The following is a 56,978-nucleotide window of genomic DNA, read 5'->3' as shown; positions in this document are numbered from 1 at the left end:
GAAGGAGCACGGTCCGGGCGAAGTCCTCGCAGTTCGGGCACACGGCGGGGTCTCCCTTCTTTGGCATGGCGGGGGTAGGGACCTGGCGCGAAGGTGGTCGCGCCGACCGGTGGGGATCGGAGAGAGATCAGACGGCGGCCGAGGAAGCCTTGGCCAGCGACACTGGAGATGCGGCCGAGTCGGCGAGGGCGGGCCGGAACGGAGCCAGCTCTGGCAGGTCCGGGGTCCGGTCGGCGTGCCGGTTGCAGATGTTCACGGCCTGGCGGAGCGACGTGTGCGGGGCGCGGATGCGGTGCCACCCTCCGGAGGAGTCGCCCGAGATGGCGAGCCCCCGCATCTCGGCCGGGATCTGGATGGCGGCGAGGACGGCGTCCGGGGCGATGTCGCCGAAGGCCATGTTGGCGGATGACTCGTCGTTGACGCGGTGGGCGGTGCGGCCGGTGAGCTGGGCGCGGAGCATGGTGATGCCCTTGCCGAGCTCGGAGCCGAAGCGCTGGCCGCAGATTTCGAGGTAGATGCCGGCCGCGCGGCCGAGCTGGGCGAGGCGAACCAGGGAAGTGATGATCCGGTCCCGGCGCTTCTCCTCCTCCTTGCTCGCGTACAAGGCGAGTTCGGCGACCTCATCGACCAGGACCACGACGGGGACCGGGCGCAGGTGATCGGGCAGGTCCCAGATGTCGGCCGCGATCTCCGCGTCCGGCACGTCAGCGGTGATCCGCTGCTGAGCCCGGATGACCTGATAGATGCCCTCCATCCGGACCACGAGCGCATCGAGAACTTCGGCGGCGGTGTCGGGGTCGTCGGCCAGCGCGGAGAACCGGCGGGCCAACGGGAACAGTTCAACCCCCTGCTTGCAGTCGATGCCGACAAGGGCAACGTCCATCGGCGCGAGCCCGGCGACGAGGTTCCGCTGGTAGACGGACTTGCCGGACTCCGTGGCTCCGAGGGTGAGCGCGTGGGGTATCGCGCGATAGTCGCGGTAGTGCACCGAGCCGTCCTGCCGCAGGGCGACCGGCACCCGCATCGGCCGGACGTCGGTCTCGGCTGGCATCTGCACCCGCTTGAGCACGTCGTAGCCGGTCATCCGCACCTCTACGACGCCGGAGCGCAGCTCCCGCGAGGTCACGCCGTACATCGAGAACGAGTGCCGGAGCCGGTCCGAGGCGGCGGCGACGTCGAAGGCATCCTGTCCGGGACGGAGCTTGAGCCGCAGGACCAGACCGGTACGAGTCGGCCGCAGCCGCAGGATGCGCGGGGAACGGGGCTCCGGTATCGGCCGGTTGGTGGCACGGGCGAGAGCGAGCCGCCACCGCGCGGGCGGCACGGTTAACCCGCACGCGTCCATGACGGTGCCGTACCGTACCAGGACCCGCACCACGGCCAGCGTGACCCCGAAGGTCAACCAGTACCAGGCGGGGCGCCGCCACCGCAGGAGACCCACGGCGACGGCGACCAGCACCAGGGCGACCGTGAAGTCGGTCATGATCAGGCCGCCTTGGGCCCTGCGGCGGCGTCGGCGAGTGAGGTGACCGCGACCGCGCGGAACGCGATGCCGTGTCGCTTCTGGCCGTTGAAGTCGTTTTCCCAGGGCCGGGCGATCAGACCGGTGAGCGCGACCGGCGTGCCCATGGCCAGCTCGCCGGTGATGCCGGGCTCCGGGACGGTGATGGACAGGATCTCCACCTCCTCGTTCGCCGCGAACATCACGTCCACCGTCATCAGCTTCGCCCCGGTCTCGGTGTCGGTGGCGATCTCGCCGGTACGACGGTCACGCACCTTGACCTGCGGGGACTTGGCGACCATCACGACCGCGCCGGCGGTGTCGACGGGAATCTGACGCACAGAGATCACTCCTCTATAGATGCTGGACTCCGCCACTCATGTACATGAGTGACATGAAGAAGAGTGCCTCACTCCTGTACATGAGTCAACCCGCCGCGAAGAAGAACTCGCGACGGGTTACGGGAAGTTGAGCGGGCGTCAGTCGGCGGCGGGGATCCTGTACTCGAAAACGAACTGGTCAGCGGCCATGAGCGTGTCGCACACCTCCGCCACGAGACCCTCGGTCGTACGAGCCTCACGGATCAGATGAACCACCGGCGCACCCGGACTCAGCGCCAGCTCCGAGGCCTCCGCCTTCGAGGCCGGCCGCGCCTGCAACGTCTCGACGAACTCCGCGAACTCATGCCCGTGGTCTTCGAGTCGGGCGTAGATGCCACCGCCGCCGGGGTTCTCGGCAAACAACTCCGGAATCTCCTTCACCACGTCCCACGGCAGGTACGACGTCGCCGTCTCAACCGGGGTGCCGTTACGGAAGTAGAGGCGCCGGCGAGCCAGCACCTGCGCACCGACCGGGACGCCCAGGCGCCGGGCGGCATCCTCGGGCGCCTCCATGGGCCCGATGTAGAGAACACTGACCTTGGCAGCCGCACCGGACTGCGCGGACTCCGCGAGGTACGCCGCCTGCCCACCCTGCCGAAGCGAACGCCGGAAGCGATCGGAAGAGCGGTGGCGCACCGGAGGCCGGTTCTTCACAATCGAGCCCTTGCCGTGCCGAGTCTCGACCAGCCCACTCGCCCGCACCTCGACCATGGCCTTACGAATCGTCCCGCCGGACACGCCATAGCGATCCACCAGCTCAGACTCACTCGGCACCATGTCACCAGGCTTGAGAACCCCCGCCCGGATCTGCTGCACGATCTCATCCGCGATCTGCACGTACCGAGGCCCGGATCCGACCCCTCCAGTCGCAGTTCCCATAGTCCTTCCCTGCCTCCTATGCTCCTCTACATGAGTCAAGCACAGGAAGCGACACCCTCCCCCCTGCACTCCGTATCCGTGGCCGGAGTCGTAGTGCGCGAGGACGGCCGCCTCCTGGCGATCCGCCGAGCCGACAACGGCACCTGGGAACTCCCCGGCGGCATCCTCGAACTCAACGAGACCCCCGAGGCCGGCGTAGCCCGCGAGGTCCTGGAAGAGACCGGCATCCACGTCGAGGTCGACGAACTGACCGGCGTCTACAAGAACCTCACCCGCGGCATCGTGGCCCTGGTCTTCCGCTGCAAGCCCTCCGGCGGCACCGAACGCACCTCAAGCGAGTCCACAGCCGTCTCCTGGCTCACACCCGACGAGGTCAGCGAACGCATGGCCGAGGTCTTCGCAGTCAGACTCCTGGACGCCCTGGACGGCAACGGCCCCCACGTACGCAGCCACGACGGCAAACGCCTCATCCCAGCGGGATAAAACCTTCTCTCCTTCATCAAGGCGGCTCGCTCCGCTCACCGCGCGCGGCCCGACCCCCGGCCGGGCCTGCGCTCTTGTCTCCGCCCCGCTCCAGCCCGGCCGGCGCCCGTGCCGCGCGCACAGCAATCAGCCACCTGACGTCAGAGAAGGGGTACATCGTGGCTGGGGCGGTCGGCTCCACGGCTTTAGCCAGCCACTTTGGCGCGAGCCTCGAAGATCATGGCCCCAACGTCGTGCTTCACCGGGCAGGTCCACAGACTGCCCGACGCGCCGAAAGCTTACGGGGCCATGATCACTCGCGCCAAAGCAGCTCCCGGCCAAAGCCGCTACGCCGACCTCAGACTGAACGTGATCACGCTTTCCGACACTTGAGCCTTTTTGTACTCTCGCGCCGACTTGTTCAAAGTGGTCAACGTCCTCTTGACTGGAAATTGCTCATTGAGGACAAGGCCCCACCCTCGAACCTCGGCCTCATCGATGCAAATATCCGCAAGAGGAACCGGCTCGTCCTTGTAGTACGAGTCCTGAACCACCATGCAGAGCGTTCCCCCAGGCTTAACAACGCGAGTCATCTCATCGAAACCCGCCGACAGGTCACGCAAATACTGCCTGGTCTGCTTTAGGTAGTAGCCGCCTGAAGCCTTGCTGCTATGCGATGACACTCGATGCATAAGGTCGCAGGCAATTTTGCCCGGTTTAAATTGACTGGCAGCGTCACCGCGGATGAGCGTCGTCCCCATAAGGTCCGCTCGAAGATCACGGTTGCTCAGCACGTCGATTCCTAGGACGGCCAGTTCCCGACAATAGGCGACACCGTAGTCGATACGCGTTAGGTAGGGAGGAGACGTCAGAATGAGATCGACGGAATCGTCGGCAATGGGCAACCGATCCGAGGAAGCTGTAACGATTGACGTGCGCCCTGCTCCTCGAGGAGCAGACATTAGCCGCCCCCAAAGGTCTTCCTGCTCCGCAAGAATCAAGCTATCCAAGTCATCGGGAGAAATATCCAACAGTTCGTCGTCAGATTTAGCACGTTTCACCCATGTGGGATTGCTCCCTTCGAACCGCTCAGTCACGGATCGAACAACCCGGAAAATACTTACCGTTCCCACAATTCTAGCTTCGAGAGACTCGCCCTGAAAGCTACGCGTCCAGTCCCTTATGCGCGCAACAGACGCCAGCGAGAACCAATTAGACAGCGCATCTTGGGCAGCTTTCTTCCCAGAAGTCCTAGACCTGCGAGGAGGAAGAAGCACATTTCCAGTAACTCGAACCTGACACCTCAACTGAGCAACAAGATTCGCGACAGGGTTCCGATCGATACCGAACGACGGGTGCCCGTCGGACTGCGCAGCAAGGGTGGTGGTTCCGCTCCCATTCCACGGATCAAGTACCACCTTCTCCGGATCTCCATTCGACTGAGCGTGAAGCTGCTTACATGCCCAGTCGAACGCGAAGCCTGCATAGTAGGGGAAGATGTCTGCCAGGCCAGCAGTCTCCACCGGAGGCCTCTTGGGCGACAAAATACGGGGCCTATCGAGAAAGTCATCACTCGAAACAGGCAGGGGAAGCTGCACCACCGCGTTGGCTCCGCCCTCCGCTTGACCTCTCTTCACAGCCTCTTCCCACTTACTCGCACACGAACGCCCAATTATACAGCACGATCTAATCTATGCCGTTAAGAGGGTAACTACTAGGGCTTCCTGTCTTCCAGCCAATACCAAACCCCCAAATGAAAGTGCTGAATCAAATCACTCAGGCGGCTGATCATTTGCCGTAGATCGGACGGTTTTTTGCTTCTGCCCACGACTACCGGATCCTCGGTCCAGTGAGCGACATCGTTTCGCTTTCCTTTGATCTCCTTAAGCAGCAGAGCGTCATTGGGGTCGTTCTTCCAGTCTCCGGGGAGCCCTAGTATCATCCATAGCGCTTGGAAATGCTTTTCACCGATGGTCTGCCCATCGGCCAGCTTGAAGAGATCCCCGAAGTCGACTACAGGACGAGCGTCGTTGGCGTGAGAGAGAACGGTTTGGACGATTCCAGCACGCTCTATTAATGCAGCGACATTGTCGGTTCCACACTTGCGAAACGTAGCGGCATCCATTGCAGCCACGAGAGAGGCTGGGAGGTGTCTTCGTTCGATACCCAGATTCAGCACATCTGCCGCCAAGGCGGCAGGAAGCTCTCTCATTAGCTCCTCGAGCACTCCTCCCATCACAACATACGACAATGCTCGGTTTATCGCCGAGAAGCCGTCATGGTCGAACTTAAGGGCCGAAGACGAACCCGTGTTAGACGCCTTCTCGAGAGAATCGATACGACGTCGCTCGCGGTCGAGTTGACCCACCGCATGATCGAACACAGCAGTAATCGTCAGGGTCGTCATTTCAGGAGAAAAGCTCCTGCGACCGGAGGATCCTGCCGCGCAGCTTCGGGCGACTATTCGTTCCTTGAGTGCTGAACCCTACCAACTGCTCGTCATTGGCCCATCCGTCGGCAGGGATCTTAGGCCTTTTTCCCTCCTTAAAGATACGCGCAATACCAATCAGCACACCCTCCAGTTGGTTTACCGGGGTTACGGACACGCCGGAACGAGTGAAATGGCCACCAGTAACCTGCTTCAAGTGAGAGACGGCCTTGAGGAAGATTTGGCGATCTTCATCGAGATTCGTGTCATCCACTCGCCGCTTGATGTAGTTGTTCAAGAAGCCGACTACATCGCCATCGAACTTGTCCATCCCATCCATGTAGGCAAAGAATTTCAGAACGATCTCCTCAGCGGTACCGTCCACCTTATTCTTAGGTTGAAGCTTCAAAAGATCTTTGTAGTCTTGCGTTGCGGCGAGCTCTTCGATCAAACTATTGAAAGGTCCGCGGAACACACAGCTACGGATCTCTTGAGGTGTCAGCGCCACGGCGCCGGCGTTCAGACGCCGGAACAACTCGAATCGCACCCCGGGATCAGACTTGTCACTCAGGACCTGAACCCGCACATATCGCTTGCCAAGCGTCAGGCGAATGGGCATGGGAAGGTCTTTGTATGACAGCCCGGAAAATTTCTTCAACTGATTCAGGTTGCTCAGTTTGAGCGGTTCTGCAGAGAACTGCAACTCCTCAGCCCCGGGTACATCTATCCCATAGAACTTGAGGATCGTCGCCGTGCGCTGCAACCCGTCGACAACGTCCCACGTACCGTCTTTATTCGTAGCCACAAAGATGGCCGGAATAGGGAGGCCGAGCAACAGCGATTCAATGAGGGCAGATTGAACTTCGTTGGGCCATCGAAATTTACGCTGGTATGCCGGTGCAACGCGGATCTCTTCTTCTTCGACCATTCGAACGATCTCACGAATCGACAGGTCGAAGTATTCCGTGTCCACTGCTTGCCTGTGGGTGTCCAGCTCCGCTTGAAGTTCCACGGCGTCCAATCGGTACCCCCTCATAACAGACATATTGATCATATGCGGATTTTCATCGCGTGGGATCAGTACATCGTTTGGTGTTCGCTCGCAGGCCTGAAGATATTGGGACCTCGTCCGCAGCCGCAATAAGGACCTCTGGCCAGATGACGCAGCTTAAAGTGGCGGGCCCCTGCGTTCCAAGGATGTCCGCACGTCGCGCGCCATCTCGGCTCACGTCCGAGGAGGTCACGGTCCAGGCGCCGCCACTTCCTGGGCCAGCCAGGACCCGCAGCATGTTGGTAGGCCAGCCGCCATCGGTGGGATCTGGCATCTGATGCCGTTCGGGGCAACGCACAGCCGATGTGGTCGGAGTGGCGGACTCAGCCAGCCGAGGCTTGGATCCGCGTAGCATGTGTGGGCCGGACATTCCACTTGGGGGCAACACATGGGCAAGGCAGCCGAGCGCAGCCAGCTGGAAGACGACTTTTACGGCCTCGCCGGCCGGGTGGAACGGCTCATCAATACTGACTGCCGGCGTACTTCCCTCAACCCGGACCGGCTGAGCCTCTGGCAGGGACTCTACCGAGAAGAGGCAGCCTTGGTCCTGCAACGCCGCGACAGCATCCTCCGTGAAGGCGGCCTGCCGCGGCACGTGGCGACCATCGAGCAGCTCGCCGAGTGGAACTCGCACGCAAGGAAGCTCCTGGTGAACGCACCGGACGAAGCCTCCACCGAGTAGCAACGCTCTGTGGACCACTTGTGGACCCACCTCTCGCTATGCGACAACCACGAGCGTCTGACCTGCGCATACCTCAATGAACCGAGCGGCCTCCGGAGCCGTTACAGGCCATCCCGTCAGGGTGCACGCACGACGTATAGCTCGGGCTCGGCTAACGACGCAACAGGGAGAGGTCCCGGGTCTGTGTCCGGGCTCCTCTCCCTGTGAGGGCTGAAGCAGCCGTTGTTACTGACCGTCTCCTTCAGAAGCGGTGAGGTTCCCTCGCCATCAGGAGGTGGCCGCGGCTGATCGCTACGCGGAGTACATCGCGCAGAGATCCGGTCAGCTTGTCCGCCAGACGGCGCACGTCCTCAGGCGCCGAATCTCTGTCGCTGAGGGTTTCCGAGGCCTGGTCCAACAGTTCGGCCGCCATCCCGAGTTGCATCGCCTCGACGTTGTCCGCCAGGCGGGACATGTGGCCGTTTCTGTCATCGGTGCTGAGGTAGCAGGGCGTGCCCTCCCGCCCTGCCCACGGGAGAAGCCGCAGTTCACTCCGTGCCGTCATCCCTGCGTCTTCCTCTCGTCGATCACGTGGTGGGTAGTGAAGATCGCGTCGACGCGATCCCCCGGGAACACCAGAAGGGCGGCTTCGACGACCCGCCCGGCTGCGTCGGCTGCGACGCGCGTGATCGCGAGGATCGCCAAGGCTGAGTTGATCCGGAGGGCCGACGCCTCATCTGGTGTCGGGAGGCGGGCGGAAACCGTTTCTCTGACGTCTGCCGGCAGAGGGTTGGGCACGGCGAAGCTCCTTGGGGATCCGTGGCCAAGCGCAGCGGTCGGCGCCAGGTCGTGCGGGACGTAGATGCGGGCCAGGCTGTGCGGGGACTCTCCCTCGTAACTGAGACAGAGGAACTCGGTCAGTGGGCTGCCGTTCGGAACTCGCAGCAGGGCCGTCAGATCCCCGCACGCACCGATCGCGGTCGTGCGGACCGTGACGCGCAGGTCCGCGTCAGCAGCAGTCCGAGGGTCCAGCGTGCCCCATCCGCCGACGTAGGTGATTTTGCGGAGAGGGCGACGAACGAAGTTCCCCTTACCGTGGATCTTCTCGACGATTCCTTCTCCCTGAAGCACCGCGAGAGCGCTCCGCAGCGTCGCCGTGCTGACCTTGTATTGGCTGGCCAATCCGGACTCAGGCGGAAGGCGTTCGCCAGGCTTGATGCGCCCGGTCGTGATCTGGTGCCGGAGGCTGTCGGCGATGTCGTGATGACGAGAGGCCATGAACCCGATCACCGCCTTCTCGTCATCCGCACCGCGGCGAGTCGGGTACGCGTGTGTATGGTCAGAAGCTCGCCTGACTCGAAGAGGAGTTGCTTGGCGCCGTTGGGCAGTTGGAAGAGGTTGCCCACACGGCATGCCCGGCCGCCGACCTGGATGATGTCGCCGCGCCGGACGGTGTTCGCGGTGACCTCGACGTTGGATGCCAGCGCGCCGACGGGGGCAGGGACTCTCACCGCTTCACCTCCGATGGCGCGGAATGGGCGAGCATCGAGTGGCACAGGCAGTCACACGCCTCATAGACCACCGGCAGGTCGACGGGTGCCGAGACCGGGGAGGACTCCGCGCAGGCGGAGTGTGTGCCGATCCGGCATGCGGTCGACCGGTAGGCGGTGGCCGAAGTGTCCGCAATGCGGGGCTGTTGGCGGGAAGGCATCAGCTGACCCCCGCCAAGGCCGACCAGGCTTCCGTCGACAGACGGGAGGCGACGACCACCGCGCGCGGCCGTACTCGCTTCTCCCAGGCCAGCACGTACGGGCGGACGAGCGCATTGTCCTCGCCCGAGAGCAAGTCCGCGCGGTACTCGGTGTCCGGGGCTTGTCCCAAGGTCGCCGCCAGTCCGTCACCAGGCGCAGCGGGCCCGGCAGTAGCCGTCGGCCGGGAGGACGTTAAAGGCCGGCGGTGCCTGCCCTTGGGGGCGTACCGCGCTCTGGTGAGCGAGACGGCACGGCGGATACGGTTGAGCACGCTACTCAGCTCCTATCGCTGATGGCTGGTCCCCCGACATCGCCCGTCGTGGGGACCGCTTTGCGTACGACCGCCCAGAGGGTGCGGCCGTTCAGACTGGTGGCGACGAGACCGAACCGATCGGCTTCCGCCACCGCTTCCAGGACCTCCCGCCATAAATCGGCAGAGAGCGAGTCCGGCACCTCCGCTTCGACCGACGCGTACCGGTCGTGCTCCTCCACTCGCGCGACGAGCCCGACGGCGGACAGCCGGGCAACGATGGCCGCCGCGCTAACTCCCGAAGCGGGCACAGGGCAGCCTCCGTCACCGGCGAATCACTTTCAGTGAAGCTAGTTAACTAGATTAGAGCTAGTGGACTAGATTTTCCATATGCCTGAGCAGCCGCCCTATCTCCGTATCGCTGACGAACTCCGGCGGCGGATCGCGGAGCACGTATGGGAGCCGGGGGATCGTCTGCCCTCCCGTGCGCAGATCGGCCAGGAGTGCGGCGTGGGCGAGAACGTGGTCCGCCGGGCGCAGGAACTGCTGATCTCCCAAGGTGTGCTGGAGGGGCGGGCCGGATCGGGCACGTATGTCGCCGAGCCCCGGCAGCGGGTCCGGGTCGTCCGGTCGTCGGCTCGGGAGCAGCCCAGCGGATCGCCGTTCCGCGCGGACATGAAGGCCGTGGGCAAGCAAGGCGATTGGGAGAGCCGGACCGATGCCAAGGTCCCGGCGCCGGCGGACATTGCTGCGCGGCTGGGCATCTCCGGGGGCGACCTCTGTGTCCGGACGACGTACGAGTTCCTGGCCGACGGCAGGCCCGTGCAGCTGTCCACGAGTTGGGAGCCGTACGACCTCACCGCCGGCACTCTCGTTGTCCTCCCCGAGGGAGGGCCGCACGCCGGGGCGGGTGTCGTGAACCGCATGGCCGCGATCGGCGTCACCGTCAGCCACGCCGTGGAGCAGCCCGAGCCGAGGCAGGCGACCGCCGAGGAGGCGTCGATACTCGGCATCCAGAAGGCCGCACTCGTCACCCACATCCGGCGGACGTACTACAGCGACCAGGGACGGCCCGTGGAGACGGCGGACATCGTGGTACCCGCCGCGCACTGCGAGATCGTGTACGAGATCCCGATCAACCGCTAGTCGACAGTCGACAGCGAGCCCACCGCCCGTTGAGGCCGCTCGCCTGGCATCGCCCGTGCCCCAGGGGCATACGCCGTCGCCGCTGACCACGGAGGCGCGCCGAGTACGCTCCGCGCATGGCTGTTTCTGTGCACATCCCGGAGTACCTCGACGACTGCGAACTGGTGGCCGCCGAGGATCTTGCGCGGGAGCCCGCCTTCTGGCTCGCCCACCTCCTGTTGACCGTGGGTGATCCAAGCGAGGATCCAGAGCGATACGGGGTGGACGAATCGGTCTACGAGGAGATGGTGGAGCACCTGGGCGACCCTAAAGAGCCCTGGCCTGTGCTGCGAGTCCCCTTCGCCAGTGGGCATACGGCCTACGTTGTGTATGCCAACTTCGAAGACGTGAACAACGTCGAATTCTTCGTCCGCCACCCGGACTGGGGGCGACTCGGTTACCTCGGTCAGTGCGGTGCGGACGGAGCCGGCCCCGGGCTGTCCTGGGCGGAGTTCACCGCTCTCGTCGAGGCCCCACAGGACAGCGCTGAAGGTTTGACGGATGCATCACAACGCCTTCTGCTCCTGCTTCCGATGCTGGGCGATGCCGATATGCCCGGCGAAGCACACGGCATGATGGCGCAAGCGCTGTCCCAATGTGGCCTGCATCCCGGCGCAGCCGACGAGTTGGCCACAGCCCTGCTGGGCGAGGACGAGCCAGACGGCGCCCCCTGCTGGACCGTGACTACCGACAGCCCGATCGCAGTGTGTTCGTCGTCCTACAGCCCGCGCCAAATACCGCTCGCCCTCGGTATCACACCAAGCCAAGCCCAGGCCCTCGCGGACGCCCTCAACGGACGTGGGTGACATCCACGGCTGACATCAACGAGGCCGAACGGCAGCACACAGCGGCGCCCCCGCACGACCGTCGGATCAGCCGACGGCGGCACCAGGGGTGGGCGTAGATCGAACTCCTAAAGCGGGTGTCGCAGGTTCGAATCCTGCCGGGGGCACAGTAGCGAGCAGGACTGATGCCCCGGAACTCCCAGGTCAGGGAGGGTCCGGGGCCTTTTTCCTTGGGCCACTTCCCCACTCTCGCTGCGTCTTCTTTACGGGTGGATGCACTCTCACCACGAGTGCCGACGTACTGAGCGTCGCCTAAGCGATCAGAGGAAACCGCAGGTCACTTCACACGCGAACAACCCCTGCACGCCGTCAGGGGCGCTACGGTTAACTTGGGACTTTGCACGACCTCGGCCGGAGAGGGCCGGGGTTGACCAACGGCATCGAGCACCTCGGGAAGCAAGGCCGCTACACACCTGGCCTTCGACGCCTCATCCTCCCTGGGCTGTGACGTCGGTGATCTCCACGGACACATTCGTGCCCGCCGAAGCAGTGCTGATCACGGACGGCGTGTAGTTCAGGCTCGTCCGGTCCGACAGCTCGGCTGTCTCGATGACCGGGCCGGACTCGTCGCCGTGGATCTCGTAAGTGATCTCGTACACGGCGTCCGGGTCGATGCCCTCGCTGTCCCCCAGGTAGGTGAGGTCCGGCTCGACCGTCACATTGCAGCCGGCCGTCCCGAAACACTGCCGTTTCGTGGTTCTCAGCTCGATGGTGAAGCTGTCGGCGGTCACCTCGCCGTACGACGGCGTGGGGGTCGGTGTCTCCGTGGCGCCGCCCGTCGGCTTGGCGGCCACGGCCGGCTTACTGCCGTAGCTGGAGTGCATGACGACCATTCCGGTGCCTATGACCGCCGCGATGACGGCGGCGGCTGAAGCCGCGATGATCAGGTTGGTGCGGGACTTCATCACCGGTGGTGTCGGGCTGTACGGCGGCATCGGTGGTGGGCTGGCGTCGGTCATGGTTCCCCCAGGGGCAGTTGTTCGGTTCGAGGATGGGCGGCCAGGAATCCGGGCCCCTCTTACTGCCAGCCGCCGGTGAAGTCGCTGCTGAGCTGGGCATCGCAGATGTTGTAGCCGCCCGACGCGTGCCCGGACTTCGTTTGCCCGTCCACGGTCACGCTGCAGTTGATGTCCCCCGAACCCTGCAGTTGGGCGTTCAGCGTGTAGTACATCGCCCCCTTCTTGAGGGGCAGAGTGGCCTCGAACTTGCCGTTCTTGAATACGCCCTTGCGGGTGTCGTTGTCGGAGCCGTAGTTGATGTCGAGACCGCCGAGCGCTCCGGCCGGGGCGGTCCCCCAGACTTTGAAGACGACGGTCTTCGGGGCGCTGGCCCTCTTGCTGTCGTCCTTGGCGCCGGCGGCCATCTTGTTGCCGGTCGTGGACTTCGAGGCGCTGCTGCTGGAGTCGTTCGAGCCGCTGCTGCTGACGGCCGCAGCGGCGATGCCGAGGACGATGGCCACGCCGACGAGGCCGAGACAGCCGAGACCGATGACCTTCCCTGCGCCGGGTCCCTTTTTCGGTGGCTGCGGCTGAAACGGCGGCTGCCCGTACGGCTGCTGGCCGTGGGGGGCCTGGCCGTAGGGCTGCTGCGGGCGGGCCCATCCAGGGTGCTGCGGCTGCTGGTTACTCACGGGGCCCCCAAGGTGTCTGCTGTCGAAAGCAAGTTGTGGGACATGTGAAGATGGCGTGCGGTTGCCGCTTACCTGCTGGATTCACCCCATCGTGGTAACTGGCCAGGCGTGCACGGCCGGCTGTCCCGCAACGAAGGCTCTGACTGGGCGGATTGCTGCGGAGGGATGAGACGCGGGTGCGGGCGGTCCGGGCGTCTTCGGCGAACAGGGCCAGCGCCGCCACAGCGGTCGGGTCGTCGAGCGATGGGCCAAGAGGTCTCCCGAACGCGGCGGGACACCAACCGGATTCCCGTTTCGCGCCGGGGACGAACTTGGCGCGCCGGGCCGCACGTGTGTCGAACTCGCGGGACGAGTGGCCGGGACAGCGTTGAGGTCACGGCCGCCGACGTCCTCACCGAGACCGTGAGCGCCCGTGCCTGTCGACTCGTGATGCGCACGGCGAAGGAGCCGTTCCCCATGGAGACGACCTACACCTGACAGCCGGTGGACGCCGGCCACACCCGGATGACGCCGCGGAACCGGGGCGAGTCGTCCGGCTTCGCCAAAGTGAGTGCTCCCGGTCGCGGTCGGCCTGCCGGGTTCAGAAGTCCACCGGGTCGCGGGCGATGGGGCAGGTCATGCAGTGGCCGCCGCCTCGGCCCCGGCCGAGTTCGGCGCCGGTGATGGTGATGACCTCCACGCCGGCCTTGCGGAGCAGCGTGTTGGTGGTGGTGTTGCGGTCGTAGGTGAAGACGACCCCGGGCTCTACGGCGACCGCGTTGTTGCCGCTGTCCCACTGCTGGCGTTCGGAGGCGTAGAAGTCGCCGCCCGTCTCCACCACGCGCAGGGCGTCCAGGCCCAGGGCCTCGGCCACCACCTGGGTGAAAGGCATGGTGCCCTCGTCCACGACGTCCAGGCCGGGGGCCCGGTCGGTGGGGTGGAGGGTGAAGGTGTGGATCGCGTCCATGATCGCGGGGTAGACGGTGACGATGTCGCGGTCGGCGAAGGTGAAGACCGTGTCCAGGTGCATGGCGGAGCGGAGCTTGGGCATGCCGGCGACGATCACCCGGTGGGCGGCGCCGTTCGCGAAGAGTGCCGCGGCGACCTGGGTGATGGCCTGGCGGGAGGTGCGTTCGCTCATGCCCATGAGGACCACCCCGTTGCCGACGGGCATGACGTCGCCGCCCTCGAAGCTGGCGTTGCCCCAGCGGGTCTCGGGGTCGCCCCACCAGATCACCGAGCCGGTGTAGTCGGGGTGGAAGGTGTAGACGGCCTTCATGAGCAGCGTCTCGTCGTGCCGGGCCGGCCAGTACAGGGGGTTGAGGGTCAGGCCGCCGTAGAGCCAGCAGGTCGTGTCCCGGGTGTACAGGGTGTTCGGCAGCGGGGGCATCAGGTATTCGCGGGCGCCCTTGTCCTCCTGGGCGAGGGATACGTGTCCGTTGCGGAAGTCCTCCGGCAGGTCCGCCGTGGCCAGGCCGCCGATCAGGTACTCGGCCAGATGGCGGTCCGGCAGTGATGCCAGGTAGGCCCGGGTGTTGTCGACCAGGCCGAGGCCGACCTGGTTCGGGGTGATCTTGCGGTCCAGGAGCCAGTCGCGGGCGCCGGGCACGGCCAGGGTCTGGGTGAGCAGGTCGTGGAGTTCGACCACCTCGACCCCGCGGCCGCGCAGCTTGTTGACGAAGTCGGCGTGGTCGCGCTGGGCGTTCTCCACCCACAGCACGTCGTCGAAGAGCAGGTCGCCCGCGTTGCTCGGGGTGAGCCGGCGGTGGGCCAGGCCGGGAGCGCAGACCAGCACCTTGCGCAGACGGCCCACCTCGGAGTGGACGCCATGGGCAGCGCCGTCGGTGAAGGGGGAGGTGGCGGTGGCGGTGGCGGTGGCGGTGGATTCGTTCACAGGTGCAGTCACATTCCCGGTCCCGGTCCCGGTCCCGGTCTCGGGCGCGTTCGTGTTCGGTCTCGCGTTCATGGGCGTTGCTCCGTCAGGGGTCACAGATGGATCCAGCCGAGTGCCAGCGCGATGACGCCCATGGCCGCGCCGGCCACCGACACCGCGAAGATGACGGCCTCGCGGCCGGAGAAGACCGGCCGGCCCTGTTCACGGCGGCCCATGGCGAACAGGACGGTCGCCGGCGCGTAGAGGATGAACGACACCAGGACGAACTTCGGTCCGGCCGCGTAGAGGAGGAAGGCGGTGTAGAGGGTGGCCAGTACGGCCACGATCAGCTCGCGTCGGGCCCCGGGCGCCGTACGGCCCGCTCCGGCGGCGTGCCGTACGCAGTAGGCGGCGGCCAGCAGATAGGGGATCAGCGACAGCGCGCTGGTCAGGTCCAGCGCGAAGTCGAACGCGTCGCCGGAGAAGAGGGTGATGACGAGGACCAGCTGGGACAGACAGCTGGTCAGCAGCAGCGCCGGCACGGGTACGTCGGCCCTGCTCACCCTGGACAGGAAGCGTGGCATGTCCTCGTCCTTGGCGGCGACGAACAGCACTTCCGCCGCCATCAGCGCCCAGGCCAGATAGGCGCCGAGCACCGAGATGATCAGCCCGACACTGACGAACGCGTTGCCCCAGGTGCCTACGGCGGCCTCCAGCACCCCGGCCATGGAGGGCTGGCGCAACTGGGCGATCCGTTCCCTCGGCAGGATGCCGTACGACACGATCGTCACCGACGCGAAGACGGCGAAGACGCTGAGGAAGCCGAGCACGGTCGCCCGGCCCACGTCCTCGCGCCGTCTGGCGTGTCGTGAGTACACGCTGGCGCCCTCGACCCCGAGGAACACGAAGACGGTGGCCAGCATGGTGCCGCGAACCTGGTCGAACAGGGACCCGACGTGCCCCGCTCCGTGCACGTTGTCGGCGAAGACGTGGGGTCTGAGGCAGAACAGCGCGAGGACGATGAAGACCAGGATGGGGACGAGCTTGGCCACGGTGACGATCCGGTTGATCGCCGCGGCCTCCTTCACGCCGAGCCTGATCAGGAAGAAGAACCCCCACAGACCGACCGAGCCGAGCACCACGGCGAGGACGGTGTCGCCGTCGCCGAGCGCCGGAGCGATCTGCCCGATCGTCGACATGATCAGCACCCAGTAGGTGACGTTGCCGACGCAGGCACTGGCCCAGTAGCCGAAGGCGGAGAAGAAGCCGAGGTATTCGCCGAACCCGGCCTTCGCATAGGCGTAGACACCGGCATCCAGGTCGGGGCGCCGCACGGCCAGCGTCTGGAACACGAACGCCAGCATCAGCATCCCGAACCCGGCGATCACCCACGAGATCACCGCTCCCGCGACACCGCTCTCCTGGGCGAACCGCCGTGGCAGCGAGAACACCCCCGCGCCCACCATCGAGCCCACGACCATCGAGGTCAGGGTCGGGAAGGACACCTTCGCCGCCCGCGAGGGCTCCGCGGGCACTCCCGACTCCGCCTCCGCCGTGCCTCCGCCCTGTGCCATGGGCCCCTCAGTACCGCTGCGCCTTCGCGACCTCGGCCTTCAGCTTCGGCTCGGGAGGCTCATGGCTGATCACGACCGGATGCACCGTCTCACCGGGCTTGACCTTCTCCGCGCCGACGTAGCGGCTCTCCACGACCTTCCCGCTGGAGTCGCGGAAGTCCACCTGGACCGCGAAGGACGCCGCCTTGTCCGAGGAGTTGCGGATGTTGACGTGCAACGCGAGCAGGCCGCCCACCTCCGACCGGGGCATGCCGGTGAGCGAGACGTCGGAGGCCGCGTTGCCGCGCCCCTGGACCTTGTCCAGTTCCTTGCGGGCCGCGGCGTTCGCCCGTTCGGTCTGGGCCGACACCGACGCCTCGAACTCCGAGGCCCTGGCCGAGGCCGAGGACGCCGCGGCGGAGGCCGACGCGCGGGCCGACGCCACGGCGGAGGAGGCGGCCGAGGACAGCGCGGAGGGCGCCGTCCCCGAGAACGACGCCGTGGCGGGAGGTGAGGGGCGGGGGCTGAACGACGTGCTCCCGCTGCTCTTGCCGCCGCCGCTGCCGCATGCCACGAGCGTCAGGCATCCCGCGGTGGCAAGTACAGCCCCGGCGACGACGCCCGCGCCGCGACACCGCCGTGACCGACGGCCCTCAGACACACCGCTCCCCATGCCATCGATTCCCTTCCGTGCCTGCGTGCTTTCGCGCTTGCCTGCTTCCCTCCGGGGCCGCCGATTCATACCAGTTCCACGGGTTCCGCCGAAGGAAGTGCATCGTTTTCGACCGCGAGGTGTTATGCATCCTTATGTCGCGATCATCCCGTTCATGCTCCCCCACGGACGACGGCCCCGCGACCGGACGCGAGAGCCATCGGCGCGGCGGTGGCATTTTTGACGCAGTCATGACGCGGGGTCCGCATCCTTTCGGCCGCCCACGGTGTCCTTGCCTGTGTCCGTGCCGGTTGCGAGGATTGGAGTGCCATGGATGGCACCGTGGTAGCGGTCGTCGTGGTGGTCCTGTTGGCGCTGCTCGTGCTGAAGAGCGGGATGCGGGTCGTCAATCAGGTGGAGCGCGGGGTGGTGTTCCGGTGGGGGAAGGCGCTGCCGAGCCATCGGCAGCCCGGGGTCACCTTCCTCATCCCGTTCGCCGACCGTATGCGCAAGGTGAACGTGCAGATCGTGACGATGCCCGTGCCCACCCAGGAGGGCATCACCCGGGACAACGTGTCGGTGAAGGTCGACGCGGTTGTCTACTTCCGCGTGACCGACCCGTTGCGCGCGTCCATCGAGGTGCAGGACTACGTCTTCGCCGTCGGGCAGGTCGCCCAGGCCTCCCTGCGGTCCATCATCGGCAAGAGTGATCTGGACGATCTGCTCAGCGACCGGGAGCGGCTGCACGAGGGGCTGGCGCTGATGATCGACTCCCCCGCCGCCGGGTGGGGCATCCACATCGACCGGGTCGAGATCAAGGACGTCCAGCTGCCGGAGTCGCTGAAGCGGTCCATGTCCCGGCAGGCCGAGGCCGAGCGGGAGCGGCGGGCCCGGGTCATCACCGCCGACGGCGAGTTCCAGGCCGCGCAGCAGCTCGCCAACGCCTCCCGGATCATGTCCGACACCCCGGAGGCCATGCAGCTGCGTCTGCTGCAGACCGTGGTCGAGGTGGCCGCCGAGAAGAACTCGACCCTCGTGATGCCGTTCCCCGTCGAGTTGCTGCGCTACTTCGACCGAGCGGTCCAGAAGATCGACAACGACCTCAGCAAGCCCCAGACTCCGCCCCAGCCCCAGAGTCAGACTCCGTCCCAGACCGAGAGTCAGGTCCAAGAGGCTCCGGCGCAGACTCATGCGTCGCCCGCTCCGGCCGAGCAGGCCCAGGTGTGGCCGCAGGAGCACATCGAACGGCCGTAGCCAGCGCCAGCGTCACGCCCACCGAGCCCGCCGCCATCACCGTCATCCCGGCGGCGGGCGAGGTGAGCTGGGCGACCGCGCCGGCCAGCGTCGCGCTCAGGCCCTGCAGGGTCAGCATGCCCGCCGAGTGCAACCCGAGCGCCTGCCCGGCCAGTTCGCCCGGTGTCAGTTCCATCAGCCGCTCCTGCTGGATCAGGCTCGCGCCGAAGCCCACCGAGGCGACCGTCACGCACACGGCGGCCACCGGCAGCGGCGGGTGCGCGCAGAACACCAGGTACGGCGCCGCGAGCAGCAGCAGGAGGGGCACGGCCAGCCGGCGGCGCACCCCGGGCGGCAGCAGCCGGCCCACCGTCACGTCCCCGGCGAACATGCCGAACGCACCGCAGGCGAACAGGGTGCCGGCCGCGTGCGGCGCGTACGACACGTACAGCGACTCGCAGCCCACGACCAGGCCGTTGGGCAGCCACAGGCCCAGATAGGTGAGGCGGCGCGGGCGGGACGACCACAACAGGGCGTTGGTGCGCCAGGTCGCCGCTGCGGAGGGCCGGCCCGCCGTCCTGGGCGGGCGATCCGTCAGGCCGAGCCGCAGCACCAGCGCGGCCACCAGGTACAGGGCCGCCGCAAGCAGCAGACACACCCGTGGGGAGAGCGCGGTGAGCAGGGCGCCGCCGGTGGCGAACCCGGCGATCTGCATGAGCCCGCCCATCATGTTGAACAGCGAACGCCCGGGCAGATAGCCGCCGTTGTCGAGCAGCTCGTTGAGCAGGCCCCAGCGGACCCCGCCGCCGAGGGAGGCGACGAGGCCCAGCACGAGGAGGACGGCGAAGACCCCGCCGACCGGCATACCGGGCAGCGCCTGTACGGCCGTACCGATCGCGAAGGCCAGCGCGATCGCGGACAGCGCCGTGCGCGGGCGCAGCCGGTCGGCGCCGGACAGCAGGAACGTGGCGCCCAGCACCTGGGCGAGCGACGGGCCGAACATGCTCACCGACGACAGCAGCGGCGACCCGGTCGCCCGGTACACCAGTGTGCCCAGGGCGAGTCCGCCGACGGTCGAGGCCGCGGTCTGCGCGGCGCTGCCGAGGAAGAGCGGGGTGAACTCAGGGGTGCGCAACAGCGAGCGGTACGTGGGCATGGCCCGGAGTCTCGGGCGGGCCGGTGTCGGGTCGCTACTCTTTCGCCCTGGCGCGAAAGGCCGTACGGCCGCGAGGGGGGTGGCGCAGTGGGATGGTGGCAGCTCAACGCGGACACGCTGGCCGGGAGCCGGTTCGTGATCTCGCCGCTCGCCGAGACCTTCGCCTCGCTGAAGCTGCTGCACGCCGGGGCCGGGGCGCACCCCGGTGAGCAGGCGTGGCTGAGCCGTCATCTGCCGGGCTACCGGGCGAGGCTGGCAGCGGATCCGGTGACCGGGTCGCTGGTGCGGGCCGGGCTCGGACGGGAGTGGATCGCGGACTTCCTGACCCCCGCCCCGCGCGGCGGGGAGCCGTTCGCGGACGAGGTCGCCCGGGTCCGCCGGGCCGCGCCCGACGCGGCCCGCGCCGATCTGCGCACCGCGCTCGCCGGTCCGCTCCCCGCCGAACTGGACCGCGGCGACCTGCCCGAGCGTGCGGCCCTGCTTCTGGAGTGGGTGTGGGAAATGACCGTACGGCCGTCCTGGGAGCGGCGCCTGCGGGTGCTGGAGGCGGATGTGGTCGCGCGCACCGCGCAGGTGAGCCGGGGCGGCTGGGTGAGCGTGCTCGACGCGCTACGGCCCGGGCGCACCCGCTGGCTCGGCGCGAACCGGCTCCAGATCAATCTGCACGAGTACCCGCCCCGCGAGATCTCCGGGGCGGAACTGGTCTTCGTGCCGGTGACCGTGCAGCGGACGGGATGGGTGGCCTGGGAGGACGGGGTGAGGTACGCGGCCGTCTACCCCTGCGCCGGCGCCCTCGCCCACCCCGCCGACCGGGCCGTCCCCTCCGCCCTCGGGGCCCTGCTCGGCCCGGCCCGTGCCACGGTCCTGGTCCTCCTCGACTCGCCGCTGAGCACCACCCAGCTGACCGCGGTGACGGGTCAGACGCTGGGCTCGGTGGGCCGCCATCTGAAGGTGCTCCGGGAGGCGGGCCTGGTCGAGCGGCGGCGGGCCGGGCGCTCGGTGCTGTACACGCGGGCGGCGGCGGGGGACGTGGTGGTGGAGGCCGGGCACGGAACGCTCACCGGGACCGGGAACACGACGCTCACCGGGACCGGGAACGCAACGTTCACCGAGGCTGGTGACAAAGCGGTCACCCGGCGGGGCTAGCATCCGCACATGACTGCTGACCACACCGTGCTCGATGTCGAGATCGGAGCCCTCACCGGCGGCTCCGCGAACCTGCCGCAGTACGAGGGCAAGGCCGTACTGATCGTGAACGTGGCCTCCAAGTGCGGCCTGACCCCCCAGTACACGGGTCTGGAGAAGCTCCAGGAACGGTACGCCGCGCAGGGCTTCACCGTGCTCGGGGTGCCCTGCAACCAGTTCCTCGGGCAGGAGCCCGGCAGCGCCGAGGAGATCGCGGAGTTCTGCTCGGCGACGTACGGCGTGACCTTCCCGCTCACCGAGAAGGTCGAGGTGAACGGCGAGGGCCGGCATCCGCTGTACGAGCGTCTGGTGGGCTTCGCCGACGCCGAGGGGCACAGCGGCGACATCCGCTGGAACTTCGAGAAGTTCCTGATCGGCCGGGACGGCCAGGTCGTCGCCCGGTTCTCGCCGCAGACCGAGCCGGAGTCCGCCGAGGTCGTGGCGGCCGTCGAGGGGCAGCTGGCCTGAGCACCGCTTGACCTTGCCCCTGGGGCAGGGCCGAGCCTCCCTGTCACCGGGCGAAAGGATTCGCCCGGTGACGGAGGATGGCATCGTGGACGACGACCTGCTCACCATCGGCGCGTTCGCCGCGCGGGCCCGGCTGTCGGCCAAGGCGCTGCGCCTGTACGACCGGCTCGGCCTACTGTCACCGGCACAGGTCGACGACTCCAGCGGCTACCGCTACTACCGCGCCGACCAGGTCGAGCGCGCCCGGCTGGTGGCCCTGCTGCGGCAGCTGGACATGCCGCTGACCCGGATCGCCGAGGTGCTCGGGGCCGAGGGCCCCGAGGCCGCGGACCGGCTCGCCGCCTACTGGGCGGACGTGGAGCGCCGGGTGGCCGGGCAGCGGACGCTCGCCGAGTACCTCCGTGGACGACTGTCGGGGAGGAGCTCCGAGATGTACGAGAAGTTCGTGATCGAGACCGTGGACGTGCCGGCGCAGGTGGTGATCACCGAGTCGCGGCACACGCTGGCGGACGAGCTGCCGACGTGGATCGGCGCGTCGCTGGGGCGGCTGGAGGCAGCGGCGCGGGAGTGCGGAGGCCCGACGGGCGCGCCGTTCGTGGTGTACCACTCCGAGGTGTCGATGGAGAGCGACGGACCGGCCGAGTCCTGTGTGCCGGTGGCCGACGAGGCGGCGGCCCGGAAATGGGCCGCCGAGCGGGGGCCGTCCCGGCAGACGGCGGTACGGGTGGATCCGGCGGCCCGGCTGGCGTACACCCGGATCACCAAGGCCCAGGTGGCGCACCCGCAGATCCTGGCCGCCTTCGAGGCGGTGGAGCAGTGGATGGCGGGCCAGGGCCTGGAGATGGCCGGCCCCTGCCGGGAGATCTACTTCGCGGACTGGGACGCGGCGGGCCCGCAGGACCCGGTGTGTGACGTGGCGTTCCCGGTGAAGTAGCCGACCGCACGACCGAGCCCTCTCGGCAAGGACGGCGACTGGTCGAGAGGGCTCTTCTGGTGGTGCTTGTGAAGTTGTTTTCGTCGGGCGGTCTTTACGGACGAGGGTCAGGGAGAGCCCCCTAGGCCTTGACCGAGGTCACGAAGGCGTTCCACGCGTCGGCGGGGAAGGCGAGGACCGGGCCCTCGGCGACCTTGGAGTCACGGACGGCGAGTTCGGCGGTGGTGGGCGACTTGACCTCGACGCAGGCGCCGTTGCCCGCGGAATAGGAGGACTTCATCCACGTCTCCGAAGCGCCCTGAATCAGTGCCATGTCCACTCCTGTTGCGAGTTGCGGTAGTGCGGTTCACGCCAACCTTGTCGTCTGATTGGCGTGATCGACGCTACCGGGCAACTGCCCCCGCTGGAGTAGTCGTTCACTCAACCGGATGGCATATTCCAGAGGAGCCTTCCAATCGGACCGACCAACGGTGTACGATCCGGCGCCCTCTGTGACAGCAGCTCATTCCGCGTAGTCCTTGGCCACCTTCGCAATGAACTGTCGGGATTGCTCCACATTGAGGGACTGTGCCCGCAGATGCTCGTACATCACGGCGTACTTCTGCACGTCCTGGGCCTTCTCCAGGTACAGGTCGCTGGTGACGCCCTCCAGGTACACCACGCTGGAGTCGGCCGCGTCGGTGAACTCCAGGATCGCGTACTGGCCGTTGAGCCCCGGATGCGCGCCCACCTCGAACGGCAGCACCTGCACGGTGACGTGCGGCAGCTGGGACATCTCGATCAGGTGGTCCAGCTGTTCACGCATCACCAGCTTGCTGCCGACGACCCGGCGCACCGCCGCCTCGTCGAGCACGACCCACAGCCGGAGCGGGTTGTTCTCGGCGGTGATACGTTCCTGTCGGCGCATGCGCACCTGCACACGCTTCTCGATCTCGTTCGTCGACGTCTCCGGCAACGCGCCCTGCACCAGGGCCTCCGCGTAGGCGTGGGTCTGCAACAGACCGGTCACCAGCTGGGGTTCGTACACCCGCAGCGACTCGGCGTCGGTCTCCAGCCCGATGTAGACGCTGTACGGGATGTCCCCGAACGTATGCCACCACCCCTGCTGACGCGAGTCCCGCGCCATCTCCATCAACGAGTCGACGATCCGCTGGTCCTCGACCTCGTACACCCCGCACAGGTCGCGCACATCGCGCTGACTGATACTCCTGCGGCCGTTCTCCAGCCGACTGATCTTCGACTGCGACACGAGCAGCCGTTCCGCCACTTCTTCGGCCGTCATGCCCTTGAGCTCACGGAGCCTGCGCAGCTCCTGGCCCAGCCGGCGTCGCCTGACGGTGGGATTGACATTGGACGCCACGGGACGTGCACCTCCGGCTGCCTGCCTGTTTGCTTGCCACTTTCCGTATCTGCTGTTGAGCAGACTGCCACCAAGGTGCTTTCTACCGCTGGGAAACGGTGGATATGCGGCGCGTACGCGTCAGTTCGCCATGGGGCGCCACCCGATTGGGGTGCCGTGGACGCAGTCGAGCGGGACGGCGAGACCACGAGGGTCTCACCGCCCCGCTCTGACCAGCGGCTCCCGAACCGGTCGTAGGGACAGGCCCTACGGCTCAGTGGGCCACGGCACGCGCCATGGACCCGCGGTGCGGCTGCATCGGCACCCCGCGTGCGGGTTCCGCCGCGGACCTGGCGCCGGCCGCGCCCTGTCGGCCGGTGGCGGCCGGCCCACGGCGCGGCTGCGCGACCGCACCGTTCTGCACGTCCATCACGGCGTGCGCGACAAGACCGCCCATGGGGTCGTGCCGGATCAAGTCCCGCAGCCGGGACCTGGACGACCGTCCCTCGTTCCCGGGATACAGGTGCTTGCCCAGTCCGACGGCGTGCGCCAGGGCGGCCAGCGCCGCGGTCCGCGGGTCCGGCGGTACGCCGGTGCGGATCGCCGAATCCAGCCGGGATCGGATCTCCCGGCTGATGGCGGTGTCCGTCGCCTGATAGCGCGTCGTCGGCAGCACCCCGCACATCTGCCCCGGCACGGCGGCGACCATGCCGCACCGCTCCAGATGCGAGAGATAGGTCTGCCTGAGCCCCAATCGGGGCCCGCCGATCCAGTGGACGGCCCGTACCGGAGCGCCGCGCCTTCGCAGCAGCTCCAACGCACAGTCCAGAGTCGGATCTCCTGTCGGCCGTGGCACCACCACGGCGATACGATCCCCGTCTGGGGCTATCCGTCCGGCCAGCGCCAGCTCCACTAGCTGCGCTCCGGCCAGACCGAGGTCGAGCGACTGCGGCTGCGCAGTGGTACCCGTGGCCGGGTCCAATGCCAGCAGCAGAAGCTCCTCCGGAATTGTTCTGCGGCTCCTGCCCATCCATGCCTCCCCGCGTGGATGAATGACAGGGTGACCCCTCTCACATTGGTCTGTCGAGGGTGCGTGACCGGTTCGTGAGGGAACCGGTAGGTATGTCGTTCTCGTCTTCGGCAGGGGCCAGGCCCTCACACAGGACACTGGTACATGGTTCGGACAGGGCGCGCGCGTGGGCGCGCGGCGCAGGAGGAGGCATCGGTGGCGGGCGAGTCCCCCGACAGGTCGAAGCAGCGCGAGTCGTCGCCGGAAGTGACGTCGGGGAGCGCGAGTCCGGTTCCCGAGGCCGGCGATCCGCGGCTCGCGGTCGCCCGCGAAAAAGATTCCTCGCCCGAGGGTGTGGACACCTCGACGAAGGTCCTCTCGATACGTGACGTGAAGACCACCGCGCCGAAGCCGGAGGCCGAGGAGACCCCGGCGGAGGACGCCGCCCTCCGCGAGGCGGTCTCGGCCTGGGTACGCAGCGCCGACACCACCCGCCCCGCAAACAACTCCGACACACCTGCAAACGCCGCCACCGGGCTGGAAGAAGCAGACGAGGAGCAGGCCGAGCCGCAGAACGGCACGGCCGAGAAGAACGACGCCGACGCCGAGACGACGGACACCGAGGCGAAGACGGACGCGGAACCGGAGACCGACGCGGAGGGGGAGACCGCGGCGGCGACGGATGCCGAGCCGAAGGCAGAGGCGAGTGAGGCCGAAGCCGAAACCGAAGCCGAAACCGAGACACCGCGGACCGAGGACGAGCCCGAGGCCAAGAGCGCGCCGGAAGGCGAGGACGCTGCACAGGCCGAGGACGCTTCGGAGACCGAGGGTGCCTCCGAGGGCAAGGACGCTCCGGAGGCCGAGGCCGGACCGAAGGGCGAGGACAGCCCGAAGGGCGAGGACGAGGCCGCGGACGCCGACGGCGAGGACGCCCCGCAGGGGCCACCCGCAGCCGACGACGAGACCCGCGCGGACGGTGCGGGCGGCGGGGACACGGACGCCGAAGACGAAGCCGAGGCGGCGAAGCCCGCCGAAGCGCCGCAGGCGACAGCGCCGCGGGCGGCCGTCGATCAGCCCACCGCCGTCTTCAAGGCCGTGAAGCCCAAGCAGGTCGACCAGCCCACGACCATGCTCAAGCTCGGCGGCGCGTCGGGCACCAAGACCCCCAAGACGCCCAGCACCCCCAAGTCCGACTCCGAGTCCGACTCCGAGCGCACGAGCAAGTTCGTCGCGCTCAAGAACGACATGGCCCCGGCCGCCAAGCCGGACGTCACCACCCCCGTCCCCCAGGTCGGCCCCGAGCGCACCACCCAGCAGCCCCTCCCCCCGAGGCCCCCGCTGGACCTGCTGGCGGAGCTGACGAACACGCCCCCGCCCCCGGAGACCGCGGTCCGCACGATCGTGCGGCGGGTCAAGATCTGGACCCCGCTGGTCGTGCTCCTGGCGATCGTCTTCGTGATCGTGCAGGCGGTGCGCCCGCTGCCGTCCCCCACCCTCGTGCTCTCCGGCAAGGACACCTACACGTTCGGCGGCGGCAGGACGAGCCTGCCGTGGCCGGGCGAGGGCCAGGGCTGGATCGACGCCGACGGTGTCGGCACGGTGGGCAACTTCGGCAAGCAGACCCCTGTGGCCATCGGCTCGGTCGCCAAGACCATGACGTCGTACATCATCCTCCGGGACCACCCGCTCAAGACGGGGCAGGAGGGCCCCAAGATCAAGATCGATCCGAAGGCCGAGACCGAGGGCGGCTACGACAAGGACGGCGAGTCCACGCTCAACACCATCAAGGCCGGTGACTCCCTCACCGAGAAGCAGGCCTTGTCGGCCGTGATGATCCCCTCCGCCAACAACATCGCGCGCCTGCTCGCGCGCTGGGACGCGGGCTCGGAGGCGGCGTTCGTCAAGAAGATGAACGACGCCGCCAAGGAGCTGGGGATGACCCACACGAAGTACACCGATCCCTCGGGCCTGAAGGAGAGCACCGTCTCCACCGCCGAGGACCAGGTGAAGCTCGGCCGCGCGGTCACCAAGATCCCGGCTCTGGTCGCCATCACCAGCGCAGCCAGTTGGACCGACCCCTCCGGGCACTACTGGAACAACTACAACGAGCTGCCGTACAAGATGGGCGCGATCGGCATCAAGACCGGCAGCACCACCGCGGCCGGCGGCAATCTCCTCTTCGCCTCCCGCAAGCAGGTCGGCGGCCAGACGGTGACCATCGTCGGAGCGATCCTCGGCCAGCACAAGCCGAAGATCCTGGATACCGCCAACGCGGTCAGCAGGACTGCGCTGACCGCCGCCCAGGATGCGCTGACCTCGGCGAAGGTCCTCAAGAAGGGCGACGTCGTCGGCTATGTGGACGACCAGCTCGGCGGTCACACCCCGATCGTGGTCACCAAGGACGTCGTCGCGGTCGGCTGGTCCGGGCTGAAGGTGAAGCTGTCCTTCACCTCCGGCAAGGTGCCGCACACCGCGAAGGCGGGCACCCAGGTCGGCACCCTCACCGTGGGTGACGGTACGGCCGGTGCCGTCAAGGTCCCGGTGGCCCTGCAGAAGAACCTGGCAGAGCCCGGTTTCGGCGCCAAGCTGACCCGTCTGGGCTGATCGCACGCACCCTGCCCGGCCCCGCGCACCCCGTCGGCGAAAGGCCCCACCCGGGGGCCCCGCGGCGGGGTGCGTGCTAGCGTCACGAATCGGGGCAGGTCGCCGGTCACGGGACATGACCGCGAACTGGACGGGAAGAGGCCGGGAACACTGTGGAACACGGCCGCGAACAGAAGACGGGACACGGGGAGTGCCTTCAGGTGGCCACAGCGGAGCCGACACGCACCGACGACACCGGTCCGGGCCCGGGATCCGGCCCGCGAATACGCCTGCCCGAAGCGGACCCGGAGGGGCGCACGGGTCGCATCGATCGCACAGACCGTAGCGATCACTCCGGTCGCCCCGGTCACTCCGGTCGCGCCGGTCGGCTCCTCGCCGCCGCCGAGCCGCTGCGCCGGCGGCTGCTGCGGCACCCCGCGCTGTCCATAACGGCCCTCGCGGGGGTCCTGCACATCATCTGGTTCTTCACATTCGCGAACAGCGGTGGCGATCTCGCGGCGCAGGACGCCTGGGCGGAGTTCGTCGGCCGGCACCCGGACTCGGCGTACAACCTCGCCTGGTACGGCGGTATGCACCCGGTGTCGTACAGCGTGGTGTCGCCGTATCTGATGGCCGTCCTCGGCGTCCGTACGACGATGATGATCGCCGGGACCGTGTCGGCCGGCCTGCTGACGCTGGTCCTGATCCGCAGCCGCGTGGTGAGGAACCCGCTGTGGGCGTCGCTCACCGGGGTCGTCGCGCTGCTGTGCAACGCGGTCTCGGGCCGGGTGACCTTCGGGCTCGGCACGATGTTCGCGCTCGGCGCCGTCGCGGCGGTCTTCTGCTGGCCCTACCGGTGGCGGCACAAACGCTGGGCGAAGGCGGCGGTGGCGGCCCCGCTGGCCGGGCTGTCCACCATGGCCTCGCCCGTCTCGGGGCTGTTCGTCGGCCTGGTCGCGGCCGCGCTGTTCCTGCAGAAGCGGCGGCCGGGTGCCTGGGCGCTGGGGATCGCCCCGACGGTGGTGGTCGCCGCCTCGTACTTCCTCTTCCCGTTCTCCGGCACCCAGCCGATGACGATCGGCTCGGTGATACTGCCGCTGTCGTACGGCCTGCTGTGCCTGTTCCTGGTCCCCAAGGAGTGGGTGACGGTCCGGCTGACGGCCGCCGTCTACAGCCTGGGCGTGGTCCTGGTGTGGCTGATCAACTCGCAGATCGGCTCGAACATCTCCCGACTGCCGATGGTGTTCGCAGGTGTGACGCTGGTCGCCACACTGCCGTTCACGGTGCGCAAGTCACGCAAGTGGTACACGACCGTGCTGGCGCTGGTCGGCTTCGCCGGCTGGATCGGCTTCAAGTCGGTGGACGACATCATCCATACGACCCCGGCCGCGTCCTGGGCCCGTGAACTCGCCCCGCTCGTCCACCAGCTGCAGAAGGCCGGTGCCGAGAAAGGCCGGGTCGAGGTCGTCCCGGCGCGCTCGCACCGCGAGGCGTCCGCGCTCGCGCCGTACGTGAACCTGGCGCGCGGCTGGAACCGCCAGGCCGACATGGAGCGCAACCCGCTCTTCTACGACGACACCCTGAACTCGGCGAACTACCACGAGTGGCTCCAGCGCTGGGCGGTGCACTTCGTCGTCCTGCCGAAGGACAACCCGGACGGCGACGGCGGTGAGCGCGAGCGGCAGCTGCTGCGGCGCGGGATGCCGTATCTGGAGCAGGTCTGGGGCGACGCCAACTGGCAGCTGTTCCGGGTCACCGATCCGACGTCGCTCGCCGAGCCCGACGCGGTGGTGGACCGTGCCGGGCAGGGCGAGATGACGCTTCAGGTGCGCAAGGCCGGGCGGATCCTGATCAGGATCCCGTACTCGCCGTGGCTGAGCATCGTCGACGAGCACGGCAAGAGCCTGAAGGCTCCGCAGCAGACGAAGGCGAAGACGTACGTCAACGTCAACGGATGCCTGATGGAGACCCCGGAGGACGCCGAGGGCGACAAGTGGACGATGCTGCTGGCGCCGAAGCCGGGCACCTACCGGCTGGCGGCGCCGTACCAGCTGCCTCGCGGTACGCCCTGCCCGGACGCGCTCAAGACGCCCTGAGTCTGCGTGGAGCGCCCCGGTCGCCCTGAGCCTCAGCGGAGCCGGTCGACGTAGGTGTCCGTGCCCGGAATCGTCGGGACGAACGGGGCCACCAGCTCGACCCTGCCCAGCCCGGCGGCCGTGACGTCCTCGTCGAACCCGGTGAAGTGCTCCGCCCAGCACTCCCGTGGGTCCGTCTGCAGGAACCACAGCAGGGTCAGCCGGGTGTCCGTGCCCTCGACCTGCTTGACGTAGGTCATGCGGTCGCCGGGCAGCGGGGTGGGCCGGAAGACGGTCACCAGTGCGGCCGGGGAGCCGGCGAGGTGCCTCGGCAGATGGTCCTCGCGCAGCCAGTGGAGCAGTTCCGACCGCTGCGCGGCCGACTCGCTGTCGATCACCTCCAGCACGAGCCCGGCGTAGGGATGGTCGAGGGCGTGGAAGTCCCTGGGGCCCGCCGCGCCGTCCCGGTACACCGTCGTCTCGTGGTCCTGGAAGGCCGTGAAGACGTGGGTGCGGTCGTGGTGGACGCGGGCGTCGCGGTTGAGGCGCTTGTTGATGGCGACGGTCCACTTCATGTGGTCGTCGTAGCGGCCGTCGGTGATCCAGTAGGTGGAGAGGTAGCAGCCGGCGGTGACCGGCTGGGCGACGGCCGACTTCTCGGGGCGGCGCAGAAGCTGCAGATCCCGGGTCGCCACCCAGCGGCGGCCGGCGTACATCCAGGGCATGGCCATGGCGCCGGCGTAGTAGTGGTCGTCCTCGTACCAGCGGTTGTAGGCGTACTCGTGGCCGGGGTGCGGCTCGACCATGGTGATCAGGGCATGGCCCGGGTGGACGCCGTACGGGCCCCTGGCTGCCAGTTCGGCGTATGTCTCGCTGCGGGTGTCCTCGCTCACGCGGATTCCCCTCCGTCCCCTTCCGTCCTCCTGCGGTCGCCCATACTCTGACGCCCCGTCAGGTAATCCGCCAGAGTCCGGGAGGTCGTCTTCATGTCACTGCTCACCGGCAAGACCGTGGTCGTCTCGGGAGTCGGCGCCGGACTCGGTCACCAGGTGGCCGCCGCCGTCGTACGGGACGGCGGGAACGCGGTGCTCGGGGCGCGCACCGAGGCGAACCTCGCCAAGAGCGCGGCCGAGATCGACCCGGACGGCACGCGCACGGCGTACCGGGCGACGGACATCACCGACGAAGGGCAGTGCGAGGCGCTGGCCGCGCTCGCGCGGGAGCGCTTCGGCGGCATCAAGGCAGTGGTCCACGTCGCGGCCTGGGACTCCTACTTCGGCGGCATCGAGGGCGCGGACTTCGCGACCTGGCAGTCGGTCATCGACGTGAACCTGCTGGGCACCCTGCGGATGACGCGGGCGTGCCTGCCGTTGCTGAAGGCGGGCGGGGGCGGCAGCGTGGTCTTCATCGGGACGCAGTCGGCCGTCGCCGCGCCCACCCAGGTGGAGCAGGCCGCGTACGCCGCGTCGAAGGGGGCGCTGACCAGCGCGATGTACTCCCTGGCGCGGGAGCTGGGGCCGCACCGGATCCGGGTCAACACCGTGCTGCCGGGCTGGATGTGGGGACCGCCGGTGCAGGCGTACGTCCAGTTCACCGCGCAGACGGAGGGGGTGCCGGAGGCGGAGGTGCTGGGCCGGCTGACGGGACGGATGGCGCTGCCGGAGCTGGCGACGGACGGGGACGTGGCGGACGCGGCGGTGTTCCTGGCCTCGGACCGGGCCCGGGCCGTCACGGGGCAGTCGCTGCTGGTCAACGCGGGAGAGCTGATGCGCTGAACCGTTCCGCCCATCCCTTCCGGCGTTCAGGTCCATGAATGCGAGTCATCAAGTCGAACAATTTTACTCTGACTTGACCTTACGCTTGCTTGTCGCGTTCACGTGACCGCACCCACGATCGAGCACATGAACAGTCTCGACTGGGCCGTACTCATCGGCTACTTCGGTGTGATGGTGGCGATCGGCGTCTGGTCGCACAAGCGTGTGGACAACGTCTCCGACTTCTTCACGGCCGGCGGCAAGATGCCCTGGTGGCTGTCCGGCATCTCGCACCACATGTCGGGCTACAGCGCGGTCATGTTCACCGGGTACGCGGGCATCGCCTACACCTACGGCGTCACCTCCTTCGTCACCTGGTCCTTCCCCATCGCGCTCGGCATCGCCATCGGGTCGAAGCTGTTCGCACCCCGTATCAACCGACTCCGTTCCCGGCTCCATGTGGCCTCCCCGCTGGAGTACCTGAAGAACCGGTACAACCTCTCCACCCAGCAGGCGCTCGCCTGGTCCGGCATGCTGCTGAAGATCGTGGACGTGGCCGCCAAGTGGGCGGCCATCGCCACCCTGCTGTCGGTGTTCACCGGGGTCACCCTGAACCAGGGCATCCTCATCACCGGTGCGATCACGGCCGTGTACTGCACGATCGGCGGCCTGTGGGCGGACGCGCTGACCGAACTCGGCCAGTTCGTCATCCAGTTGCTCGCCGGTGTCTCGATGTTCGTGGCGGTCGTACTGAAGCTGAACGACAAGCACATCGGCTTCTTCGACGCCTGGAACCAGCCGGCGCTGCACGGCCACGGCAAGCCGCTGGTGGGCCCCTACGGCACGGTGTTCCTCCTCGCCTTCCTCTTCATCAAGCTCTTCGAATACAACGGCGGCATGCTCAACCAGGCGCAGCGGTACATGGCGACGGGCAGCGCCCGCGAGGCCGAACGCTCGGCCCGGCTGTCGGCGGCCCTGTGGCTCGTCTGGCCGGTCGTCCTCTTCTTCCCCATGTGGATGTCCCCGCTCCTGGTGCACGCCCAGAAGGCGGACGGCTCCGACTCCTACGGCCTGATGACCGAACAGCTGCTTCCGCACGGCCTGTTGGGCCTGGTCGTCGTCGGCTTCTTCTCCCACACGATGGCCATGTGCTCCTCCGACGCGAACGCGATCGCGGCGGTGTTCACCCGGGACGTGGCCCCGGTGCTGTCCGCTCGCGCGCGGGCCTGGGGCGAGCGCTCGGGCCTGATCGCGGCGCGCGTGACGACGGTCGTCTTCCTGGGCCTGTCGATGGCGGTGGCGACCCAGGTCGACTCCCCCACGTTCAAGGACATCATCACGGTCGTCATCAAGTGGGTGGCCGGACTGATGGGCCCGATCGCGATCCCGATGATGCTGGGTCTGCTCCGCCCGTTCCGCCGCTCCGGCCCCACGGCGGCGCTGACCAGCTGGGCGGCGGGACTGTTCGCGTTCTGGCTGGTGAACTACCCCATCAGCTGGAACGTCTCCGGCGGAGTCCCCCTCCAGTACCAGGTCTCGATCCCGCTCGCGGTCTCGCTGGTGCTGTACATCGCCATCGGCTATCTGAAGCCCGAGGACACCCCCGAGCGGGACGCGATCATCGAGAAGGTCAACACCGACGGGGGCGGGACGGCGGCGGTGCCGGTGCCCGCGGGCGCCGGGGACGACGCGATCGGGGCACCGGCGACGGACTAGGCAGGTCCGGCCCGGGAGTTACGGCCGCGGGACCTCGCGCACCAGGCGCGAGGTCCACGGGCACCAGACCAGACCGGGCAGGAAGGGCCCGCCCGCCTCGTCGAGGTGCTCTTCGGTGTACGGGATGGTCGAGTCGCAGACCTCGATCGCCTGGTCGAAGAAGTCGATGGTGTCGGGGTTGAGGTGGTAGCTCCACCGCGGGTTGTAGTACGCCGTGCGCTTGACGATGCGTCCGATGACGTGCGGCCTGTCCGAGGTCTCGCCGCTGACCAGCTCACGGGCGTGCTCGATCTTCGCGGGGTCGGTCAGCTCGATGGTGAACTGCTCGCGGGTGATGTCCTGGAAGACGAAGTACGCCTTGTCGGCGGCGGCCTTCGCGGGCGCGGCGTGGGCGGTCGTCTGGGCGGCGGTCAGGGCGAGCAGCCCGGCGGCGGCGAGACCGGCGAGCTTCATGAGCTGTCGGCGCACAGAGCACTCCTGGGGTGAGAAGGAAGACAGAGGGAGGAACGCAGGGCCCGAGGACCGGAAGACCGGAATGCGGCCTCTACGTTCCGCGTCTCAACGTAGCCGCGCGACAACTCGCCGTGACCGCACCCGAGTTGGCATCGCCCGTCCGTGGGTACGAAGAGCGGGTAAACCCCTTGTCGGGTGTGCGCCTAGCGCGGATACCGCGCCAGCCACCCCGGCGACGAGCCGGCGGGGCCGTGCAGCGCCGGTCCCTGGGTCATCTCCATCGCGAAGTCGTCGGCGAGTTCCAGCAGCGTCGGACGGCCCTCCAGCTCCACCAGCCATCCCGGCGGAAGGGCCGTCTCTCCGTGCAGCGCGCCGAGCAGCCCGCCGGTCAGGGCGCCCGCCGCGGCCGACGGCCCGCCCTGGTTCACCGCCAGGCACAGCCCGTGCCGCACGTCCTCCCCCACGAGCGCGCAGTACACGGCCGCCGCCAGCAGCCCGTCCGCCGTGCCGTCCCCGGCCAGCTCCTCCACCCGGGTCGGGCCGGGAATCCCCTGCCGCACCGCCCCGAGGGCATGCTGCAGGGCGTCCGAGACGGGCTGGTGGCCGGGGCGGGCGGCGAGCAGGGCGAGAGCCCGCTGCACCGCGCCGTCGAGGCTCTCGCCCCGGGCCAGCGCATGCACGATCACGGCGTACGCACCCGCCGCCAGATAGGCGATGGGATGCCCGTGGCTCTGCGCCGCGCACTCCACCGCCAGCTGTACGACGAGCTGGGGCTCCCAGCCGACCAGCAGCCCGAACGGCGCCGAGCGGGCCACCGCCTCGGGGCCCAGCTCACCGGGGTTCTTGGGCGACTCCAGTGTGCCCATGGCCTCGTCCCCGAACCCGACGAGCAGGCCCCGGGTCGGCTCGCGGCGGGCGTAGAGCCACTCCTCGCGGGCGAGCCAGCCGTCGTCCTTGCGGCGCTCGTCGGGCCCCCAGTCCCGCTGGGTGGCCGCCCAGCGCAGATACGCCCGGTGCAGATCGGTCGGCGGATGCCAGGCGCCGGTGTCGCGGCGCACCTGGGCGCGTATCAAGCCGTCCACCGTGAAGAGGGTGAGCTGGGTGTGATGGGTCACCGTGCCGCGCCGCCCATGGCCGAAGGCCAGGTCGAGCAGCCCTTCGGGACCGTACGCGGCCCGGATCTCGTCCAGGGACAGCGCATCGGCGGGCCCGCCGAGGGCGTCGCCCACGGCCGCCCCGAGCAGGGTGCCGCGCACCCTGCTGCGGAAATCCTGCTGCTCGGCTCGGCCCCAGATGGCGCCGGATGTCGCACCCACCCAGACCTCCTCACGGCACCGTCCGTCCGTACGACGCTCAGCACTGTAATCGACTCCGAACGATCCGTTCACGGGGGCAAATCACCCCCCTCGGGTCATTCCCGCCCAGCCGGCGCTTCCCCGCCGTCGAGAAGAGCGGCCGGCCCCCTTCGCCGGGCGCCGCCGTCCCGGGGCGGCGAGATCACGACCGGTGTTCGACGAGGGCTGTTCAGCTCGTGTTCGTACACCCTTCCCATGGCCACCGAACGATCTCGGCCATGCCGAACAAGACACGTGTCAACGCGGCCGCGTACGCCCTGGCGGCCGCCGCTCTGCTCACCGGCGTCTGCGCGCCCGCCGCCGCTGCCGCGCCGGATGCCGGCGCCCACCACCACGCGCACCACCACGCCTCGCACCGCATCCCGTTCACCGCGGCGCAGGTGACCGCCGAGGACGACGGCTCGTACCGCATCACCTGGGACGCGCCGGGCGTCCGCCGGGTCGTCGTGCGGGCGGACGGCCGTACGGTCGCCGTCGGCGGCTCCTCCGCGACCGTCAACGTGCGCGGGCTGCCCGCCGCCGACCGGCAGTGGTTCGACCTCGTGCCCGACCGGGGCGAGGGCCTGCACCTCGCCGACCGGCTGGTCAAGCTCCAGGGCACCGTCAACTTCCGTGACGCGGGCGGGTACCGCACCGAGGACGGCCACTGGGTGCGGATGGGCGTGGTCTACCGCTCCGACGCGCTCAACAACCTCACCGACGCCGACCTCGCCAAGCTCCAGCGCCTCGGCATAGCGGTCGACTACGACCTGCGGACCGCCTCCGAGCGTACGAGCGGCCCCGACCGTCTGCCCGCCGGCGCCCGCCATGTCGTCGCGGACGTCCTCGGCGGGTCCGGCGCGGTCAGCACCATGCCGACCTCGCCGCAGGCGGCCGAGCAGATGATGGTCGGCGCCGAGAAGTACATGGTCAGCGGCGACACCGCGAAGACCGCCTACTCCTCGGTCTTCGCCGGCCTGGTCGAGGACGCGGACGGCAGCCTCTACCACTGCACGGCCGGCAAGGACCGCACCGGCTGGGCGAGCGCCACCCTGCTCACCGCCCTCGGCGTACCCCGCGAGACGGTCATGGCGGACTACCTCGCCTCCAACGACTACCGCGCCGCCGCCAACGCCGCGACCCTCGCCGCCCTGCCTCCGGCGCAGGCCGCGATCTACAAGCCGCTGCTGGACGTCCGCGCCGAGTACCTCGACTCCGGCTTCGACGAGGTCGCGCAGAAGTACGGCACCTTCACCGCCTACGAGAAGCAGGCCCTCGGCCTGGACTCCCGTGAACTGCACCGGCTGAAGGCGCAGTTGCTGGAGGGCTGACCGCGCCGGGCGGCGTGCCGGAGCGGGTCAGTCGACGGACGAGGGGTGCTCGTCCGATGGCCAGGGTTGCGGCGCCGACAGCCGGTCGGCGTGCGCCTCGTCCGCCTCGGCCCGATCGTCCGCGCCGAGTGCGCGGTGCACCGCCGCCCGCCGCCGCAGCGCCCACACGTACACCGGATCGAGCAGCAGGGCCCGGTCGAAGTCGGCAAGGGCCTCGCGGAGGCGGCCGAGGTTGGCCCGCGAGGCCCCGCGGCTCGCGTACGCCGACGTGTAGTCGGGGTCCAGGGCGAGCGCCCGGTCGTAGTCGACGAGGGCCTCCTCGTCCCGGCCGGCCACCCGGAGCGCGTCACCGCGTTCGCACCGGCCCCAGGCCCAGTCCGGCTGGAGGGCGAGGGCCCGGTTCAGGTCGGCGAGCTGCCGCGTCCGGTCCCGGCGGGCACGCCACAGCCGGGCACGCCGGGCGAGCGCCCACGCGTAGTCGGGGTTGAGGTCGAGGGCACGGTCCAGATCGGCCAGCGCCTCCTCCAGCTCGCCCCGGGCGAGGCGGGCGGCCCCCCGGGAGGCCCAGGCGAACGACTGGCCGGGGTCGATCCGGATCCCGTGGTCGAGGTCGGCCAGCGCCTCCTCGTACCGGCCCAGGATCCGCAGGTGCTCGCCGCGCAGGAACATGTTGTACGGGTTGTCCGGCTCCAGCTCCACCACCCGGCGCAGATCCACAAGGGCCGCACGGTAGTCACCGAGGGAGCTGCGCGCCAGGACCTTGCCCCGCAGGGCCCGCACCAGCGCGGGATCGAGCGCGAGGGCCCGGTCGTACTCCTCCAGTGCTCCCTGCTGGTCGCCGCCGCGCGCCAGGGCGTCGGCCCGCACCGCGCGGGCCGTCGCCCGCCACGGCTCCTCGCCCCCCGCCCGGTCCAGCAGCACCCCGGCCACCCCGGCCACCCCGTCCGCCGTGAACGCCTCCGCGAGCGCGCTGCCCCAGCTCTCCAGGTTCCGCGAGCCGGTGTCCTCGCCCGCCTCGGCCGGCAGGCGCACCCAGCGCCACAGGACGTCGTCGCCGTGGTCGCAGGCGGTGACGAGGTCCCCGAGGACGCCGGGCAGCGCGGTACGGGGATCCGCGCACAGACAGTGGTAGGACTCGGCGAGGCGCAGTTCCCGCCAGTCCTCCTCCTTCCAGAACTCACCGGGTTCCAGTGCCGCCTCGGTCTCCGCGAGCCACCGCGTGAAGGTCCGCGCGAGCTGCCGGTGGCGCTGCGCCCAGCCCCTGGGCGACTGGCGGCGCTGGAGCCGCAGCATCGGCGCCCGGACGAGATCGTGGTACCGCATCCGGTCCCCGCGCTCGCTGATGAACGGCATGCCCCGCAGCCACGCGTACAGCCCGTCGAACTCCTCCTCGGGGCACTCGACCACGGCCCGGACCACGTCCGCGTCCAGCGTCCGCGGCAGCGCGCAGGCCAGCGCGGTGGCCCGGCGCACCGGGTCCTGCTCCCACTTCAGGAACCGCTCCACGGCCGTCCCGCTGGGATCGCCCACGTCGCGCGGGTCGGCAGGGCGGGCCTCGGCCAGGGTCGAGACGAGAACCGGCAGTCCTCCGGTCAGCCGCAGCACCTCGGCGACCACCGGCTCGGCCCGGACGCCCTTGTCCGCGAGGAGTCCGCGCGCCTCCGCCTCCGTGAACGGACCGAGCGGCACGTCCGCCACGAAGTCCGCGAATCCGCCCCAGCGGGCGGAGGCGAGCGGCAGCTGACCGGCGGTCACCAGGACGACATCGGCCGGCAGGGCGCCGTGCCGGTCCGTCGTCATGATCTCGTGCAGCCAGCCGTCCAGGAACCGGCCCGTGCGCTCGTAGGTGTCGAAGAGCAGGACGATCCACGGTACGCAGGGGGCGAGAGCGGCCAGTTCGCCGAGCAGCACCGGCGTCAGGACGCGCTCCGGCGACAGCACCAGGTGCACGTCCTCCTGGTTGCGCAGGCGCGCGCTGAGTCCGGCGCGCAATCGGTCGGCGCCCTGGGCGAGCCGGTCCGCGTCCAGGGCGCCCGTGAACGGTCCGACGCCCGGCACCATGCCGAGTCCGACGAGCCCGGCCCGCGCGACGGCGAGCGCACCGGCCGACGGGCGCGGTGCCGTCTCGGGCTCCAGGGCGAGGGCCGCGGCCTCGGCCTCGTGCCGCCGCTCCCGGTGGGTGGCCAGTGCCTCGTCCAGCTTCTTCAAGCGGTGGCCCTGCCGGGCGAGTTGGTGGCTGATCACCGCCAGCGCGTCCGGCACGCTGCCCGCGCTCTCGTCCACGTACGCGGTCAGCGCCCCGCGTTCGCGCGCGATCTGCTCCAACTCCCGCACCAGGAACGTCTTCCCGACGCCCGCGTGGCCGTGGACGTGGAAGAGGAAGCGGTGGCGTTCGTCCTCCGGGGCCAGGTCCAAGTTCTCGCGGAACGCGGCCCGTTCGCCGCTCCGGCCGATGAACCCCGCGCGCCTTCGCCGTGCGATCAGCTCCTGTATCGACGGCCGTGCCTGCGCCATCCGTGCGTCCGCCCTTCCCCCGTGGCCCGTCCCTCATTCTGGCGCAATGGACACGTGCTGACCCGGTCTCCGGTAGGAGAGAATTCGGCCATGACCACCACCCCCACGCGCAACTCCGGCCTCAGGCCGGCCGCCGGTGTGCTCACCGGCATACTCGCTCTCTACATCGCCCTCGTCGCCTTCGGGAACATCACCGACTTCGGCACGAACCAGCAGTTCGTACGGCATGTGCTGGCGATGGACACGACGTTCAAGGACCACGACCTGATGTGGCGGGCGATCACCAGCACCGGCCTTCAGGACACCGCGTACGTCCTCATCATCGTGTGGGAGACCGTGTCCGCGCTCGTACTGATCTGGGGGACCTGGCTCTGGGCGTGGCGCAAAGACGACCTCGCCCGCCGTGTCTCCACCTACGGCCTGCTGATGCTGCTGCTGCTCTTCGGCGCCGGGTTCATCGCGATCGGCGGTGAGTGGTTCTCGATGTGGCAGTCCAAGTCGTGGAACGGGCTGGACGCCGCCATCCGGATCTTCACCCTCAGCGGGGTCGCTCTGATCGTCAACCTGCTGCCCTCCCGCCAGGAGGCGGCTAGCTGACGACCGCCACCGTCGTCCCCTTCTCGCCGAAGGACCACAGCGCGGCTCCGTCCTCCTTGTGGAGGCGGATGCCGCCCAGCTTCTGGCCGTTCGCGGGCGGCGGCGAGGAGCCGTCCAGGGCGTTGGAGAAGGCTATGAACACGCCCGACACCTTGTCGAAGTACATGATGTGCTCGACCTCGACGCCGTCCGAGCCCTTGAGGGACTGCGTGCGCTGGGTGATCGAGTAGCGGCCGAGCCGGGGGTTCACCGTGCCCGGCCACACCGTGAACGAACGCGTCGCCTTGTCCGTCGCGTCGACCAGCCAGACCCGCTTCCCGCCGAGCGAGTAGACGATCCGGCGGCCCTCGCCCGAGGCGGCGGGCAGCGCGGGCGGGGCCGAGGGCTTCGGGGCCGTGGACGCGTGGGCGCCCGCGGACGCCGACGCGCCGGGCTTGGCCACGGCGGCCGTGGGATGCGGCCCGTGGTCCGCCTGCACGGCGAGGGCGACGACGGCCGCGGTCGCTCCCGCCGTCAGACCGGTGACCCAGGCCCACGAGGGCAGTCGGGCAGCCACGGGTACGCATCTCCTCCGCTAGGGGGCGCTCTGGGGCCCCTTCTCGGTACGGGGTCGGATCATCGTACTCAGTCCAGCACCGGCAGCAGTTCCGGCAGGTGCCCGTCGGAGGCCTGTGCCGCCTGCCGCCGCTCCTCGCAGACCTCGCCGTAGAGCGTGGTGCGCGCTCGGGCCGGGCGGCCGGCCGCCTCGGCCACGGCCACCAGGTCGCGGATCGACTTGTACGAGCCGTAGGAGGAACCCGCCATACGGGAGATCGTCTCCTCCATCAGCGTGCCGCCGAGGTCGTTCGCGCCGGAGCGGAGCATCTCCGCCGCACCCTCGGCGCCCAGTTTCACCCAGCTTGTCTGGATGTTGGGGATCCAGGGGTGGAGGAGGAGACGAGCCATCGCCGTCACCGCCCTGTTGTCCCGCGTCGTCGGGCCGGGACGGGCGATGCCCGCCAGATAGACCGGCGCGTTGGTGTGGATGAAGGGGAGGGTGACGAACTCCGTGAAACCGCCCGTCTCGCGCTGGATCCGGGCCAGCGTGCGCAGATGGCCGAGCCAGTGGCGGGGCTGGTCGACATGGCCGTACATCATCGTGGAGGAGGAACGGATGCCCAGTTCGTGGGCGGTCCTGATCACCTCGATCCATGTCGCCGTCGGCAGCTTGCCCTTGGTCAGCACCCAGCGGACCTCGTCGTCGAGGATCTCCGCCGCCGTGCCCGGGATGGAGCCCAGGCCGGCCTCCTTGGCCGCCGTCAGCCATTCGCGGATCGACATACCGGTGCGGGTGGCGCCGTTCACGACCTCCATGGGCGAGAAGGCGTGGACATGCATGCCCGGGACCCGCTCCTTGACCGCCTTCGCGATGTCGAAGTACGCCGTCCCGGGCAGGTCGGGATGGATGCCGCCCTGCATGCACACCTCGACCGCGCCGACGTCCCAGGCCTGCTGGGCGCGGTCCGCGACCTGCTCAAGGGAGAGCGTGTAGGCGTCCGCGTCCGTCCTGCGCTGGGCGAAGGCGCAGAAGCGGCAGCCCGTGTAGCAGACGTTGGTGAAGTTGATGTTGCGGGTGACGATGTACGTCACGTCGTCGCCGACCGCCGCTCTGCGCACGTCGTCGGCCACCCGGCACAGCGCGTCCAGCGCCGGGCCGTCCGCGTGCAGCAGGGCCAGGGCCTCGGCCTCGGTCAGCTTCGTCGGGTCGTCGGCCGCCGTCGCCAGGGCCTGGCGCACGTCCGTGTCGATCCGCTCGGGTGCCATGCCGGGCGCGGCTGCCTCGCGCAGCGCCTCCCAGTCGCCGTACACCTCGTCGAAGTCGTCCCGGCGGTCGCCCGTACGGCCCTCGGTGTCGATCGTGCGGTGCAGGTCCGTGCGGCCGGCCGGGAGGGCGAAGGTCTCCTCCGGCTCCTGCCAGGGGCGGCCCTCGACCACCGCGTCCGCACGCGCGAGCCCCGTGTCCGGATCGGCGAGCGCGCCGACGTGCGGGCGCAGCCGCGGGTCCAGCCAGGGCTCGCCGCGACGGACGAACTCCGGGTAGACGCAGAGGCGTTCGCGCAGGCGGAAGCCGGCGGCGGCCGACCTCGCGGTCAGCTCCTCGATCTGCGGCCAGGGGCGCTCGGGGTTGACGTGGTCGATGGTCAGGGGCGACACCCCGCCCCAGTCGTCGATGCCCGCGCCGATCAGGCGCTCGTACTCGGAGTCGACGAGGTTCGGCGGCGCCTGGAGGCAGGCCGCGGGGCCCATGATGTGCCGGGCGACCGCCACCGTGGCGACCAGGTCGTCCAGCTCGGCGTCCGGCATGCCGCGCATCGCCGTGTCCGGCTTGGCGCGGAAGTTCTGGATGATCAGCTCCTGGATGCCGTGGTAGGCCCTCGACACCTTCCGCAGCGCGAAGAGGGACTCCGCGCGCTCCTCGTACGTCTCGCCGATGCCGATGAGCAGACCGGAGGTGAAGGGGACCGAGGAGCGGCCGGCGTCCTCCAGCACCCGCAGCCGGACGGCCGGTTCCTTGTCGGGGGAGCCGTGGTGGGGGCCGCCGGGCTCGGACCACAGGCGGGTCGCCGTGGTCTCCAGCATCATGCCCATGCTCGGTGCCACCGGCTTCAGGCGCTGGAAGTCCGTCCAGGTCATGACGCCCGGGTTGAGATGGGGCAACAGGCCCGTCTCCTCCAGGATGCGGACGGAGACGGCGCGGACGTAGGCGATGGTGTCGTCGTAGCCGTGCGCGTCGAGCCACTCGCGCGCCTCGGGCCACCGGTCCTCCGGCTTGTCGCCGAGGGTGATCAGGGCTTCCTTGCAGCCGAGGGCGGCGCCCTTGCGGGCGATGTCCAGCACCTCGTCGGGGGACATGAACATCCCGTGCCCGGCCCGGCGCAGCTTGCCGGGGACGGTGACGAAGGTGCAGTAGTGGCACTTGTCCCGGCACAGCCGGGTGAGGGGGATGAAGACGCTCTTCGAGTACGTGATGACACCGGGCCGGCCCGCTTGTTCGAGGCCCGCGTCACGCACCCTGGCGGCGGACGCGGCGAGGTCGGTCAGGGCCTCGCCGCGGGCCTGGAGCAGCACCGCCGCTTCGGAGGCGTCGAGGGCGACACCGTCCCGGGCGCGTTTGAGGGCGCGACGCATGGAGTTCTCGGTCGGGCCGGTTCCAGAGGTCGCGGAAGTCGTCATCCCTCCACCATACGTTCGGCTTGATCAGGCCCTGCCGGCTCCGTCCGGCCTACAAGAAGCTCGCGTACGCGTCCAGCGCCTCCAGCACCTGTGCCTCCCCCGCCGACGGCAGCTGCAGCACGGCCTCCTCGATGCCCAGTTCGGCGTAGTGCGCGAGCTTGCCGGGGGTCGGCAGGACCGCGTACGGGACGACCTGGAGGGCGGCCGGGTCGCGACCCGCGTCCGCCCAGGCCGAACGCAGCACCGGCAGGGACTCGGTGAGGCCCCGGCCGCCGATCGGCAGCCAGCCGTCGGTGTACTCGGCGATGTGTGCGAACAGCTTCGGGCCGGCCGCCCCGCCGATGAGCGTGCGCGGGCCGACGACCGGTCCGCGCGGCTTCTGCACCGGTTTGGGGTGGGCGTGGCTGGCGCGTACGCTCCCGAACTCGCCGTCGTGGGCGGTCGGTTCCGCGGACCACAGCGCCTGCATGAGCCGCGTGCGGTCCCGGACCAGTTCCCGGCGGGCGCGCCAGGCGACGCCGTGGTCGGCGGCCTCCTCGACGTTCCAGCCGTAGCCGAGGCCGAGCGTGAGACGGCCGCCGGACAGATGGTCCAGGGTGGCGATCTGCTTGGCGAGGGCGATGGGGTCGTGCTGGGCGACGAGGGTGATGCCGGTGCCGAGGGTCAGCCGCTCGGTCACGGCGGCGGCCTGGCCCAGGGCGACGAAGGGGTCGAGGGTGCGGCCGTACTCCCTCGGGAGGTCGCCTCCGGCCGGGTACGGGGTGGTCCGTTCGACGGGGATGTGGGTGTGCTCGGGCAGGTAGAGGCCGGCGTAGCCGCGCTGCTCGAGTTCGCGGGCGAGTCGGACCGGCGCGATGGTCTCGTCGGTGAGGAAGATGGTGACGGCGATACGCATGTCCCATCTGTACCGGGCCGGATCTCCTCTGTCCATACCGACTGGTCGGCATTACCCTCCCATGGTGTCGCGCGCATGACACGCAGCCTTCCATCAACTCCCGTCTGCCAATTCCCTTCTCTTCCACGGGAGTTCACGCCAGGACGGGAGATTGACCACCATGTGTGACGACACGCACGGTCAGGCCCAGGGAATCGGCAGACGCGCGCTGTTCGTGACGGGCGCCGCCGCTGCCCTTACGTTGGGAAGCGTGAGCTTCGCAGCGGCGGACGGCCAGCAGCAGGAGACCCGGACCGTGAGCGGCACCCTGCCGCCCGGCTCCCCCGACTTCGTGTACGTACCGGTCGAAGTGCCCGCCGGTGTGCGGGAGATCAAGGTCTCCTACACCTACGACAAGCCCTCGGTCCCGGTCGGCACCCAGGGCAACGCCCTCGACATCGGCCTCTTCGACGAGCGCGGCACCGAGCTGGGCGGCCGGGGCTTTCGCGGCTGGTCGGGCGGCGCCCGCACGGAGTTCTTCGTGCGGGCCGACGACGCGACCCCCGGCTACGTCCCCGGCCCGATGCGGGAGGGCACCTGGTACGTCGCGCTGGGCCCCTACACGGTGGCGCCGCAGGGGCTGGCGTACGAGCTGACGATCACGCTGACCTACGGCGCGGCGGGCGGGACCCCGCGGCCGGTGTACCCGCCCTCCCGGGCCAAGGGCCGGGGCCGGGCCTGGTACCGGGGCGACTGCCATCTGCACTCCTGGTACTCCGACGGCCGCCGCACCCCGGCCGAGATCGCGGCCCTGGCGCGGGCCGCGGGCCTGGACTTCATCAACTCCTCGGACCACAACACCCACTCCTCCCACCCCCACTGGGCGGACCAGGCGGGCGACGACCTGCTGATCATGCTCGGCGAGGAGGTCACGACCCGCAACGGCCACGTGGTGGCGCTCGGCACGGAGCCCGGCACGTTCGTGGACTGGCGCTACCGGGCCCGGGACAACCGCTGGGCCCGCTTCGCCCGGGACATCCGCCGCGCCGGCGGCCTGGTCGTCCCCGCCCACCCGCACGCCACCTGTGTGGGCTGCGGCTGGAAGTTCGGCTTCGCCGAGGCGGACGCCGTGGAGGTGTGGAACGGCCCCTACACCCCGGACGACGAGGTGACCCTGGCCGACTGGGACAACCAGTTGGTGGCCTCCGTGCGGCAGGGGCGGGCCTGGCTGCCGGCGATGGGCAACAGCGACGCCCACCGCGACCCCGACGCGGTGGGCATGCCCCAGACGGTCGTCCTCGCCGACGACCTGAGCCGGGCGGCGATCCAGGAAGGCATCCGCGCCGGACGCTCGTACGTGGCCGAGTCGAAGAACGTGGCCCTCGACTTCACGGTGACGGGCGGGCGCGGGCAGCGGGCCGGCATCGGGGAGCGGCTGGAGGTGGCCGCCGACAGCCCGGTGACCGTACGGCTGGAGATCTCGGGGGCACCGCGCTGCTCGGTGCGGTTCGTGACCGACCAGGGCGTGCTGTTCACCAGCGATCCGCTGCCGGTGTCGGGCACGGGCACGGTCGAGTGGCGCACGACGCCCTCCTACGCGGCGTACGTGCGCGCCGAGGTGCGGCACGAGACGGCGCTCGGGCCGGTGCCGGGGGCACTGGCGGCCTTCACCAACCCTGTCTTCCTCGGGGCTGTGTGAGCTGCTGCGCCGCCCATTCGGCCCACTCCCGCCGCATCGCGTTGAAGCGCAGGCCGTACTCCAGGGCGATCCGGCCGTGGACCGAGAGGTTGCCGTCGTCCCAGTCGACGGAGTCGTGCAGCTGCCGCAGCTGCTCGTATCCCGACCGGGACATCTCCATCAGGTCGGTCAGATAGGCGTGCGCCTGCTCGGGGGTGAGCACGCCGAGGAAGAAGACGCGCAGCAGGACGTCACTGCGGAGGGTGCGCTGGGGTGTCACCTCGGTCAGCCAGTGGCGCAGTTCCGCCATGCCCTCGCCGGTGATCTCGTACTCCTTGCGGCCGCGCGGGCCCTCGGCGGCCACCGCGATCAGCCCGGAGCCCGCCAGCTTGGTCAGCTCGGTGTAGATCTGGCTCTGGGTGGCCGGCCAGACGTTGGCCAGTGAGGTCTCGAACGTCTTCAGCAGGTCGTAGCCGCTGGCGCGGCGGTCCGAGAGCAGGCCGAGCAGTGCGTGTCTGAGGCTCATGACCCCCACTCTACCTTCCACTGTTGACATGTCGAGAGTTGACCTTCTACTTTTGACATGTCGAGATTGGAATTCACACCGCCCGGGGGAACCCATGTCGTACCTGCGCACGTTCTTGCCGTGGATCGTCTTCGCCGTCGTCCCCTCGGGGGACTGGCAGTGGGGCGCCCTGGCCGCCCTCGTGCTGAGCGTGGCGATCATCGCCCAGCAGAAGCGGGCCGGCGCCGGCTTCGACGCGCTCGTCATCGAGGCGGGCTCGGCGGTCTTCTTCGCGGTCCTCACGGCCGTCGCCTTCGCCGACCCGCACTCGGGCGTGCACGACTACTCCGCGGCCCTCTCCTCCGGCACCCTCGCCGTCATCGCCGGAGTGTCGCTGGCCGTCGGCCGGCCCTTCACCCTCGGCATCGCCAAACGCACCACCCCGCGCGAGTACTGGACCGCGAGGCCGTTCATCCGGATCAACACGGTCATCACCGCCGCGTGGACCGCCGCCTTCGCCGTGACAGCCGTCGTCCTCGCCGTGCTGGACCACGCCGGACACGCCCACACGACGCCCGCGACCGTCGTCCAGATCGCCGGGTTCGCCGTCCCGATGGTCTTCACCGTCCGCTACGTCGCCCACGCCCAGGCGAAGGCCCGGGCCGCCGCCCAGGCGGCCCGATGAACACCGCTCCCCTGCCCGAGGCGGGCGGGTGAGGTCATGCTGGATCATTGACTCCCGGGCGCCGGATCACAGCAGAGCAGGAGAGCGAGAGACATGACAGGCCGCAGCGACCTCAAGCACCGTCTCGTGACCCGTTTCCAGCGGCATCTCGCCAATCCGCTCAACCGGCGGATGCCGACCCAGATCCTGCTGGAGACCACCGGCCGCACCTCCGGCCTGCCCCGGCGGACGCCGGTCGGCGGGCGCACGGTCGGCCAGTCCTTCTGGCTGGTCTCGGAGTTCGGCCACAAGTCGCAGTACGTGCGCAACATCCAGGCCGACCCGAAGGTCCGCGTCCGAATCGCCGGCCGCTGGCACCAGGGCACCGCCCACCTCCTCCCCGACGACGACCCGGTGGCCCGGCTGCGCTCGCTGCCCCGCTTCAACAGCGCGGCGGTACGCGCCTTCGGCACGGACCTGCTGACGATCCGGGTGGACCTGGAGGACTGACGGCCCCGCCCCGGGGATCCCGCGGCCGGCTCATCCGACCCGCTCGAACAGGTCGGTGATCACCCGCACCACCGTCTCCGGAGCCCGCAGCGTGGGCAGATGGTCGCTCCCCGGGACGCGGACGAGCCGGCAGCCGGGGATGCGGGCGGCCATCGCCTCGTTGCAGGCGACCACCCGGGGCGTGTCCTGCTCGCCCAGCAACAGCGTGCAGGGCACCCGGAGTTCAGACAGTCGTTCGAAGGCTGGCCGCTCCGGCTGCTCGTGGCCAAAAGTGGAGAACCAGCCCCGGAACGAGTCCCGGACCAGCTCGGCGGCCCGAGCGTCCGACGCGCCGCCCGCCGCCGCGAAGGTACGCAGGGACAGGGCGAGCAGGCCGTCCATGTCCCCCGCCTGTGCCAACCGGACGATCTCCGCGCTCAGGTCCGGGGACTCCAGCTTCGGGTAACCGGTGACGCCCGGCACCAGCAGCCCCAGGGCGGCCACCCGCCGCGGATCGCTCAGCCCGAAGTCGATCACGGACCTGCCGCCCATGCTGCTGCCGACCAGGACCGCGCGGAACGCCCCGAAGTGGTCCAGCACCCGCCGCAGGTCCCCGGTCTGCGTGTACGGCCCCGTCGGCGCCGGCGACCTGCCGAAGCCCCGGGCGTCGTACCGGATCACCCGGTACCGCGCGGTCAGCTCGGGCAGCACCGGCTCCCACACCCGCGAGTCCGCGATCCCCGGGTGCAGCAGCACCACGGGGAGCCCCTCACCTCCCGAGTCGTCCGCCCAGACCTCGCCGCCCTCGACCCTCACCGTCTGCTCCATGGAGCCCACGGTGCCAGAACCTCACCCCGGCCACACGATGGCCTGCACCTCGCTGTAGGCGTGCAGGGCGTAGGAGCCCACGTCGCGGCCGACGCCGCTCTTCTTGAAACCGCCGAAAGGGGCCTCCATGTTGCGGCCGACGGTGTTGATGCCGACCCCGCCCGCCCGCAGCCGCCGGGCGACCCGGAAGGCCCTGGCCACATCGCCGGACCAGACGTAGTCGACGAGCCCGTAGTCGGAGTCGTTGGCGAGGGCCACCGCCTCCTCCTCGTCGTCGAAGGGGACGACCACGACGACCGGCCCGAAGATCTCCTCCCGGGCCACCCGCATGTCGTTGGTGCAGTCAGCGAGGAGGGTCGGGGCGAGGTAGAAGCCGCGGTCCAGCGCAGGGCGTTCGCCGCCCGCGACCACCGACGCGCCCTCCTTGCGGCCGAGTTCGACGTACGACTCGACCCGTGCCCGGTGCTCGGCCGAGATCACCGGCCCGACGACCGTGTCCGCCGCCCGCGGGTCCCCCACCTTCAACCGGACCGCGAAGGCGGCCAGTTGCTCCACCAGCCGGTCGTGCACCCCGCGCTGGGCCAGCACCCGTGTCGGGGCGGTGCAGATCTGCCCGCTGTAGAAGGAGAAGGTGGTGCCGATGCCGGCGACGGCCGAGCCGAGGTCGGCGTCGTCGAAGACGAGCGCCGCGCCCTTGCCGCCCAGCTCCATCAGCTGGCGCCTCATGTCCCGCCCGCAGACCTCCGCGATCCGCCGGCCGACGGCCGTGGACCCGGTGAAGCTGACCATGTCGACGTCGTCGCAGGCCACCACCGCCTCGCCCACGGCCACGTCCCGCCCGGAGACCACGTTCACCACGCCCGGCGGCGCACCGGCCTCCTGGAGCGCCTCCGCCATCCGGTAGACGGACAGCGGGTCCTGTGGGGCGGGCTTCACGACCACCGTGTTGCCCATGGCCAGAGCCGGGGCGACCTTGCCGGCCGGGTTGGCCCACGGGTTGTTGTAGGAGGTGACACAAGTGACGACGCCGACGGGCTGCCGTACCGCCAGGGCGCCCATCACTGCGGCCCTCCCCATCGGACCGGCCTCGTTGATCTGCGGCGCGATCGCCCACTCGGCGGGCTCCACGCCCGCGTACCGGCGGAACCGGGCGGCGGCCACCCCGACCTGCATCGCGCGGGCCGTCCCCGTGGTCGCGCCGGTCTCGGCGCGGGCCAGCCCGGCGTACGGCTCCAGTCGGCCCCGGATGATGTCGGCGGCCCGGCCCAGCACCGCCGCCCGCTCCTGCGGCCGCGTCCGCGACCACGCCGCCGACGCCTCCCGGGCCGCCGCGCAGGCCTCCCGCGCCTGTGCCGGCGAGGCCTCGGGCGCCCAGCCGACGGTCTCCTCGGTGGCCGGGTCGGTCACCGGGTAGTGCCCGTCGGCGGGCTCCACCCACGCGCCGCCGACGAACAGCCGCTGACCCTCGCTCACCGCGTGCTCACCGTGCGGGTGTCGGTCCCCGAGCGCAGCACCCTGCCCGGTACGGCCCCGGTCACCACGTCGTCCCGGATCGCCTCGACCCCGTTGACCCACACGGCCCGCACCCCGATCGCCCGCGAGTCCAGGCGCGGACTGTCACCGGGCAGGTCGTGCACCAGCCGGGCCTGACCGGCGTCGATGCGCTCCGGGTCGAACAGCACGAGGTCCGCGTGCCAGCCCTCCCTCACCTGCCCCCGCTCCCGCAGCCCGAACAGCCGCGCCGGATCGTCGGTGAGCATCTGCACCGCCCGCTCCAGCCCGATCAGCTTCCGGCCGCGCAGGCAGTCCCCGAGGAACCGGGTCGTGTACGGCGCCCCGCACATCCGGTCCAGATGCGCGCCCGCGTCGGAGCCGCCGAGCAGCACGTCCTCGTGCTGCCAGGTCTCGGCGCGCAGCGCCCAGGAGGCGGGGTCGTTGTCGGACGGCATCGGCCACAGCACCGTGCGCAGATCGTCGGCGGCGCAGATCTCCACGAGGCAGGCCAGCGGATCCAGCCCCCGCTCCTCGGCGATGTCCCGTACGACGCGGCCGGTCAGGCCCTGGTTGGCCGTGCTGTAGGTGTCCCCGATGACGTACCGCCCGAAGTTCGCGAGCCGCCGCAGCACGCCCGCCTCCTTCGACCGGGCCCCCCGCAGCATCTGCGCCCGGACCTCCGGGTCCCGCAGCTTCGCGATCCGCTCCGGCACGGGCAACGCGAGGATCGGGCCCCATCCCGGGAAGAGGTTGAGGGCGCAGAAGGTCCCCAGGGACATGTTCATCGGGGTGAGGATCGGCATGGTGAGCGCCACCACGCGTCCCCCGGCCTTCCGGGCCCGTTCGCTCGCGCTCAGCTGCCGGGGCACCCGTTCCGGGACGGCCGCGTCGACGGTGAGCACGTTCCAGTTGAGCGGCCGCCCGGCCACCGCGCTCATCTCCACCAGCAGATCGATCTCTTCGTCGCTGAACTGGTCCAGGCACCCGGTGACGATCGCCTCGATCTGCGTCCCCTCGTGCTCGCCGACGGCCCTCGACAGCGCCAGCAGCTCGGCCGGCCCGGCATGCCGGGAGGCGACCGGCTGCCCGTCCCCGTCGGAGTGCGTGCGGGACTGCGTGGTGGACAGCCCCCAGGCCCCGGCGTCCATGGCCTCGTGCAGCAGCCGGAGCATCGCGCCGAGCTGCTCCTCGGTGGGCTGCCCGCCGACCGCCTCCGGCCCCATGGCATGGCGCCGCAACGCGCAGTGCCCGACCATGAAACCGGCGTTGACGGCGATCCGCCCGTCGAGGGCGTCCAGGTACTCGCCGAACGAATGCCAGCTCCAGGGCGCCCCCTCCTCCAGCGCGACCAGGGACATCCCCTCGACCTTGGACATCATCCGCCGGGTGTAGTCGGCGTCCTCGGGACGGGCGGGGTTGAGGGGCGCGAGGGTGAAGCCGCAGTTCCCGCCGGCGACGGTGGTCACCCCGTGGTTGAGGGAGGGGGTCGCGTACGGATCCCAGAAGAGCTGGGCGTCGTAGTGGGTGTGGGGGTCGACGAAACCGGGGGCGAGGACGAGTCCGCTCGCGTCCTCGGTGGTACGGGCCTCCTCGGTGACCTCACCGACGACGACCGTGCGACCGTCCCGGATGCCGACGTCGGCGGTGAAGGCGGGGGCGCCGGTCCCGTCGACGACGGTCGCGCCCTTGATGACGTGATCGAGCATGGGGCTCCCTCTCAACTGCGGTGGCGGTGAGGCACCTGGGGGCGCGGGGCCGCGCTCACACGGCGGCCCGGAACCGCGAGGTCCGGTGGACGGGATCCGTGTCGATCTTCGGAATCACGTGCTCCCCGATCAGCCGGATCGTCTGCAGCGTCTCCTCCTTCGGCACGCCCACCGGCAACCCGAAGCTCAGCTGGTCCGCCCCGGCCTGCTCCCACCGCTTGCACTGCCGCAGCACCTCGTCCGGATCCCCGCAGATCAGTAGCTCCTCCGCGATGAGCAGCTCCACGAACTCCGGTGTGTACCGGGGCAGCGTCTCCGGCCAGACCGGGAAGCCCTCGGGGCGCGGGAACGTGTCGTGGTACCGGAAGACGAGCGAGGGCAGGTAGTGCAGCCCCCCGTGCACGGCGATGTCGATCGCCTCCGCGTGCGTGGGCGCGCAGATCGCCGTCGTCGTCACCATGACGTTGTCGTTCACGAAGTCCCCGACGGGTTCCGCGTTCACGACCGCCGTCTTGTACTGCTCCAGCACCCACTCCATGTCGGAGACCTTCTGGATGCTGAAGCCGAGCACGCCGAGCCCCTTCTTCGCGGCCATGGCGTACGACGGCGGCGACCCGGCCGCGTACCACATCGCCGGATGCGACTTCCCGTACGGCTTCGGCAGGACCTTGCGCGGCGGCAGCTGCCAGTGCTTGCCCTGGAAGCCGGCGTACTCGTCCTGGAGCCACATCTTCGGGAACTCGGCGATGGTCTCCTCCCAGATCTCCTTCGTGTAGTTCATGTCGGTGATGCCGGGCAGGAAGCCGAGGATCTCGTGGCTGCCGGCGCCCCGCCCGCTGCCGAACTCGAAGCGGCCCTCGCTGAGGTGGTCCAGCATGGCGACCTTCTCGGCGACCTTCACGGGATGGTTGACCTGGGCGAGCGGGTTGAAGATCCCGGAGCCCAGGTGGATGCGCTCGGTCGCGTGGGCGAGGTAGCCGAGGAAGACGTCGTTGGCCGACAGGTGCGAGTACTCGTCCAGGAAGTGGTGTTCGGAGGCCCAGGCGTACTTGAAGCCGGACTTGTCCGCCTGGATGACGTACTCGGTCTCCTCCATCAGCGCCTTGTGCTCGGCGAGCGGGTCGGTCTCGGCGCGCTTGCCCACGTATCCCTGTACAAAGAGCCCGAATTCCAAGGCGGCTCACCCTCCCCGGTTCCGAAGATTTCTGACGGATCGTCAGTTTCGATGACTGTCGCACCAGCCGTACGACGGGTCAATAGCTGATGGAGCGTCAGATGACCGAGACCCCCGCCAGCCAGCCACCGTCGATCACGAACGGCTGCCCGGTGATGTACGAGGAGTCCGCCGAGGTGAGGAAGAGCGCCAGCCGCGCCACCTCCTCGGGCTTGCCGACCCGCCCGAGCGGTACGAGCTTGCGGTACAGCTCGTCCAGGGCCCGGCTCAGCTCCTGCGGGTCGGCGTCCGGGTCCAGCCGGGCCGGGTTGGACATCGCGGTGTCGATGGCGCCCGGACAGATCGCGTTGACCCGGATGCCCCGGGCCGCCAGCTCCAGCGCGGCCACCCGGGTCAGCCCCAGCACGGCGTGCTTGGTCGCGGCGTACGTACCCACCGCCGCCATGCCGGTCATGGCCGTGTAGGAGGCGGTGTTCACGATCGTGCCCCCGTCGGCCAGCTCCGGCACCACCGTCTTCATGCCCAGGAAGCAGCCGACCTGGTTGACCTGCACGACCTGCATGAACTCGTCCAGCGGGGTGTCCACGAGGGCGTTGAAGCGCAGGATCCCCGCGTTGTTGACGAGCCCGTCGAGGTGCCCGTACGCCGCCTTGGCGGCCGCCACGGCCTCCTGCCAGCCCTCCTCGGTGCCGACGTCGAGATGGACGTACAGCGCGCCTATCTCCTTGGCCAGGGCCTCCCCCTGGTCGTCCAGGACGTCGGCGACGACCACCCGAGCGCCCTCCGCGCGAAAGAGCCGCGCCTCCTGCTCACCCTGTCCGCGTGCCGCCCCGGTGATGATGACGACGCGCCCGTCCAGTTTGCCCATGTCGGTCCTGCCTCCTCAGTCCAGCCCGGGTGCGACCTCCGCCCCGAACAGCCCGATCTGCTCGATGAGTTCGGCCCGGCTCCGACTGCGGAACCGCACCTGGATCTGGTCCACGCCCATCGCCCGGTAGGCCCGCAGCGACTCGGCGATCTCCTGTGGCGCCCCGGTGAGCGTGCGCCGCCCGACGTCCCAGCCGGCCCGCCCGACGTACAGCGGCTCGGCGATCGCGCCGACGGTGAACGGCCCCTCGGCGCCCGCCTGCTCGCGCAGCCGCCGCAACCGGGCGATCTGCGCGGGCAGCCGCTCCCGGGGATCGCCCTGCGGCAGCCAGCCGTCACCCTTGAGCGCGGCCCGGCGCACGGCGGCGGGCGAGGAGCCGCCGACCCACAGCGGGACGTGCGCCTGCGCGGGCCGGGGCCGCTGCCCCAGCCCGCCGAAGTCGTAGAACTTCCCGTGGTGCTCGGGGAACTCCTGCGGCCCGAGCGCGGCCCGCAGCGCGTCGATCACCTCGTCGAGCACGGCCCCCCGGCGCTCGAAGTCCGCCCCGAGCACCTCGAACTCCTCCCGTACGTGCCCGGCCCCGACCCCGAGGACCAGCCGGCCGCCCGAGAGGTGGTCGAGGGTGGCGTACTGCTTGGCGGTGAGCAGCGGGTGCCGCAGCCCCACCACGGCCACATGGCTGAGCAGCCGGACGCGCTCGGTGACGGCGGCGAGGTGGGCGAGGGTGGCGACGGGGTCGTACCAGACCGTGCTCATGGCCGGGGCGAGCCGGTGCGGGACGGCCACGTGGTCGCAGGCGGCGAGGTAGTCGAACCCGGCGGCGTCCACGGCCCGCGCGAGTGCCACCAGGTCCTCCCCTCCGGCGGCGGCCTCCCACGCCTCCGCGAACAGGGCGCTCTGCGCCTGGACGGGCAGCTGGATGCCGTACGCGAGGCTCACCTCGCGCCCCTCCAGCGGCCGTCCCGCGCCAGTCCGAGCAGCTCGATGGCGTTGCCGCGGACGATCCGCTCGACCACGTCCGCCGGCAGATGCCCCATCTGCGCCTCGCCGACCTCACGGGACTTCGGCCAGGTGGAGTCGGAGTGCGGGTAGTCCGTCTCGTACAGGACGTTGCCGACGCCGATGGAGTCGAGGCTCCTGAGCCCGAAGGCGTCGTCGAAGAAGCAGCCGTAGACGTGCCCGGCGAAGGTCTCCGACGGCGGCCGGGTGACCTTGTCGGCGACCCCGCCCCAGCCCCGGTTCTCCTCCCACACGACATCGGCACGTTCGAGGATGTACGGGATCCAGCCGATCTGGCCCTCGGCGTACATGACCTTCAGGTTCGGGAAGCGCTCGAACTTGCCGCTCATCAGCCAGTCGACCATCGAGAAGCAGCAGTTGGCGAAGGTGATGGTGGAGCCGACGGCGGGCGGGGCGTCGGCGGAGGTCGAGGGCATCCGGCTGCTGGAGCCGATGTGCATGGCGACGACCGTGCCGGTCTCGTCGCAGGCGGCGAGGAACGGGTCCCACGCGTCGCCGTGGACGGACGGCAGGCCCAGGTGCGGGGGTATCTCGGAGAAGGCGACGGCCCGCACGCCCCGCGCGGCGTTGCGCCGCACCTCCGCGGCGGCCAGCTCGGCGTCCCACAGCGGGACGAGCGTGAGCGGTATCAGCCGGCCCTGCGCCTTCGGCCCGCACCACTCCTCCACCATCCAGTCGTTGTAGGCCCGCACGCACAGCAGGGCGAGTTCCTTGTCCTCGGCCTCGGCGAAGGTCTGTCCGCAAAAGCGCGGGAAGGTCGGGAAGCAGACGGCGGACTGGACGTGGTTGACGTCCATGTCGGCGAGCCGGGCGGCCACGTCGTACGACCCGGGCCGCATCTGCTCGTACGTGATGACCTCGAGCTTGACCTCGTCCCGGGCGCAGCCGACGGCGGTGTCGAGGCGGGTGAGGGGGCGGCGCAGGTCCCCGTACGCCCACCAGTCGCCGAGCGGTCCGTCCGTACCGCCGGGTTCGCCCATGACGGGCCTGAAACGCCCGCCCAGGAAGGTCATCTCCTTCACCGGTGCGCGCACGATCCGGGGCCCCTCGTCGAGGTATTTCCTCGGCAGCCGGTCCTGCCAGACGGTGGCGGGCTCCACGGTGTGGTCGTCGACGGAGATGATCAGCGGGAACTGTGTGGTCTCCATGTCCCTCACCGTAGCGCTGATCTGACGGTCCGTCAGCTATCGCGTGGGGAACGACTGTCTGCGAAGAGGGTGTGAGGGGTTTGTGGACTGAAATGCACCGCCCTGTGATCGGCGTCTCCCACGGCTGACGGAACCGGCCCGAACAAGGCAAACTGACGGGGTTGTTCGTGATGCCGGGCCCCAGGAGGGACGAACGCATGGACGGTGGGCCGCGAGTGCCCGAGCAGCGGCGTCCCGGATCCGTGACCCTCACGGATCGGGAGGCGCTGCGCTTCGGCGTGCTCGGTCCGGTGCGGGCCTGGCGCGGCGAGGAGCAGCTCAGCACGGGCTCGCCCCAGCAGCGCGCCCTGCTGGCCGCCCTGCTGCTGCGCGAGGGCCGTACGGCGACGGCGGCGGAGCTGATCGACGCCCTGTGGGGCGCCGAACCCCCCTCGCAGGCCCTGGCGGCGCTGCGCACGTACGCCTCACGCCTGCGGAAGATCCTGACCCCCGGCGTCCTGGTCAGCGAGTCGGGCGGCTACGCCGTCCGCGGTCTGCGCGAGGGCGCCCTGGACCTGGCGGCCGCGCAGGACCTCGCGGCACAGGCGGAGAAGGCACGGGCCGCCGGCGACCTGCGCCGCGCCCGAACGCTCCTGAACGAGGCCCTGGCCGTGTGGGACGGCGAGGTCCTGGCCGGCGTCCCCGGCCCGTACGCCGAGACCCAGCGGGTCCGCCTGGAGGAATGGCGCCTGGGACTGCTGGAGTCCCGCCTGGACATGGACCTGGAGCAGGGCTGCCACGCCGAGGCGGTCTCCGAACTGACCGCCCTGACCGCGGCGCACCCCCTGCGCGAACGCCTGCGCGAACTGCTGATGCTCGCGCTCTACCGCAGCGGACGGCAGGCCGAGGCCCTGGCGGTCTACGCCGACACCCGCCGCCTGCTGGCCGAGGAACTGGGCGTGGACCCCCGCCCGGGCCTGCGGAAGCTGCAGCACCGCATCCTCAAGGCGGACCCGGCGCTGGCGGAGCCCTCCTCCCCCGCGGCGGAGCCCGCGGTGCTCCCCGTCCGCCCCGCCCAGCTCCCCGCCTCCGTCCCGGACTTCACCGGCCGCTCCGCCTTCGTCGAGGAGCTGAGCGAGGTCCTGTCCTCCGCGTCACAGGCCGCGGGCCGGGTGATGGCCGTCTCGGCCCTGGCCGGCATCGGCGGCGTGGGCAAGACGACCCTGGCCGTGCATGTCGCCCACCGGGCGCGGGGCGCCTTCCCGGACGGCCAGCTGTACGCCGACCTCCAGGGCGCGGGCCCCCGCCCGGCGGAACCGGAGACGGTGCTGGGCTCGTTCCTGCGGGCGCTCGGCACAGCCGACTCGGCGATCCCCGACTCCCTGGACGAGCGGGCCGCCCTGTACCGCTCGGTCCTGGACGGCCGCCGGGTGCTGCTCCTGCTGGACAACGCGAAGGACGCGGCCCAGGTGCGCCCGCTGCTGCCCGGCACGGGGGGCTGCGCGGCCCTGGTGACCTCGCGCGTGCGCATGGTCGACCTGGCCGGCGCGCACCTGGTGGACCTGGACGTGATGTCCCCGGAGGAGGCCCTCGCGCTCTTCACCAAGATCGTGGGCGAGGAGCGGGTCGCGGCGGAGCGGGAGTCCGCCCTGGACGTGGTGGCCGCCTGCGGCTTCCTGCCGCTCGCCATCCGCATCGCGGCGTCCCGGCTCGCCGCCCGGCGCACCTGGACGGTCTCGGTCCTCGCGGCCAAGCTGGCGGACGAACGCCGCCGCCTGGACGAACTGCAGGCCGGCGACCTCGCCGTGAAGGCCACCTTCGAACTGGGCTACGGCCAGCTGGAACCGGCCCAGGCCCGGGCCTTCCGCCTGCTGGGCCTGGCCGACGGCCCGGACATCTCCCTGGCGGCGGCAGCGGCGGTCCTGGACCTCCCGCCGGAGGACACGGAGGACCTCCTGGAGGCCCTCGTGGACACCTCCCTGCTGGAGTCGGCGGCGCCCGGCCGCTACCGCTTCCACGACCTGGTCCGGCTCTACGCGCGCGCCTGCGCGGAACGCGACGAACAGCCGCCGAGCGAGCGGCAGGCCGCGATGTCGCGGCTGCTGGACTTCTACCTGGCCACGGCGGCCCGGGTCTACGCGATCGAGCGGCCGGGGGACCGGCTGGTGGACCATCTGCAGCCGGCCGAGTATCCGGGGCTGACGTTCGAGGACCGGCGTCGGGCCCAGGACTGGTTGTACGCGGAGGCGGTCTGCCTGCTCGCCTGTGTACGGCAGTCCGCCACCGGGGGCACACTGCGGCGCGCCATCGATCTCCTGTGGGCGTCTGTCGACCTTGCCGAGTCCGGCGCCAACTCGCGGGAGTACGAGGCCGCCGCAGCCGCGCTCCGCAGGACCGCTCAGGAGGCGGGCGACGTACGCGCCGAGGCCAGGGCCTCGGTCGTGCTGAGCAACGCGCGGTTGTTCTCCGGGGTGTTCGACCAGGCGTACCGCGAGGCTCTGGAGGCGTTCCAGCTCGCCGAGGCGGCCCAGGATCCGCTGCCCTCCTGCTGGGCGGCGAACGTGCTGGGCAGCACGG

The 56,978-nt window shown here is 69.9% G+C and carries 53 protein-coding genes and 1 pseudogene (2 of these 54 cut by a window edge); 18 read left to right on the top strand and 36 right to left on the bottom strand.

The genetic code is table 11. The features are described from left to right. The 4 genes from AQI95_RS11575 to AQI95_RS11560 form a co-directional block, all read right to left on the bottom strand. Window positions 1–67, bottom strand: partial view of a hypothetical protein gene (locus AQI95_RS11575; protein ID WP_244188707.1) — the start only. It extends 161 nt beyond the left edge of the window; the window shows 67 of its 228 coding nt (coding positions 1–67); its start codon is at window positions 65–67; its stop codon lies beyond the left edge, outside the window. Between the two features lie 60 nt (window positions 68–127). After that, window positions 128–1,483, bottom strand: a complete 1,356-nt coding sequence (locus tag AQI95_RS11570; protein WP_067121083.1) for an FtsK/SpoIIIE domain-containing protein — start codon at window positions 1,481–1,483, stop codon at window positions 128–130. Between the two features lie 2 nt (window positions 1,484–1,485). After that, a complete protein-coding gene (locus AQI95_RS11565; protein ID WP_067121081.1) occupies window positions 1,486–1,842 on the bottom strand; it encodes an SCO3933 family regulatory protein in 357 nt (118 codons plus the stop codon). Between the two features lie 138 nt (window positions 1,843–1,980). After that, a complete protein-coding gene (locus AQI95_RS11560; protein WP_067121079.1) occupies window positions 1,981–2,760 on the bottom strand; it encodes a GntR family transcriptional regulator in 780 nt (259 codons plus the stop codon). Between the two features lie 18 nt (window positions 2,761–2,778). Between AQI95_RS11560 and AQI95_RS11555 the strand changes: the two genes are divergently transcribed. Next, complete coding sequence (locus tag AQI95_RS11555; protein WP_067121077.1) at window positions 2,779–3,243, top strand: NUDIX hydrolase; 465 nt, start codon at window positions 2,779–2,781, stop codon at window positions 3,241–3,243. Between the two features lie 326 nt (window positions 3,244–3,569). Here AQI95_RS11555 and AQI95_RS46445 read toward each other — a convergent pair whose 3' ends face one another. From AQI95_RS46445 to AQI95_RS11545, 3 genes are all read right to left on the bottom strand, one after another. Then, window positions 3,570–4,319 (bottom strand): DNA methyltransferase, encoded by a 750-nt coding sequence (locus AQI95_RS46445; protein WP_159056506.1) that lies wholly within the window; start codon window positions 4,317–4,319, stop codon window positions 3,570–3,572. 617 nt (window positions 4,320–4,936) lie between these two features. Beyond that, window positions 4,937–5,629 (bottom strand): hypothetical protein, encoded by a 693-nt coding sequence (locus AQI95_RS47295; RefSeq protein WP_159056505.1) that lies wholly within the window; start codon window positions 5,627–5,629, stop codon window positions 4,937–4,939. 1 nt (window position 5,630) lies between these two features. Next, entirely contained in the window at window positions 5,631–6,662 is a 1,032-nt protein-coding gene (locus AQI95_RS11545) for a DUF262 domain-containing protein (protein ID WP_244188719.1), read from the bottom strand. Between the two features lie 427 nt (window positions 6,663–7,089). On the opposite strand from AQI95_RS11545, the gene AQI95_RS11540 reads away from it, so the two are divergent. Next, window positions 7,090–7,383, top strand: coding sequence for a hypothetical protein (locus AQI95_RS11540; protein ID WP_067121072.1), 294 nt, complete (start codon window positions 7,090–7,092; stop codon window positions 7,381–7,383). Window positions 7,384–7,624: 241 nt separating this feature from the next. Here the strand turns inward: AQI95_RS11540 and AQI95_RS11535 are convergent, their stop codons facing one another. The 5 genes from AQI95_RS11535 to AQI95_RS11515 form a co-directional block, all read right to left on the bottom strand. After that, window positions 7,625–7,927 carry a hypothetical protein gene (locus AQI95_RS11535; protein WP_067121070.1) on the bottom strand — a complete coding sequence of 101 codons (303 nt, stop codon included), beginning with the start codon at window positions 7,925–7,927 and terminating at the stop codon, window positions 7,625–7,627. Then, window positions 7,924–8,640, bottom strand: coding sequence for a GntR family transcriptional regulator (locus AQI95_RS11530; RefSeq protein WP_067121559.1), 717 nt, complete (start codon window positions 8,638–8,640; stop codon window positions 7,924–7,926). Before AQI95_RS11530 ends, AQI95_RS11535 begins: the two co-directional genes overlap by 4 nt. 8 nt (window positions 8,641–8,648) lie before the next feature. Next, window positions 8,649–8,873 (bottom strand): hypothetical protein, encoded by a 225-nt coding sequence (locus AQI95_RS11525; protein WP_067121067.1) that lies wholly within the window; start codon window positions 8,871–8,873, stop codon window positions 8,649–8,651. 199 nt (window positions 8,874–9,072) lie between these two features. Further along, window positions 9,073–9,243 carry a hypothetical protein gene (locus AQI95_RS48930; RefSeq protein ID WP_244188706.1) on the bottom strand — a complete coding sequence of 57 codons (171 nt, stop codon included), beginning with the start codon at window positions 9,241–9,243 and terminating at the stop codon, window positions 9,073–9,075. A 146-nt stretch (window positions 9,244–9,389) separates the two neighbouring features. Continuing rightward, a complete protein-coding gene (locus AQI95_RS11515; RefSeq protein ID WP_067121063.1) occupies window positions 9,390–9,674 on the bottom strand; it encodes a hypothetical protein in 285 nt (94 codons plus the stop codon). A 79-nt stretch (window positions 9,675–9,753) separates the two neighbouring features. Between AQI95_RS11515 and AQI95_RS11510 the strand changes: the two genes are divergently transcribed. Together AQI95_RS11510 and AQI95_RS11505 are read left to right on the top strand one after the other, a co-directional pair. Further along, window positions 9,754–10,509, top strand: a complete 756-nt coding sequence (locus AQI95_RS11510) for a GntR family transcriptional regulator (RefSeq protein WP_067121061.1) — start codon at window positions 9,754–9,756, stop codon at window positions 10,507–10,509. Window positions 10,510–10,625: 116 nt separating this feature from the next. Continuing rightward, window positions 10,626–11,354, top strand: a complete 729-nt coding sequence (locus tag AQI95_RS11505; RefSeq protein WP_159056503.1) for a hypothetical protein — start codon at window positions 10,626–10,628, stop codon at window positions 11,352–11,354. A 467-nt stretch (window positions 11,355–11,821) separates the two neighbouring features. Here AQI95_RS11505 and AQI95_RS11500 read toward each other — a convergent pair whose 3' ends face one another. The 5 genes from AQI95_RS11500 to AQI95_RS11480 all read right to left on the bottom strand — a co-directional run bounded on the left by AQI95_RS11500 (window position 11,822) and on the right by AQI95_RS11480 (window position 17,101). Continuing rightward, window positions 11,822–12,352, bottom strand: a complete 531-nt coding sequence (locus AQI95_RS11500; protein ID WP_079071195.1) for a hypothetical protein — start codon at window positions 12,350–12,352, stop codon at window positions 11,822–11,824. Window positions 12,353–12,411: 59 nt separating this feature from the next. Continuing rightward, window positions 12,412–13,023 carry an MmpS family transport accessory protein gene (locus tag AQI95_RS44725; protein ID WP_079071194.1) on the bottom strand — a complete coding sequence of 204 codons (612 nt, stop codon included), beginning with the start codon at window positions 13,021–13,023 and terminating at the stop codon, window positions 12,412–12,414. Window positions 13,024–13,603: 580 nt separating this feature from the next. Continuing rightward, complete coding sequence (locus AQI95_RS11490) at window positions 13,604–14,896, bottom strand: arginine deiminase (protein ID WP_067121055.1); 1,293 nt, start codon at window positions 14,894–14,896, stop codon at window positions 13,604–13,606. Window positions 14,897–14,988: 92 nt separating this feature from the next. Beyond that, window positions 14,989–16,449 (bottom strand): basic amino acid/polyamine antiporter, encoded by a 1,461-nt coding sequence (locus AQI95_RS11485; RefSeq protein WP_079071192.1) that lies wholly within the window; start codon window positions 16,447–16,449, stop codon window positions 14,989–14,991. A 7-nt stretch (window positions 16,450–16,456) separates the two neighbouring features. Next, the gene (locus tag AQI95_RS11480) at window positions 16,457–17,101 is read right to left on the bottom strand and encodes a hypothetical protein (protein ID WP_107121601.1); all 645 of its coding nucleotides are present in this window, start codon (window positions 17,099–17,101) and stop codon (window positions 16,457–16,459) included. Between the two features lie 309 nt (window positions 17,102–17,410). Between AQI95_RS11480 and AQI95_RS50570 the strand changes: the two are divergent. After that, window positions 17,411–17,935 (top strand): annotated as a pseudogene (locus AQI95_RS50570) (SPFH domain-containing protein); the annotation flags it as partial. Window positions 17,936–18,182: 247 nt separating this feature from the next. On the opposite strand, the gene AQI95_RS11470 reads toward AQI95_RS50570, so the two are convergent. Further along, on the bottom strand, window positions 18,183–19,469 hold the full coding sequence (locus tag AQI95_RS11470; RefSeq protein WP_244188705.1) for an MFS transporter: 1,287 nt from the start codon (window positions 19,467–19,469) through the stop codon (window positions 18,183–18,185). 87 nt (window positions 19,470–19,556) lie between these two features. On the opposite strand from AQI95_RS11470, the gene AQI95_RS11465 reads away from it, so the two are divergent. The 3 genes from AQI95_RS11465 to AQI95_RS11455 all read left to right on the top strand — a co-directional run bounded on the left by AQI95_RS11465 (window position 19,557) and on the right by AQI95_RS11455 (window position 22,056). Next, the gene (locus AQI95_RS11465) at window positions 19,557–20,615 is read left to right on the top strand and encodes an ArsR/SmtB family transcription factor (protein ID WP_079071190.1); all 1,059 of its coding nucleotides are present in this window, start codon (window positions 19,557–19,559) and stop codon (window positions 20,613–20,615) included. A 9-nt stretch (window positions 20,616–20,624) separates the two neighbouring features. After that, entirely contained in the window at window positions 20,625–21,122 is a 498-nt protein-coding gene (locus AQI95_RS11460; RefSeq protein ID WP_067121052.1) for a glutathione peroxidase, read from the top strand. A 67-nt stretch (window positions 21,123–21,189) separates the two neighbouring features. Further along, the gene (locus AQI95_RS11455) at window positions 21,190–22,056 is read left to right on the top strand and encodes a MerR family transcriptional regulator (protein ID WP_067121050.1); all 867 of its coding nucleotides are present in this window, start codon (window positions 21,190–21,192) and stop codon (window positions 22,054–22,056) included. Window positions 22,057–22,177: 121 nt separating this feature from the next. On the opposite strand, the gene AQI95_RS11450 is transcribed toward AQI95_RS11455, so the two are convergent. The 3 genes from AQI95_RS11450 to AQI95_RS11440 form a co-directional block, all read right to left on the bottom strand. After that, window positions 22,178–22,369 carry a DUF397 domain-containing protein gene (locus AQI95_RS11450; protein ID WP_067121048.1) on the bottom strand — a complete coding sequence of 64 codons (192 nt, stop codon included), beginning with the start codon at window positions 22,367–22,369 and terminating at the stop codon, window positions 22,178–22,180. Window positions 22,370–22,558: 189 nt separating this feature from the next. Then, window positions 22,559–23,416: a helix-turn-helix domain-containing protein gene (locus tag AQI95_RS11445; RefSeq protein WP_067121046.1), complete on the bottom strand. Its 858-nt coding sequence runs from the start codon at window positions 23,414–23,416 to the stop codon at window positions 22,559–22,561. Window positions 23,417–23,669: 253 nt separating this feature from the next. Continuing rightward, window positions 23,670–24,425: a GOLPH3/VPS74 family protein gene (locus AQI95_RS11440; protein WP_067121044.1), complete on the bottom strand. Its 756-nt coding sequence runs from the start codon at window positions 24,423–24,425 to the stop codon at window positions 23,670–23,672. Window positions 24,426–24,620: 195 nt separating this feature from the next. Between AQI95_RS11440 and AQI95_RS11435 the strand changes: the two genes are divergently transcribed. Continuing rightward, window positions 24,621–27,008 (top strand): D-alanyl-D-alanine carboxypeptidase, encoded by a 2,388-nt coding sequence (locus tag AQI95_RS11435; protein ID WP_067121042.1) that lies wholly within the window; start codon window positions 24,621–24,623, stop codon window positions 27,006–27,008. 200 nt (window positions 27,009–27,208) lie between these two features. Beyond that, window positions 27,209–29,083, top strand: coding sequence for an MFS transporter (locus tag AQI95_RS11430; protein WP_208614141.1), 1,875 nt, complete (start codon window positions 27,209–27,211; stop codon window positions 29,081–29,083). Window positions 29,084–29,115: 32 nt separating this feature from the next. Here AQI95_RS11430 and AQI95_RS11425 read toward each other — a convergent pair whose 3' ends face one another. Continuing rightward, window positions 29,116–29,955 (bottom strand): hypothetical protein, encoded by an 840-nt coding sequence (locus AQI95_RS11425; RefSeq protein ID WP_067121040.1) that lies wholly within the window; start codon window positions 29,953–29,955, stop codon window positions 29,116–29,118. Between the two features lie 93 nt (window positions 29,956–30,048). Here AQI95_RS11425 and AQI95_RS11420 point away from each other — a divergent pair, with 93 nt between their 5' ends. Together AQI95_RS11420 and AQI95_RS11415 are read left to right on the top strand one after the other, a co-directional pair. Next, window positions 30,049–30,837, top strand: a complete 789-nt coding sequence (locus AQI95_RS11420; RefSeq protein ID WP_067121037.1) for an SDR family oxidoreductase — start codon at window positions 30,049–30,051, stop codon at window positions 30,835–30,837. Window positions 30,838–30,963: 126 nt separating this feature from the next. Then, window positions 30,964–32,532 (top strand): sodium:solute symporter family protein, encoded by a 1,569-nt coding sequence (locus tag AQI95_RS11415; protein WP_067121552.1) that lies wholly within the window; start codon window positions 30,964–30,966, stop codon window positions 32,530–32,532. Between the two features lie 18 nt (window positions 32,533–32,550). On the opposite strand, the gene AQI95_RS11410 is transcribed toward AQI95_RS11415, so the two are convergent. Further along, the gene (locus AQI95_RS11410) at window positions 32,551–33,000 is read right to left on the bottom strand and encodes a BP74-related protein (protein ID WP_067121035.1); all 450 of its coding nucleotides are present in this window, start codon (window positions 32,998–33,000) and stop codon (window positions 32,551–32,553) included. A gap of 188 nt (window positions 33,001–33,188) precedes the next feature. Further along, window positions 33,189–34,301, bottom strand: a complete 1,113-nt coding sequence (locus tag AQI95_RS11405; RefSeq protein WP_067121033.1) for an ADP-ribosylglycohydrolase family protein — start codon at window positions 34,299–34,301, stop codon at window positions 33,189–33,191. Between the two features lie 257 nt (window positions 34,302–34,558). Between AQI95_RS11405 and AQI95_RS11400 the strand changes: the two genes are divergently transcribed. After that, window positions 34,559–35,650 carry a tyrosine-protein phosphatase gene (locus tag AQI95_RS11400; RefSeq protein ID WP_067121031.1) on the top strand — a complete coding sequence of 364 codons (1,092 nt, stop codon included), beginning with the start codon at window positions 34,559–34,561 and terminating at the stop codon, window positions 35,648–35,650. Window positions 35,651–35,677: 27 nt separating this feature from the next. Here AQI95_RS11400 and AQI95_RS11395 read toward each other — a convergent pair whose 3' ends face one another. Further along, window positions 35,678–38,164, bottom strand: a complete 2,487-nt coding sequence (locus AQI95_RS11395) for a tetratricopeptide repeat protein (protein ID WP_067121029.1) — start codon at window positions 38,162–38,164, stop codon at window positions 35,678–35,680. A 90-nt stretch (window positions 38,165–38,254) separates the two neighbouring features. On the opposite strand from AQI95_RS11395, the gene AQI95_RS11390 reads away from it, so the two are divergent. Then, window positions 38,255–38,761 carry a DUF2165 domain-containing protein gene (locus tag AQI95_RS11390; RefSeq protein WP_067121027.1) on the top strand — a complete coding sequence of 169 codons (507 nt, stop codon included), beginning with the start codon at window positions 38,255–38,257 and terminating at the stop codon, window positions 38,759–38,761. Here AQI95_RS11390 and AQI95_RS11385 read toward each other — a convergent pair. The 3 genes from AQI95_RS11385 to AQI95_RS11375 form a co-directional block, all read right to left on the bottom strand. Further along, entirely contained in the window at window positions 38,754–39,317 is a 564-nt protein-coding gene (locus AQI95_RS11385) for a hypothetical protein (protein WP_067121025.1), read from the bottom strand. The two genes, AQI95_RS11390 and AQI95_RS11385, sit on opposite strands and share 8 nt — an antisense overlap. A gap of 68 nt (window positions 39,318–39,385) precedes the next feature. Beyond that, window positions 39,386–41,974, bottom strand: a complete 2,589-nt coding sequence (locus tag AQI95_RS11380; protein ID WP_067121023.1) for a bifunctional FO biosynthesis protein CofGH — start codon at window positions 41,972–41,974, stop codon at window positions 39,386–39,388. Between the two features lie 49 nt (window positions 41,975–42,023). Next, window positions 42,024–42,869, bottom strand: coding sequence for a TIGR03619 family F420-dependent LLM class oxidoreductase (locus tag AQI95_RS11375; protein WP_067121021.1), 846 nt, complete (start codon window positions 42,867–42,869; stop codon window positions 42,024–42,026). A gap of 160 nt (window positions 42,870–43,029) precedes the next feature. Between AQI95_RS11375 and AQI95_RS11370 the strand changes: the two genes are divergently transcribed. Continuing rightward, window positions 43,030–44,547, top strand: a complete 1,518-nt coding sequence (locus tag AQI95_RS11370) for a CehA/McbA family metallohydrolase (RefSeq protein ID WP_067121020.1) — start codon at window positions 43,030–43,032, stop codon at window positions 44,545–44,547. On the opposite strand, the gene AQI95_RS11365 is transcribed toward AQI95_RS11370, so the two are convergent. Next, complete coding sequence (locus AQI95_RS11365; RefSeq protein WP_067121018.1) at window positions 44,516–45,052, bottom strand: PadR family transcriptional regulator; 537 nt, start codon at window positions 45,050–45,052, stop codon at window positions 44,516–44,518. The two genes, AQI95_RS11370 and AQI95_RS11365, sit on opposite strands and share 32 nt — an antisense overlap. Before the next feature lie 94 nt (window positions 45,053–45,146). Between AQI95_RS11365 and AQI95_RS11360 the strand changes: the two genes are divergently transcribed. Together AQI95_RS11360 and AQI95_RS11355 are read left to right on the top strand one after the other, a co-directional pair. Next, window positions 45,147–45,716, top strand: a complete 570-nt coding sequence (locus AQI95_RS11360; protein ID WP_067121016.1) for a hypothetical protein — start codon at window positions 45,147–45,149, stop codon at window positions 45,714–45,716. A 93-nt stretch (window positions 45,717–45,809) separates the two neighbouring features. Then, window positions 45,810–46,205, top strand: a complete 396-nt coding sequence (locus tag AQI95_RS11355; protein WP_067121014.1) for a nitroreductase/quinone reductase family protein — start codon at window positions 45,810–45,812, stop codon at window positions 46,203–46,205. 30 nt (window positions 46,206–46,235) lie between these two features. Here the strand turns inward: AQI95_RS11355 and AQI95_RS11350 are convergent, their stop codons facing one another. The 7 genes from AQI95_RS11350 to AQI95_RS11320 form a co-directional block, all read right to left on the bottom strand. Further along, window positions 46,236–47,012, bottom strand: coding sequence for an alpha/beta fold hydrolase (locus AQI95_RS11350; RefSeq protein ID WP_067121551.1), 777 nt, complete (start codon window positions 47,010–47,012; stop codon window positions 46,236–46,238). 21 nt (window positions 47,013–47,033) lie between these two features. Continuing rightward, entirely contained in the window at window positions 47,034–48,485 is a 1,452-nt protein-coding gene (locus AQI95_RS11345) for an aldehyde dehydrogenase family protein (RefSeq protein ID WP_067121012.1), read from the bottom strand. After that, window positions 48,482–50,212: an N-acyl-D-amino-acid deacylase family protein gene (locus tag AQI95_RS11340; RefSeq protein WP_067121010.1), complete on the bottom strand. Its 1,731-nt coding sequence runs from the start codon at window positions 50,210–50,212 to the stop codon at window positions 48,482–48,484. Before AQI95_RS11340 ends, AQI95_RS11345 begins: the two co-directional genes overlap by 4 nt. A gap of 55 nt (window positions 50,213–50,267) precedes the next feature. After that, the gene (locus AQI95_RS11335) at window positions 50,268–51,386 is read right to left on the bottom strand and encodes an LLM class flavin-dependent oxidoreductase (protein WP_079071188.1); all 1,119 of its coding nucleotides are present in this window, start codon (window positions 51,384–51,386) and stop codon (window positions 50,268–50,270) included. A gap of 97 nt (window positions 51,387–51,483) precedes the next feature. Then, window positions 51,484–52,254 (bottom strand): SDR family NAD(P)-dependent oxidoreductase, encoded by a 771-nt coding sequence (locus tag AQI95_RS11330; protein WP_067121006.1) that lies wholly within the window; start codon window positions 52,252–52,254, stop codon window positions 51,484–51,486. 15 nt (window positions 52,255–52,269) lie between these two features. Next, on the bottom strand, window positions 52,270–53,193 hold the full coding sequence (locus AQI95_RS11325) for an LLM class F420-dependent oxidoreductase (RefSeq protein ID WP_244188704.1): 924 nt from the start codon (window positions 53,191–53,193) through the stop codon (window positions 52,270–52,272). Then, window positions 53,190–54,422 carry an amidohydrolase family protein gene (locus AQI95_RS11320; protein WP_067121002.1) on the bottom strand — a complete coding sequence of 411 codons (1,233 nt, stop codon included), beginning with the start codon at window positions 54,420–54,422 and terminating at the stop codon, window positions 53,190–53,192. The genes AQI95_RS11325 and AQI95_RS11320 overlap by 4 nt, the downstream gene beginning before the upstream one ends. 197 nt (window positions 54,423–54,619) lie before the next feature. On the opposite strand from AQI95_RS11320, the gene afsR reads away from it, so the two are divergent. Then, window positions 54,620–56,978, top strand: partial view of an SARP-family global regulator AfsR gene (gene afsR / locus AQI95_RS11315; protein WP_067121000.1) — the 5' portion only. It continues 608 nt past the right edge of the window; the window shows 2,359 of its 2,967 coding nt (coding positions 1–2,359); the start codon lies at window positions 54,620–54,622; its stop codon lies beyond the right edge, outside the window.

Origin of the sequence: Streptomyces yokosukanensis, assembly GCF_001514035.1 — a bacterium.
In the GTDB taxonomy this organism is placed as follows: Bacteria; Actinomycetota; Actinomycetes; order Streptomycetales; family Streptomycetaceae; genus Streptomyces; species Streptomyces yokosukanensis.
This window is presented reverse-complemented; position numbering and strand designations above follow the sequence as displayed.

Coding starts and splice junctions, on each gene's coding strand:
- AQI95_RS11570 (WP_067121083.1), bottom strand. CDS start 1,483: ATGACCGACTTCACGGTCGCCCTGGTGCTGGTCGCCGTCGCCGTGGGT.
- AQI95_RS11560 (WP_067121079.1), bottom strand. CDS start 2,760: ATGGGAACTGCGACTGGAGGGGTCGGATCCGGGCCTCGGTACGTGCAG.
- AQI95_RS11555 (WP_067121077.1), top strand. CDS start 2,779: ATGCTCCTCTACATGAGTCAAGCACAGGAAGCGACACCCTCCCCCCTG.
- AQI95_RS47295 (WP_159056505.1), bottom strand. CDS start 5,629: ATGACGACCCTGACGATTACTGCTGTGTTCGATCATGCGGTGGGTCAA.
- AQI95_RS11540 (WP_067121072.1), top strand. CDS start 7,090: ATGGGCAAGGCAGCCGAGCGCAGCCAGCTGGAAGACGACTTTTACGGC.
- AQI95_RS11535 (WP_067121070.1), bottom strand. CDS start 7,927: ATGACGGCACGGAGTGAACTGCGGCTTCTCCCGTGGGCAGGGCGGGAG.
- AQI95_RS11530 (WP_067121559.1), bottom strand. CDS start 8,640: ATGGCCTCTCGTCATCACGACATCGCCGACAGCCTCCGGCACCAGATC.
- AQI95_RS11510 (WP_067121061.1), top strand. CDS start 9,754: ATGCCTGAGCAGCCGCCCTATCTCCGTATCGCTGACGAACTCCGGCGG.
- AQI95_RS11505 (WP_159056503.1), top strand. CDS start 10,626: ATGGCTGTTTCTGTGCACATCCCGGAGTACCTCGACGACTGCGAACTG.
- AQI95_RS11500 (WP_079071195.1), bottom strand. CDS start 12,352: ATGACCGACGCCAGCCCACCACCGATGCCGCCGTACAGCCCGACACCA.
- AQI95_RS11485 (WP_079071192.1), bottom strand. CDS start 16,449: ATGGCACAGGGCGGAGGCACGGCGGAGGCGGAGTCGGGAGTGCCCGCG.
- AQI95_RS11480 (WP_107121601.1), bottom strand. CDS start 17,101: ATGGGGAGCGGTGTGTCTGAGGGCCGTCGGTCACGGCGGTGTCGCGGC.
- AQI95_RS11470 (WP_244188705.1), bottom strand. CDS start 19,469: ATGCCCACGTACCGCTCGCTGTTGCGCACCCCTGAGTTCACCCCGCTC.
- AQI95_RS11460 (WP_067121052.1), top strand. CDS start 20,625: ATGACTGCTGACCACACCGTGCTCGATGTCGAGATCGGAGCCCTCACC.
- AQI95_RS11450 (WP_067121048.1), bottom strand. CDS start 22,369: ATGGCACTGATTCAGGGCGCTTCGGAGACGTGGATGAAGTCCTCCTAT.
- AQI95_RS11440 (WP_067121044.1), bottom strand. CDS start 24,425: ATGGGCAGGAGCCGCAGAACAATTCCGGAGGAGCTTCTGCTGCTGGCA.
- AQI95_RS11420 (WP_067121037.1), top strand. CDS start 30,049: ATGTCACTGCTCACCGGCAAGACCGTGGTCGTCTCGGGAGTCGGCGCC.
- AQI95_RS11415 (WP_067121552.1), top strand. CDS start 30,964: ATGAACAGTCTCGACTGGGCCGTACTCATCGGCTACTTCGGTGTGATG.
- AQI95_RS11400 (WP_067121031.1), top strand. CDS start 34,559: ATGCCGAACAAGACACGTGTCAACGCGGCCGCGTACGCCCTGGCGGCC.
- AQI95_RS11395 (WP_067121029.1), bottom strand. CDS start 38,164: ATGGCGCAGGCACGGCCGTCGATACAGGAGCTGATCGCACGGCGAAGG.
- AQI95_RS11390 (WP_067121027.1), top strand. CDS start 38,255: ATGACCACCACCCCCACGCGCAACTCCGGCCTCAGGCCGGCCGCCGGT.
- AQI95_RS11380 (WP_067121023.1), bottom strand. CDS start 41,974: ATGACGACTTCCGCGACCTCTGGAACCGGCCCGACCGAGAACTCCATG.
- AQI95_RS11375 (WP_067121021.1), bottom strand. CDS start 42,869: ATGCGTATCGCCGTCACCATCTTCCTCACCGACGAGACCATCGCGCCG.
- AQI95_RS11370 (WP_067121020.1), top strand. CDS start 43,030: ATGTGTGACGACACGCACGGTCAGGCCCAGGGAATCGGCAGACGCGCG.
- AQI95_RS11365 (WP_067121018.1), bottom strand. CDS start 45,052: ATGAGCCTCAGACACGCACTGCTCGGCCTGCTCTCGGACCGCCGCGCC.
- AQI95_RS11360 (WP_067121016.1), top strand. CDS start 45,147: ATGTCGTACCTGCGCACGTTCTTGCCGTGGATCGTCTTCGCCGTCGTC.
- AQI95_RS11355 (WP_067121014.1), top strand. CDS start 45,810: ATGACAGGCCGCAGCGACCTCAAGCACCGTCTCGTGACCCGTTTCCAG.
- AQI95_RS11350 (WP_067121551.1), bottom strand. CDS start 47,012: ATGGAGCAGACGGTGAGGGTCGAGGGCGGCGAGGTCTGGGCGGACGAC.
- AQI95_RS11340 (WP_067121010.1), bottom strand. CDS start 50,212: ATGCTCGATCACGTCATCAAGGGCGCGACCGTCGTCGACGGGACCGGC.
- AQI95_RS11330 (WP_067121006.1), bottom strand. CDS start 52,254: ATGGGCAAACTGGACGGGCGCGTCGTCATCATCACCGGGGCGGCACGC.
- AQI95_RS11320 (WP_067121002.1), bottom strand. CDS start 54,422: ATGGAGACCACACAGTTCCCGCTGATCATCTCCGTCGACGACCACACC.